The 57,671-nt window shown below is 67.5% G+C and carries 45 protein-coding genes (1 of these 45 cut by a window edge); 27 read left to right on the top strand and 18 right to left on the bottom strand.

Features of this window, described 5'->3' with window-relative positions; translation table 11 throughout:
- The first annotated feature begins 169 nt into the window (after window positions 1–169).
- A complete protein-coding gene (gene yghU / locus ACY65G_RS05415; protein WP_464996332.1) occupies window positions 170–1,006 on the top strand; it encodes a glutathione-dependent disulfide-bond oxidoreductase in 837 nt (278 codons plus the stop codon).
- Window positions 1,007–1,065: 59 nt separating this feature from the next.
- Here the strand turns inward: yghU and ACY65G_RS05410 are convergent, their stop codons facing one another.
- Together ACY65G_RS05410 and ACY65G_RS05405 are read right to left on the bottom strand one after the other, a co-directional pair.
- Window positions 1,066–1,743 (bottom strand): PEP-CTERM sorting domain-containing protein, encoded by a 678-nt coding sequence (locus ACY65G_RS05410; RefSeq protein ID WP_464996331.1) that lies wholly within the window; start codon window positions 1,741–1,743, stop codon window positions 1,066–1,068.
- 68 nt (window positions 1,744–1,811) lie between these two features.
- Window positions 1,812–5,525, bottom strand: coding sequence for an SdrD B-like domain-containing protein (locus ACY65G_RS05405; RefSeq protein ID WP_464996330.1), 3,714 nt, complete (start codon window positions 5,523–5,525; stop codon window positions 1,812–1,814).
- Window positions 5,526–5,885: 360 nt separating this feature from the next.
- Between ACY65G_RS05405 and ACY65G_RS05400 the strand changes: the two genes are divergently transcribed.
- On the top strand, window positions 5,886–6,467 hold the full coding sequence (locus tag ACY65G_RS05400; protein WP_464996329.1) for a hypothetical protein: 582 nt from the start codon (window positions 5,886–5,888) through the stop codon (window positions 6,465–6,467).
- Window positions 6,468–6,497: 30 nt separating this feature from the next.
- Here the strand turns inward: ACY65G_RS05400 and ppk2 are convergent, their stop codons facing one another.
- From ppk2 to ACY65G_RS05355, 9 genes are all read right to left on the bottom strand, one after another.
- Window positions 6,498–7,418, bottom strand: a complete 921-nt coding sequence (gene ppk2 / locus ACY65G_RS05395; RefSeq protein WP_464996328.1) for a polyphosphate kinase 2 — start codon at window positions 7,416–7,418, stop codon at window positions 6,498–6,500.
- A gap of 43 nt (window positions 7,419–7,461) precedes the next feature.
- Entirely contained in the window at window positions 7,462–8,529 is a 1,068-nt protein-coding gene (locus tag ACY65G_RS05390) for a patatin-like phospholipase family protein (RefSeq protein ID WP_464996327.1), read from the bottom strand.
- Window positions 8,530–8,686: 157 nt separating this feature from the next.
- The gene (locus tag ACY65G_RS05385; protein ID WP_464996326.1) at window positions 8,687–10,018 is read right to left on the bottom strand and encodes an MFS transporter; all 1,332 of its coding nucleotides are present in this window, start codon (window positions 10,016–10,018) and stop codon (window positions 8,687–8,689) included.
- Between the two features lie 335 nt (window positions 10,019–10,353).
- Entirely contained in the window at window positions 10,354–13,089 is a 2,736-nt protein-coding gene (locus ACY65G_RS05380) for a beta-glucosidase (protein ID WP_464996325.1), read from the bottom strand.
- Window positions 13,086–13,346, bottom strand: coding sequence for a hypothetical protein (locus ACY65G_RS05375; protein WP_464996324.1), 261 nt, complete (start codon window positions 13,344–13,346; stop codon window positions 13,086–13,088). Before ACY65G_RS05375 ends, ACY65G_RS05380 begins: the two co-directional genes overlap by 4 nt.
- A gap of 237 nt (window positions 13,347–13,583) precedes the next feature.
- Window positions 13,584–15,413, bottom strand: coding sequence for a hypothetical protein (locus ACY65G_RS05370; protein WP_464996323.1), 1,830 nt, complete (start codon window positions 15,411–15,413; stop codon window positions 13,584–13,586).
- A 190-nt stretch (window positions 15,414–15,603) separates the two neighbouring features.
- Window positions 15,604–16,836, bottom strand: a complete 1,233-nt coding sequence (locus tag ACY65G_RS05365) for an ABC transporter substrate-binding protein (RefSeq protein WP_464996322.1) — start codon at window positions 16,834–16,836, stop codon at window positions 15,604–15,606.
- Window positions 16,837–16,898: 62 nt separating this feature from the next.
- Complete coding sequence (locus tag ACY65G_RS05360; protein WP_464996321.1) at window positions 16,899–18,311, bottom strand: sensor histidine kinase; 1,413 nt, start codon at window positions 18,309–18,311, stop codon at window positions 16,899–16,901.
- A 10-nt stretch (window positions 18,312–18,321) separates the two neighbouring features.
- Entirely contained in the window at window positions 18,322–19,017 is a 696-nt protein-coding gene (locus tag ACY65G_RS05355; RefSeq protein ID WP_464996320.1) for a response regulator transcription factor, read from the bottom strand.
- 184 nt (window positions 19,018–19,201) lie between these two features.
- Here ACY65G_RS05355 and ACY65G_RS05350 point away from each other — a divergent pair, with 184 nt between their 5' ends.
- The 5 genes from ACY65G_RS05350 (at window position 19,202) to ACY65G_RS05330 (ending at window position 28,404) form a co-directional block, all read left to right on the top strand.
- Window positions 19,202–20,044 (top strand): DeoR/GlpR family DNA-binding transcription regulator, encoded by an 843-nt coding sequence (locus ACY65G_RS05350; protein WP_464996319.1) that lies wholly within the window; start codon window positions 19,202–19,204, stop codon window positions 20,042–20,044.
- A gap of 109 nt (window positions 20,045–20,153) precedes the next feature.
- Entirely contained in the window at window positions 20,154–22,841 is a 2,688-nt protein-coding gene (locus tag ACY65G_RS05345) for a TonB-dependent receptor plug domain-containing protein (RefSeq protein WP_464996318.1), read from the top strand.
- 30 nt (window positions 22,842–22,871) lie between these two features.
- Window positions 22,872–24,539 carry an alpha-L-rhamnosidase-related protein gene (locus ACY65G_RS05340; protein ID WP_464996317.1) on the top strand — a complete coding sequence of 556 codons (1,668 nt, stop codon included), beginning with the start codon at window positions 22,872–22,874 and terminating at the stop codon, window positions 24,537–24,539.
- Window positions 24,536–25,810 (top strand): MFS transporter, encoded by a 1,275-nt coding sequence (locus ACY65G_RS05335; protein ID WP_464996316.1) that lies wholly within the window; start codon window positions 24,536–24,538, stop codon window positions 25,808–25,810. The genes ACY65G_RS05340 and ACY65G_RS05335 overlap by 4 nt, the downstream gene beginning before the upstream one ends.
- Before the next feature lie 71 nt (window positions 25,811–25,881).
- Entirely contained in the window at window positions 25,882–28,404 is a 2,523-nt protein-coding gene (locus tag ACY65G_RS05330) for a glycoside hydrolase family 3 protein (RefSeq protein WP_464996315.1), read from the top strand.
- A 255-nt stretch (window positions 28,405–28,659) separates the two neighbouring features.
- Here the strand turns inward: ACY65G_RS05330 and ACY65G_RS05325 are convergent, their stop codons facing one another.
- Both ACY65G_RS05325 and ACY65G_RS05320 read right to left on the bottom strand, forming a co-directional pair.
- Complete coding sequence (locus ACY65G_RS05325; RefSeq protein WP_464996314.1) at window positions 28,660–29,265, bottom strand: TetR/AcrR family transcriptional regulator; 606 nt, start codon at window positions 29,263–29,265, stop codon at window positions 28,660–28,662.
- Between the two features lie 76 nt (window positions 29,266–29,341).
- Window positions 29,342–30,475 carry a quercetin 2,3-dioxygenase gene (locus tag ACY65G_RS05320; protein ID WP_464996313.1) on the bottom strand — a complete coding sequence of 378 codons (1,134 nt, stop codon included), beginning with the start codon at window positions 30,473–30,475 and terminating at the stop codon, window positions 29,342–29,344.
- A 172-nt stretch (window positions 30,476–30,647) separates the two neighbouring features.
- On the opposite strand from ACY65G_RS05320, the gene ACY65G_RS05315 reads away from it, so the two are divergent.
- Window positions 30,648–32,186, top strand: a complete 1,539-nt coding sequence (locus ACY65G_RS05315) for a carboxylesterase/lipase family protein (protein WP_464996312.1) — start codon at window positions 30,648–30,650, stop codon at window positions 32,184–32,186.
- Window positions 32,187–32,217: 31 nt separating this feature from the next.
- On the opposite strand, the gene ACY65G_RS05310 is transcribed toward ACY65G_RS05315, so the two are convergent.
- Genes ACY65G_RS05310 through ACY65G_RS05300 form a run of 3 tightly spaced genes read right to left on the bottom strand, consistent with a single transcriptional unit; the run spans window position 32,218 to window position 35,412 of the window.
- Window positions 32,218–33,156: a PDR/VanB family oxidoreductase gene (locus ACY65G_RS05310; protein ID WP_464996311.1), complete on the bottom strand. Its 939-nt coding sequence runs from the start codon at window positions 33,154–33,156 to the stop codon at window positions 32,218–32,220.
- Window positions 33,153–34,202 carry a Rieske 2Fe-2S domain-containing protein gene (locus ACY65G_RS05305; RefSeq protein WP_464996310.1) on the bottom strand — a complete coding sequence of 350 codons (1,050 nt, stop codon included), beginning with the start codon at window positions 34,200–34,202 and terminating at the stop codon, window positions 33,153–33,155. Before ACY65G_RS05305 ends, ACY65G_RS05310 begins: the two co-directional genes overlap by 4 nt.
- Before the next feature lie 13 nt (window positions 34,203–34,215).
- Window positions 34,216–35,412 carry an ABC transporter substrate-binding protein gene (locus ACY65G_RS05300; protein WP_464996309.1) on the bottom strand — a complete coding sequence of 399 codons (1,197 nt, stop codon included), beginning with the start codon at window positions 35,410–35,412 and terminating at the stop codon, window positions 34,216–34,218.
- A gap of 124 nt (window positions 35,413–35,536) precedes the next feature.
- Here ACY65G_RS05300 and ACY65G_RS05295 point away from each other — a divergent pair, with 124 nt between their 5' ends.
- The 13 genes from ACY65G_RS05295 (at window position 35,537) to ACY65G_RS05235 (ending at window position 50,613) form a co-directional block, all read left to right on the top strand.
- On the top strand, window positions 35,537–36,439 hold the full coding sequence (locus tag ACY65G_RS05295; protein WP_464996308.1) for a LysR family transcriptional regulator: 903 nt from the start codon (window positions 35,537–35,539) through the stop codon (window positions 36,437–36,439).
- A gap of 140 nt (window positions 36,440–36,579) precedes the next feature.
- Window positions 36,580–37,761, top strand: coding sequence for an alpha/beta hydrolase family protein (locus tag ACY65G_RS05290; RefSeq protein WP_464996307.1), 1,182 nt, complete (start codon window positions 36,580–36,582; stop codon window positions 37,759–37,761).
- Window positions 37,762–37,839: 78 nt separating this feature from the next.
- On the top strand, window positions 37,840–38,787 hold the full coding sequence (locus ACY65G_RS05285; RefSeq protein WP_464996306.1) for a VOC family protein: 948 nt from the start codon (window positions 37,840–37,842) through the stop codon (window positions 38,785–38,787).
- On the top strand, window positions 38,787–39,146 hold the full coding sequence (locus tag ACY65G_RS05280) for a Rieske (2Fe-2S) protein (protein ID WP_464996305.1): 360 nt from the start codon (window positions 38,787–38,789) through the stop codon (window positions 39,144–39,146). The genes ACY65G_RS05285 and ACY65G_RS05280 overlap by 1 nt, the downstream gene beginning before the upstream one ends.
- Window positions 39,143–40,288, top strand: a complete 1,146-nt coding sequence (locus tag ACY65G_RS05275; protein ID WP_464996304.1) for an FAD-dependent oxidoreductase — start codon at window positions 39,143–39,145, stop codon at window positions 40,286–40,288. The genes ACY65G_RS05280 and ACY65G_RS05275 overlap by 4 nt, the downstream gene beginning before the upstream one ends.
- Window positions 40,289–40,296: 8 nt before the next feature.
- The gene (locus ACY65G_RS05270; RefSeq protein ID WP_464996303.1) at window positions 40,297–40,881 is read left to right on the top strand and encodes a cupin domain-containing protein; all 585 of its coding nucleotides are present in this window, start codon (window positions 40,297–40,299) and stop codon (window positions 40,879–40,881) included.
- Window positions 40,878–41,867, top strand: coding sequence for a fumarylacetoacetate hydrolase family protein (locus ACY65G_RS05265; protein WP_464996302.1), 990 nt, complete (start codon window positions 40,878–40,880; stop codon window positions 41,865–41,867). Before ACY65G_RS05270 ends, ACY65G_RS05265 begins: the two co-directional genes overlap by 4 nt.
- Window positions 41,868–41,877: 10 nt before the next feature.
- Window positions 41,878–42,822, top strand: a complete 945-nt coding sequence (locus ACY65G_RS05260; protein WP_464996301.1) for an NAD-dependent epimerase/dehydratase family protein — start codon at window positions 41,878–41,880, stop codon at window positions 42,820–42,822.
- Window positions 42,823–42,877: 55 nt separating this feature from the next.
- Complete coding sequence (locus ACY65G_RS05255) at window positions 42,878–43,885, top strand: cupin-like domain-containing protein (RefSeq protein WP_464996300.1); 1,008 nt, start codon at window positions 42,878–42,880, stop codon at window positions 43,883–43,885.
- Window positions 43,886–44,079: 194 nt separating this feature from the next.
- Entirely contained in the window at window positions 44,080–45,765 is a 1,686-nt protein-coding gene (locus ACY65G_RS05250; protein ID WP_464996299.1) for a DUF1302 domain-containing protein, read from the top strand.
- Between the two features lie 20 nt (window positions 45,766–45,785).
- Window positions 45,786–47,132: a DUF1329 domain-containing protein gene (locus ACY65G_RS05245; RefSeq protein ID WP_464996298.1), complete on the top strand. Its 1,347-nt coding sequence runs from the start codon at window positions 45,786–45,788 to the stop codon at window positions 47,130–47,132.
- Window positions 47,132–48,196 (top strand): WD40/YVTN/BNR-like repeat-containing protein, encoded by a 1,065-nt coding sequence (locus tag ACY65G_RS05240; protein ID WP_464996472.1) that lies wholly within the window; start codon window positions 47,132–47,134, stop codon window positions 48,194–48,196. The genes ACY65G_RS05245 and ACY65G_RS05240 overlap by 1 nt, the downstream gene beginning before the upstream one ends.
- Window positions 48,193–50,613: an efflux RND transporter permease subunit gene (locus ACY65G_RS05235; RefSeq protein WP_464996297.1), complete on the top strand. Its 2,421-nt coding sequence runs from the start codon at window positions 48,193–48,195 to the stop codon at window positions 50,611–50,613. The genes ACY65G_RS05240 and ACY65G_RS05235 overlap by 4 nt, the downstream gene beginning before the upstream one ends.
- 1 nt (window position 50,614) lies before the next feature.
- Here the strand turns inward: ACY65G_RS05235 and ACY65G_RS05230 are convergent, their stop codons facing one another.
- Window positions 50,615–51,565 carry a LysR family transcriptional regulator gene (locus ACY65G_RS05230; RefSeq protein WP_464996296.1) on the bottom strand — a complete coding sequence of 317 codons (951 nt, stop codon included), beginning with the start codon at window positions 51,563–51,565 and terminating at the stop codon, window positions 50,615–50,617.
- 160 nt (window positions 51,566–51,725) lie between these two features.
- On the opposite strand from ACY65G_RS05230, the gene ACY65G_RS05225 reads away from it, so the two are divergent.
- The gene (locus ACY65G_RS05225; protein ID WP_464996295.1) at window positions 51,726–52,535 is read left to right on the top strand and encodes a cyclase family protein; all 810 of its coding nucleotides are present in this window, start codon (window positions 51,726–51,728) and stop codon (window positions 52,533–52,535) included.
- A 105-nt stretch (window positions 52,536–52,640) separates the two neighbouring features.
- Here the strand turns inward: ACY65G_RS05225 and ACY65G_RS05220 are convergent, their stop codons facing one another.
- Entirely contained in the window at window positions 52,641–53,555 is a 915-nt protein-coding gene (locus tag ACY65G_RS05220; RefSeq protein WP_464996294.1) for a LysR family transcriptional regulator, read from the bottom strand.
- 180 nt (window positions 53,556–53,735) lie between these two features.
- On the opposite strand from ACY65G_RS05220, the gene benA reads away from it, so the two are divergent.
- The 5 genes in view from benA to ACY65G_RS05195 are tightly spaced (at most 25 nt apart) and all read left to right on the top strand, a layout consistent with a single transcriptional unit that may run on beyond the window.
- The gene (gene benA, locus ACY65G_RS05215) at window positions 53,736–55,109 is read left to right on the top strand and encodes a benzoate 1,2-dioxygenase large subunit (RefSeq protein ID WP_464996293.1); all 1,374 of its coding nucleotides are present in this window, start codon (window positions 53,736–53,738) and stop codon (window positions 55,107–55,109) included.
- Window positions 55,106–55,594: a benzoate 1,2-dioxygenase small subunit gene (gene benB, locus ACY65G_RS05210; RefSeq protein WP_464996292.1), complete on the top strand. Its 489-nt coding sequence runs from the start codon at window positions 55,106–55,108 to the stop codon at window positions 55,592–55,594. Before benA ends, benB begins: the two co-directional genes overlap by 4 nt.
- Window positions 55,595–55,619: 25 nt before the next feature.
- Entirely contained in the window at window positions 55,620–56,636 is a 1,017-nt protein-coding gene (benC, locus tag ACY65G_RS05205; protein ID WP_464996291.1) for a benzoate 1,2-dioxygenase electron transfer component BenC, read from the top strand.
- The gene (locus ACY65G_RS05200; protein ID WP_464996290.1) at window positions 56,637–57,416 is read left to right on the top strand and encodes a 1,6-dihydroxycyclohexa-2,4-diene-1-carboxylate dehydrogenase; all 780 of its coding nucleotides are present in this window, start codon (window positions 56,637–56,639) and stop codon (window positions 57,414–57,416) included.
- Window positions 57,417–57,440: 24 nt separating this feature from the next.
- Window positions 57,441–57,671, top strand: partial view of a benzoate/H(+) symporter BenE family transporter gene (locus ACY65G_RS05195; RefSeq protein ID WP_464996289.1) — the 5' end (the start) only. 960 nt of this gene lie beyond the right edge of the window; the window shows 231 of its 1,191 coding nt (coding positions 1–231); it begins with the start codon at window positions 57,441–57,443; its stop codon lies off the right edge, out of view.

Genomic DNA, 57,671 nt, shown 5'->3' with positions numbered 1-57,671 from the left:
TTGAAACCCCTGCTCCACCACCAGGCGCGGCGTTCGCTGGACCGCACAGCGAAGAAGGGCGCTGGCGACCAGAAATCGGCGGGCTCGCACGCGATTTTCCCAGTCATGCCAAACTAGCCGTCCCGACGGCCGCGCCATGGCGGCCATCACCGCACAGGAGAGCGATCGCATGACTGAAAACACGAAATACGTACCCCCTGATGTCTGGACCCCGCCAACGGCGGCCGGCGGCACCTTCGGCAGCATCAACCGCCCGGTGGCCGGTGCCACGCACGACAAGGCGCTCCCGGTCGGCGAGCACCCGCTCCAGCTGTATTCGCTGGGCACGCCGAACGGCCAGAAGGTGACGATCCTGCTGGAGGAACTGCTGGCGCTGGGGCACACCGGCGCCGAATACGATGCGTGGCTCATCCGCATCGGCGACGGCGAACAGTTCGGCAGCGGCTTCGTGGAAGCCAATCCGAACTCGAAGATCCCGGCTCTCGTCGACCGCAGTGGCGACGTGCCGCTGCGCGTGTTCGAATCCGGGTCGATCCTGGTCTACCTGGCCGAGAAGTTCGGCGCCTTCCTGCCCATGGAAATCCGCGCGCGCACGGAAACGCTGAACTGGCTGTTCTGGCAGATGGGATCGGCACCGTTCGTCGGCGGCGGCTTCGGCCACTTCTTTGCCTATGCGCCGGAAAAGCTGCAATACCCGATCGACCGCTATGCGATGGAAGCCAAGCGCCAGCTCGACGTGCTGGACCGCCAGCTGGCGGTACACCGCTTCGTGGCGGGCGACGACTACACGATCGCCGACATGGCGATCTGGCCATGGTATGGCCTGCTCGCGCTGGGCGAACTGTATGGAGCCGGCCAATTCCTGTCGGTGCAGGAATACACGAACGTGCGGCGCTGGGCGGAAGAGGTGGCGGCGCGCCCCGCCGTGCAGCGCGGGCGCCGCGTGAACCGGCTGCAGGGCGAGCGCCAGGTGCCGGAGCGGCACAGCGCCGCCGATCTCGACTGACGATCGCCGGCAAAAAAAACGGGCGCCGAGGCGCCCGTTTTGAATGATTCAAGCGGCGATCAACGCTTGGAACGGCGGCGCGCGGCGAAGCCGACCACGGCCATGCCCAGCCCCAGCATCGCGTAGGTCGACGGTTCCGGCACGGCCGACACCGTGGCATTGACGATCGTCTGCGAACCGGTGGACTCGAACTTGGTGAAGTCGTAGCGGGTCACGATCGCGTTGTTCGTGTCTGCCGCGTAGCTCACCATTTCCGCCGCACGGTTCAGCACCGCCTTGCCGGCAGGGTTGTTGACGCTCCAGTCGAAGTACAGCTGGCCGGTGGTGGCCGTCAGGTTGCTGTCATCGCTGTAGACTTCCCACAGCGCCAGCTGGAATGCCAGGCTGTCGGTCTTGGCGGCGGCGGTGTCGCCGGTGATGCCCGAATAGAAGTTGGAATACAGGCGCGCGACGGTGTCGTTGTTCTTGAAGAGCGTGAATTCACCGCCGTTGCTGTAGGCGCCCCTCGAATCGCGCTGCATTGGCGTGACCGGATCGACGCACAGTGCCAGGAAGACGCTGCTGCCATCGGTGACATCGTACGTCTGCAGGCTGATCGGCTTGGCGCCCTGGCCGAAGTAGGCAGCGGCAGTAGCGCGGACGCCACTCGCGTGGGTGCTGACCGTGGCGGCACCCGCCGTGGACAGGATGGCGGCGCCGAGCGCGAAGGCGGACAGTTTCAGGATAATGTTTTTCATGGTCTTGGTTTTCTTCTGTAATGTGCCGGCTGCGCCGGCACGGGATTCATGGTTCGTCAATGGCCGGCTCAAGCGGCCAGCGGGGATTGTCCGATCAGCTCGGCCATGTTCAGGCCATCGATGCCGGCGGCGGCCACGTCGCCCGCCGCCACGTTGAAGTACACGTCCGTCATCGACACTTCCTGGCCGTTGACGGTGGCGCTGCTGCGCTCCAGGTGCAGGTTGCCGTTGGCATCGAGGAACGGCAGTTCCTCGAACGACACCGCCAGCGAGGTCACGCCCGCCTGGGCCAGCGAGACCAGCTCGCCCGCGTCGGTGATGCCGTTGCTGTTGGCGTCCTGCCACAGCGTCAGCGCACCGAACTGCGCATCGTCGGCCGTCACGAAGCCGTCGCCGTTGCTGTCGAACGAAGCGAGTTTCGCAAAACCGCTGCCCTTGCTCGCGCCGCCGAACAGTTCGGCAATGCTGTCGATGCGGCCGTTGCCGTTCGCATCGATCGCCAGGAAGGCGTCGCTCGACGACAGCCAGCCCGACTTGATCGCATTGCCGGTGCCGAGCAGGTCGAACCTGCCGCCGAAGTCCTCGCGGGCGATCGTGTGGATGCCGTCGCCGTTCAGGTCGATGGCGATCGGCGTGATCGCCGCATCCCAGCTCATGTCGTTCTCGCCGGAGGAAAGGAACGTGGCGTCGGTCTGCGTCAGGCCCGTCTTGCTCACGCCGTCGCCCTTGACGTCGCTGTCGAGGTAGTCGTTCCTGCCCGCGTCCTTGGCACCCCACTTCCAGTCGTTCATTGCATACGTGAGGCCCTTGGCGTCCGTGAACTTCACGTTGGTCTTGTCGAACTTCAGGTAGTAGCTGCCCGGATCGAGTTTGCTGAACAGGTAGCTGCCGCTGCTGTCGGTCGTCGTGGACGCGACCAGCTTGTTGCTGGCGGCGTCATACAGCATGACCTTGATCTTGCCGATGCCTTCCTCGCCCTTGTCCTGCACGCCGTTGTGGTTCGCATCGCGCCACACCTTGTCGCCGATGCTGGCCTTGCGGTACAGGCCCGCGTCCAGGTCGGTCTTCTGCTCGCCGGTGGCCAGCTTGAACACGCCGCTGCCCGCGATGGTCGACGAAGCGGAGAGGTTGGTGAAGTCGGAGTCGGTCTTGTCCGAACCCACGTTCGCCTTCGTCGTGTAGTAGCCGTTCGGCCGCGTCACTTCCACGCTGTACGAACCGGCGGCCAGCTTGTCGAACGCGTAGCTGCCATCGGCCTTGGTGACGGTGGTGCCCTTCAGCACATGGTTCGCGTCGTACAGCTTGACGGTCACGCCGCCGATGCCGCATTCGTTCGCATCCTGCACGCCGTCGAAATCGCTGTCTTCCCACACGGTGCTGCGGACGCTCGCCTGCGTCAGGCCGGCGTCGAGCGACTTCTGCGTTTCGCCCGCCCTGACCGTCACGGTGCCCAGGTTGCCCCTGGCGTCGGCATTGCTGTCGTACGAGCTGTTCGTGGCGTACTGCTTCGTCACGCCATAGCCGTCCGGCGTCTTCATGCTCACGCTGTAGGTGCCGGCCGCCACGTTGAACTTGTAGTTGCCGTTCGCGTCGGTCTTCGTGGTGGACACCACGTCGCCGTTCGCGTTCGTCAGCGTCATGACCACGCCGGCCACGCCGCATTCGCCGCTGTCCTGCACGCCGTCGGCATCGCTGTCGAGCCACACGCGGTCGCCGATCGTCGCCGTCTGCGCCACGCCGGCGTCGAGGGTGGTGTTGTTTTCGCCGGAAGCCAGCGTCACCTTCTGCGACAGGCCATTGGCGTCGATGTCGGAATCGAGCGCATCGTTGCCGCCCGCGTTCTGCTTCGTGATCGTGTAGCCGGACGTCAGTTGCGCCGTGTCGAACTTCACGCTGTAGGTGCCCGGCTTCAGGCCGGTGAACGCGTATTCGCCGTTCGCGTTCGTCGTGGCGGAGGCGATCGACTTGCCGTCCGCGTCGAGCAGCGTGACCTTGGCGCCCTTGATGCCGCTTTCGCCCGCTTCCTGGATGCCATCGCCATCGCAGTCGAACCACACCTTGTTGCCCAGCGAGGCGGCGCGATACAGGCCGGCGTCGGCCGGATCGATCGTTGCGCCGGCCTTCACGGCAAACGTGGCGGACACGCCGCTGGCGTTGACGTCGCTGTCGACCGCGTCGTTGCTGCCCGTGTTCTGGCTGGTGAACGTGTAGCCGGCCGGCTTGGCCACCTGCACCGAGTAGTTGCCGGCCGCGGTGGTGAAGCTGTAATTGCCCTTGTCGTCCGTCGTGGTGGTGGCGACCGTATTGCCGGCCGCGTCGCGCAGCGACACGGTCGCGCCTGCGATGCCGGTGCTGCCGTCGTCCTGCAGGCCATTGCCGTTGGTGTCTTCCCAAACGGTGCTGGCGATCTTGCCGGTCTGCATGTTTGCCGGTGCCTCGAACACGGCGTCCTCGCCGGAGGAGAGTGTCACCTGCGCGGTGCTGCCGTTGCCCGAGGCGAACGTCACGCCTTCGGGCAGGGTTGCCGCGTCGAATTTCAGGCTGTACGTGCCCGGTTTCAGGTCGCCGAACTTGTAGTGGCCCTCGGCATCGGTGGACGCCTGCGCAACCACCTTGCCGTTCGCGTCGAGCAGGGAGACCGAGACATTGGCGATGCCGACTTCGTCCGCGTCGAGCTTGCCATCGCGGTCCGTGTCGTTCCACACGGTGCTGGCAACGCTGGCATAGCGATACAGGCCGGCGTCGGCGCTGTCGTAGACGTCGCCCTTGGCGACCGTGAACGCGTCGGTCTTGCCGCCGGCATCGATGTCGCTGTCGACGGCGCGGTTGGAACCGGCGTTCTTTTCGGTCGCGACATAGCCTTTCGGCGCGGTCAGCGCCACGGTGTAGGTGCCGGTACCGATCTCGAACTTGTACTGGCCGTCGGCGTTGGTCGTGGTGGTGAGGATGACGTTGCCGGCCGCGTCGCGCAGGTCCACGGCCACGTTGGCGAGGCCGGCTTCGCCGCTGTCCTGGATGCCGTTGCCGTTATCGTCTTCCCACACGGTGTCGCCGATCGTGGCCAGCGTGGGCGCGCCGCTGCCGGGCGGCGTCACTTCCGGAACGGGCACCTTGAACGACAGGTAGTTCGTATCGATGCTGGTATCCCGCGCGCCGGTGCCCACCATGCCGCCGTCGTCGCGCACGTGGAAGCCCAGTTCGACGATGCCGCCGGAGGTCTCGCTCGGCACGAATGCCAGCTTGCCTGCCTTGATATCGGCGGTGGAAATCTCGCTGCCCGTCGCGACCGCTTTGCCATCCAGCAGGATCTTGCCGTCCGCCGGCAGCGACTTGATGATGATGGACTTGAATGCATCGCCTTCGACGGCGTCCTCGAAGCCGAAGTCGGCAGTGCCGAGCACCACGGGGTCGTGGTTTGCCAGGTCGAAGTCGCGGTCGGCGCCGGTGGGGGCGTCGTTGACCGGGTCGATCACCACGCGCAGTTCGAGGGAGAAGAAATAGCCTTCATCGTCCTCGACCATGAACTGGTAGGTGGTGAACCCGCCATTGTAGTTTTCCTTCCAGTCGCCCGGCCGGATGTAGATCTCGTCGGTGCCGACCAGGCCCAGCAGCGGGCTGTCGCCCCAGACGGTCGAGCCGTCCGGAAGGGCGGTTGACACATCGATGATCGCCATGTCGTCGGATGCGGTGTAGCCGGCTGCCTTCAGGATGTCGCGCATGGACAGCGTGACGGACGTGTCTTCATCGACGTGGACGGTACTTTTAAGGGATAAATCGCTCATGCAGTATGTGCTCCAATGCCAGCCCCGCGCATGTCATGGATGCGGTGGCGGACGGGTTGCCCCCGGGGCGCAGTACAGATATTGGGTACAGCCTGTGCCGGGAAGAAAAGTCGATCGGCTGTTTTGATGCCAATCAGATACATATGTTGTTCATTGTATAGTATTTTGATCTGTGTAGTACCAATAGTAAATAAATGTTTGGAAGTTATAACGAAAGTTTCATTCGATATAACGAATGCTGTTGTAATTCGAACGTCCTGGACAGTCAGGGGGCGCCGCGGCGGCATGCCTTGACGAAATGTCATCGGCCGGTCATCATGCGATCCCGATCCCCAGCTGATCCATTCATTCACTGAACCCATGGCACTCCTGACCGTTACCGAAGCCTCGCGCCTGGCGCGGCGCAGCCGCGCTTCCATCTATCGCGACCTGGAGAAGGGACGGCTCGACAAGGTATTCACGGCCGACGGCACGCTCAAGATCGATTCGGCCGCGCTGGCGCGGGCCTACGGCGAGATCGGCCGCCGCGAGGCGCAGGGTGCGCCCGGCGCGTCGCCGGCGGCGACGGACAAGGCGATCCAGGCCGTGCTGCGCCAGGTCGACGGCGGGGCGGCGGATGACAAGGATCGGGAAGCGGCGCGGGAAGCGGCAATGGAAGTGGCCATGCTGCGCGAGCGGCTGGCGGCCTGCGAGCAGCGCATGGCCCTGCTGGAGCGGATCGCCCAGCTGGAAAAGGCCACGCGGCAGGCGGCCGACGTGACGTGGCGCGAACGCCTGCAGGCAAAGGACGAGGTGATCGCCGCAATGACGCTGGCGCTGGCGCGCCCGCAGCAGCAGCCAAGTCGGGACGACGGCTGGCCGAAATGGACCCACAGCGGGAGCCACGGCGGGAGCCATGGCGTGGGCCACGCGGCCGGCACGGTGAAGCGCGCCATCAACTGAGGCGGCGCCCCCGGGCAGCCCGGATGAAGGTCAGTAAACCTCGGGCACCACGATCTCCTGCGGCACCGGCTGGCGCACGTAGTCTTCGCGGTACTCGCGCTCCGGCAGCGCGATCGCCGGCCGTTCGACCGTTTCGTAGGGAATCTGCGCCAGCAGGTGGGCGATGCAGTTCAGCCGCGCCTTTTTCTTGTCCACGCCCTGCACGACCCACCATTTCGCCTCGGGGATGTGGGTGCGCTCCAGCATGATCTCCTTGGCCTTCGTGTATTCCTCCCAGCGGCGGCGCGATTCCAGGTCCATCGGCGACAGTTTCCACTGTTTCAGCGGATCGTGGATGCGGGCCAGGAAACGGGCATTCTGTTCCTCGTCCGAGATCGAGAACCAGTATTTGATCAGCTGGATGCCCGAACGGGCCAGCATGCGCTCGAATTCCGGCACGGTCTGGAAAAATTCCTCGTACTCCTCATCGGTGCAGAAGCCCATCACCCGTTCCACGCCGGCGCGGTTGTACCAGCTGCGGTCGAACAGCACGATCTCGCCGGCGGCCGGCAAATGGCACACGTAGCGCTGGAAATACCATTGCGTGCGTTCCCGGTCGTTCGGCGCGGGCAGGGCGGTCACGCGGCACACGCGGGGATTCAGGCGCTGTGCGATGCGCTTGATCACGCCGCCCTTGCCGGCCGCGTCGCGACCCTCGAACAGGATCACCACGCGGTGGCCCGTGTGCACCACCCAGTCCTGCAATTTCACCAGTTCCGCCTGCAGGCGGAACAGCTCGCGAAAGTACAGGCGGCGCGCTTCCCTTTCCTCGTCGCCGCCGCCTTGCGCCGGCAGCAGCGTTTCCGAATCGAGCTCGCGGTCGTCCAGCTCCAGTTCCAGCTCCTCGTCGTAGCTGTCGGCGATGTCGCGCCGCACGCGGTCGGTGATATCCTGGGGATAGTTCTGCAACATGTGGTACTCCGGAAACAAGGTGGATGGCGCCACAGCTTACGGATCAAACATGACAGGCCGATGACGCTTCCTGTTCGAGCACCTTGTCCGCCGTGAAGATGCGCGCCGGGTCGAGGGTGGACCGTTTCCCCAGGTCGCTCCCGTGCTCGCGCAGCCAGGCTTCCGCGGCCTGCGCGCCGAGTCCGTGCAGCTTTTCCAGGAACGGCAGTTCGGAATTGAACTTGCTGGAGAAGCCGAGGCCGGAAAGCTCGTCCAGCCCGCTGATCAGGTGCAGGCGGGTGGGCGTGCCGGCCATGCGCGCGGCCCGTTCCTCGTCCGCCAGATCCTGGTGGTGAAGCAGTGCGCTGATCTCCCGCACGAAGGCGATGTTGAAGGCGATCTCGTTGGAGCGGTTGGCGATGTCGGCCTGACTGCGCGGCAGTTCGGTGCGCGCGATCGGATTGATCTGCACGACGACCACATCGCGCGCCGGCCGTTCGAGCAGCGGGAACAGGGGCGGATTGGCGACATAGCTGCCGTCCCAATACAGTTCGCCGTCGATCTCCACGCCGGCGAACACGGTCGGCAGGCAGGCGGAAGCCACCACCTTCTGCACGTCGAGTTCCCGGCGCCGGAAGATCTTCCCCGTGCCGGTGCGCACATTGGTGGCGCCGATGAACAGTTCGAATTCCTCGCAGCCGCGCACGCGCTCGAAATTGATCATCGTCGACAGGAACTGCTTCAGCGGATTGATGGTGAGCGGTACATTGGTCACGGGGCCGATGATCGCCCCCATCATTTCCATCAGGTGGTAGGCGGGGGTATTTCCCATGTCCCAGCGGCCCGTCAGGCGGTCGACCGGCGACCGTTGCAGAGGGCTCATCAGCGATACCTGGCCCAGTGTCGTCCAGAAGCGGCGCAGCGCGGCCTGCGCGCCGCGCCGGCCACCGCCATAGGCGTAGCCATCGGCGGTGACGACGGAATTGATGGCGCCGGCGCTGCTGCCGGTCAGTGAGTCGATGGCGAGGTGCTCTTCGTCGAGCAGCCGGTCCAGCACACCCCAGGTAAAGGCGCCGTAGGTGCCGCCGCCCTGCAGGGCGAGGCTGACAGTTTTTCGTGTGGTGATCAGCAAGGCAATTCTCCGTTAGTCGAACAGGCCGGTTGGCCATTTCGGACTAGGGTAGGGAATTTCGCCGATGCGCGGCGCGCCGGACCGGGCGGCAGCGTGCGTTGCCGCCACTGCCGCCTCGTCATTGTCAGGTGCCTGTAAGGTGCATGCCGGCCGCGTGTCAGGCAGCCTTCGGCGTGCCCCGCGCGCCGGCATGCACGAGCAGGATCGCCATGCCCGCGATGGCGGCCGGAATGCCCAGGATCGCGATCACGGCGGAGAAGCCCCAGCCCATCGACAGCAGCACGCCGCCGAGGAAGGAACCGAGGATGCTGCCGAAGCGGCCGATGCCCAGCATCCACGACACGCCGGTGGCACGCACCGCGGTGGGATAGCAGGCCGGCGCGAACGCCGTCATGCCGGTCTGCGCGCCGTTCATGCAGAAGCCCGCCAGCATCACGAACGCGGTGAACATCGCCGAGTGGATGTCGCTGGCCGCCAGCGCGAGGATGAAGATCGCGCCGCCGCCATAGGCCAGGCCGATCACGCGGTTGGCGCGCCAGCGGTCCATGTAGAAGCCCACCACGAGCGCGCCGACCGTGCCGCCCAGCTGGAACAGCGCCGTCAGGCTTGCCGCCCGTTCGATCGGCAGGCCCGCGTCGCGGATCAGCGTGGGCAGCCAGCCGCCCAGCAGGTAGATCACCAGCAAGCCCATGAAATACGTGGTCCACAGCGACAGCGTCATCGTTTTGTACGTCGGCGAGACCAGCGTGGCCACCGGGTGGCCGGTGGCGACCGGCGGCTCGCTCACATGGAAGCGGGTCGCGTCGGAGAACGTGCCGCCGACGACGCGGCGCAGCGTGGCGGCGATCCTGGCCGGGTCCATCTTGCGCACCACCATGAAGCGCGCCGATTCCGGCAGCAGCCACACGTAGAAGGGCAGGCACAGCAGGGGAATCGCGCCGCCCATCAGCAGCATCGCGCGCCAGCCATGCGACGGCAGCAGGGCCGCCGCGGCAAAGCCGATCAGCGCGGAGCCCAGGTTGAAACCGGTGAACATCACGGCCAGCAGCGTGCTGCGCGAGCGTTCCGGCACGTACTCGGACAGCAGCGTGGTGCAGCAGGGCATGGCGGCGCCCAGGCCCAGGCCGGTGAGGAAACGCAGCAGGCCCAGTACCACGATATCGTTCGCGGCCGCGCTCAGCAGGTTGAAGATGCCGAACAGCGCGACGGCGCCCAGCAGCATGCGCTTGCGTCCCCAGCGGTCCGACAGGGGGCCGACGAACAGCGCGCCGATCGCAAGGCCCACGGGCGTCGCGCTCATCGCCATGCCGAACGCGGTGCGGGAGATACCCCATTCGGCAATGATGTCCGGGGCGAGGAAGCCCATGATCGCCACGTCCATGCCGTCGGTGGCGACGATGAGGAAGCAAAGGCCGAGCAGCAGCCATTGGTACCTGGACATGCTCCGGCCGTTGATGTGGGTCCGGACGTCCAGCGCTTGGTGTTCCATGCAGTCTCCTTGATGCGTGCTTCTGTGAATTCCGGCCGATGCGAAACGGTGCTTTGTCCAGTCCGATGCCCCGCTCGCGGGGGGGCACGCACGTTCGTCTTCGTCCGGGTAATGACGTTGCGCCCTGGCCGGCCATGGGGTGGCTGCCGGGACCGCACAACAACTATACTGAACGGCCGTTCGGTAGGCAATCGTTTGTGCGATCAGCGAACACTATTTGTGTGGCTTGCCTGATGGGGAATGACAGCGCTGCAAAAAGGAGCGGACACAAAAAACCGCGGGTTGGCGCAATGGCCAGCCCGCGGTGCTGTCGTGGCGACAGGTTGCCTGCTTGCTCAGTACGCCCGTTCCGGCGCCACCTGCACGGCTTCCCGCACCGGGGCCGGCAGCGGATTCGATGCGGCGCTAGACAGCCGCAGGGCCGTCTTCACCGACAGCGTTGCCTTCAGCGGCAGGTCTGCCGAAGAGCCGCCGACATGCACGGTATATTTGCCGGCAGGGACCTGCCAGCTCCCCGTGGCCACGTCGTAGAAGCTCAGCGAACGCGCATCGACGGGGATCGTGACGGTCTTGCTCTCGCCGGCACGCAGGAACACCTTGGCAAAGCCCTTCAGTTCCTGTTTCGGGCGCGCCACTGCGGCGGCCGCCGGTCGCACGTACAGCTGCGCCACTTCATAGCCGGACTGCGTGCCGCGGTTGGTCAGCGTGAACGTGGCGTTGACGGTCGCATTGACCGTGGAACCCGTGCCCAGTTCCTTGCCCGACAGCGACATGCCGGAATAGCCGAACGTGGTGTACGACAGCCCGAAGCCGAACGGATACAGCGGCTTCACGCCCGTCCTGTCGAAGCCGCGGTAGCCCATGAACACGCCTTCCGAGTAGGCCATCGTCTTGCGGGCCGGGTTGGTGGCCGCATCGGCGAAGTTGCCCGAGGGCTGGTACTCGGCGATCGTGCCGTAGCCGGCCGTGGTCGGATAATCCTTCGCGGTGCCGCCGATCGAGACCGGCAGCTTGCCGGACGGGTTGACGCTGCCGTAGAGGATCTCGGCCAGGGCCTGGCCGCCGAACTGGCCCGGATACCATGCCTGCAGCACCGCCGCCGTCTTCTTCGACCAGCTCTTCATCTCGGAAGGGCCGCCGCCATGCACGACCACCACCGTGTTGGGGTTGGCCTTGGCCACGCTGGCGATCAGGTCGGCCTGGAATTCCGGCAGCTCGTACGCCACGTCGCTGCCTTCGCCTTCATATTCGGCGCTCTTGCCGACGGCGACGACGACCGCGTCGTAATCGGCCAGGCTCGCCGGGGCTGCCAGCGAGGCCCAGCTCATCTGGATGCCGTTGATACTGCCCAGCACCGGGAAGTACGCGCCGCTCACGCGGCGATATTCCAGCTTCACGGTATACAGCGAGCCGGCCTTCAGCACTGCCGTCTTGCCGGCCTTGGCCGGCGTATTGACCACGTCGCCCGCAACGGGAACGCCGTCGAAATCGATCACCAGTTCGCCGTTGACCCACAGCCTGTAGGCACCGTCGGCACGCACCTTGAATACCTGCGCACCGGTGACGGTGGGGCGGATGGTGCCGGTGAAGCGTGCCGAAAACGCGCCGGCGGAGGTGCCGATGCCGGCCAGCGTGCTCGTGCCGCCCGCCGTGACATTGCTGCCGGCGTTGAAGTCCAGGGCCACGCCCGGTTCGATACGGGTCGTCGCGGGCGAGCCGGCCAGCGACGTATTGGTGAAATATTCCGCCTTCAGGCCGGGGGCCAGCGCGGCCGCCGTCGATCCCGGCTGGTACCAGATGGCCTGGGCCGGATTCAGCGACAGCGCCGGGATGAACGTCACGTTGGCGGGATCGACGTTCAGCTGCCGCAGGCCGCTCAGTTCCGTCACATAGCGGTTCGCCGGCGCCCACGCCGTGCCGAACGGCGAAGCCGGGGACTGCTGCGCCAGGTCGCCGATCACGGCCACGCGGGCATTCGTCGCCAGCGGCAGCACGGGCATCGAACCGCCCCTGCCGCCGTCATTCTGCAGCAGCACGATGCCTTCGCGGGCCACGGCCAGCGAGGCGACATCGCCGTAGGCGGTGTCCAGCGGCGTCGGCACGGGCAGTGCCTTGTCGAAGCCGTAGCTGACCATCGCGCGCAGGTTGCGGCGTACCTTGTCGTCCAGCACGTTCATCGGCACCTGGTTGCTGTAGACGAGGTCGTACATCGTCTGGTCCGCGAACGCCAGGCCGCTCGGCATGTCGAGGTCGGCGCCCGCCCATGCCGCCTTCTGCGGGTTGTGGATCGAATTGAAGTCGCTCATCACGAAGCCGCGGAAGCCCCATTCGCCCTTCAGCACCTCGGTGACGAGGTGGTGGTTTTCGCAGCCGTAGTCGCCGTTGATCTTGCTGAACGAGCACATCACGGAGGCCGGATTCGCGTTCTTCACCGTCGACTCGAAGCCGGGCAGGTAGATTTCGCGCAGCGTGCGCTCGTCCACGGTCACGTCCAGCAGGTGGCGATTGGCTTCCTGGTCGTTGGCCACGTAGTGCTTGGCCGCCGCCTGGATACCCTGGGCCTGGATGGCGTTCGTGATCGCCGGACCGAGCACGGCGCCCAGGAACGGATCCTCGCCGCTGACATATTCGGCGTTGCGGCCGTTGAATGGCGTGCGGAACATGTTCAGGCCCGGCGACAGCATCTGCTGCGCGCCGGCCTGGCGGGTTTCATAGCCGAGCGCCAGGCCGAACTGGTGGGCGCGGTTGATGCTCCACGTGGCGGCCAGCGCCGATTGCGACGGGAACTGCGTGCCGAACGTGCCGAGGCCGACGTGCACGCCCATGGAGGAGTCGTAGGCAACGGTGCCCGGCAGGCCCTGCGATTCCAGCACCGGCAGCATGTGGCCGTCGTTGACGCGGATGAAGCCGAACTTCTGCGCCAGGCTCATGTTGTCGATCATGGCGCCGACGCGGGCTTCCACTTCGTTTCCCTGTACCGGGCCGGCAGCGGCGGCGGAAAGGGGCAGGGCGGCATGGCACAGCACCGCGAGGGCCGGCAGCGCGGCGGGGAAGACGGATGGTCGTATCATCGCTTCACTGCTCCCGGCGCGTCGGATTCTTCCTGCGGCAGGTCGAGGATTGGCGCGGAGTCGCGGGCCGGCGCATCGACGGTGATGCGTTTTTCCTCGAACAGCTGCTTCTGCTTGTCGAGGAATTCGGCGCGGGCGGCGCGTTCCTGCCTGGCCGCCGCGGTGTCGGCCGGCGTGGATTTCGGGTCGGCCGCGTGTGCCGACAGCGCGCACAGGGCGGCCGCAAGCACCCAGTGGCGATGACGTGGGATTTTCATGATGTTCTTCCGATGGTTGTTGGGGAGTTCGCGCGGCCGCACGACGCTGGCGCTCGCAGGCACACCGATAAGGTGCCTGTAAGCGTACCAATGAGTACAGTATATACGAGACTTTAAAACATTAACAATAATATTAATGCTTATTTGTAATCGTACTTGTCCAAAAAGAAACCTGAACAAACGCTGGGGGAGGCAGCCGGAAACCCCGGCTGCTTGCCTGGATGGCGGGGAGGGCGGTCAGTGGACGGGCCGGCGCGCGCCGGGCTGGCTGCCCAGGTAGCGGTTCAGGTAGCTGATGTACGAGGAGGCATCGGCCGCCGTGCCCTCGTCGTTGACGACGTGCGAGATGCCGCCCGAGCCGGACAGGAACACGGCCACCGCATGCTCGATCGTCACCCCGGGCGTATCCGGCACCCGGATCGCGCTGGTTTCGATGATCGGTTGTCCCGCATTGAAGAACGAATAGACGCCCAGGCCGATGGCGCCGTGCCGCTTCACGCCGGCGCCCACGTGGTACGACGCGTAGCCGTTCACAGTGCCGTCCATCCATGCCGCTTGCGTGGGCGGATCGTATGGCAGCTCGCTCTGGTAGAAGATCGTTTGCCCATGGTTGCCGTTCCAGACCAGCTGGCGCTTCTGGTAGTGCTCGACGAACAGGCCCAGCCCCGTCACATGGTCGCCGTTCACGACGAGCCCCGTGTCGGCCCGGTTGACGGCCCATTGCGCGCCGGCGCCATGGTCCGCGCGCCACGCCCACAGGTGGTCGATGATCACGTTATCGCTGTTCACTTCCAGGCTGACGGCCGCGGTGCCCGCGATCGCCCCGCCGATGCGGAAGAACACGTCGCTCAGCAGGACAGGATTGCGCTGCGCGCTTTTCGCGATCGGCGCGTCGGGGCGCGGTTCCGTACCGCGCGGTGCGCCGACCTGCATCAGCACGGGCGAACCGCCCGGTGCCGCATCGACGATCAGCGCGCCGATCGCGATGCCCGCATGGTCGCCGGTGACGATGGCCGCCTTGCCGGGTGCCGGCACCAGCGTGGCCATGCCCAGGCCCAGCAGCACCGTGTCGGGCCGCTGCACGGCCAGTGCGTCGTCGAGCTGGTAGACGCCGGGCGTAAACAGCACGTGCCGCCCTTCGGCCAGCGCGCGGTTGATGTCCGCCGTCGGCGTGGCCGGCCGCGCGAGCAGGAAGCGGGACAGCGGGATCGACGCTCCTGCTTCGACTTCCGCTTCGGCTTGCGAGCCGGCGCCGACCGCCCAGGACGTGCCGCTGGCGCGCTGCCGCACATCCGGCTTGAACACGTGGTACCCGCCATCTTCGTCGATGTACAGGAACGGCTTCTCCCGGCTGCGCGGCGTCGTGGCCAGGGTCGTCACCGGCGGCGCGGGGTAGCTCTGCGCCGGCGCACCCGCCACGCCGGAAAACACCATGTTCCAGACCGATCCGGCCCAGTTGCCGATCGCGCTGTCGCGCGTGTACCACTGCTGCTGCGAGCCGGATTGCACCTGGCCGTCGATGCGGCTGTTGGCGATGAAGCCGCCGCTGGAATAACCCCACCACGCCGGCATCAGCTCCACCCCGCCGCGGATGTGCACGCGCCGCATCGGCGACGCCTGCGACACGGCCCAGCGCGTGGTGCCGCCGGTGGGCACGATCGACAGGTTCTCGACCGAGCGCCAGAAGTTGATCAGCGCGCTGTCGGTGCCGGCGCTCCAGTCGATGCGCCCTTCGACGCGCAGGCCGCCGTTGACGACCACGTCGTCCGGATGGCGGCCCAGGCCCGCCACCGACGTGTAGTAGCCGACCTGCGCATCGACGTTGTAGGTGCCGGGCTTGAACAGCACCGCATGCCGCCCGTTGCCGAATTCCGCCTCGCCGGCGATCGCCTCCAGCTTCGACGCGATCGTGGCCGATGGCGTGGCCGGGTCGAACACCAGCACGTTCGGGCCGAAATCCGGCACCGCCGTCGCCGCCGTTGCCGGCCCGCCCGCGCATGCCATGAACGCGATGGCCGCCAGCCGGGCTGTCCGGCGCGTGGTGAAAACTGCCGTGATCATCTCCATTCCCATCTCCTTGTTATCGATGCGGCTTCATGAACCCGGCGTGACCGCCGCGGAACCACGCGGGAGAAGGTCAGATTAACATCGGGTTAATGAGCTTAACGATCAATTACAAGGTAGATTCGGTCCGTTCACCTGCTGGAAAAACCGGGGACGGACCGGAACGCCGGACCGCCCCGTTGTCAGTCAGCTTTCAGCGCGCCGGGTCCGCTGGCCGCTTGCCGCCGGACTGCCCGGCCGCGGCCACCAGCCGCGCCATCGCCTCGCGCGGGGTCATCCGGTCCTGGTTCCAGAATTGCTGGACGACGTCCCATAGCGGCGCCACGGTGTGCGCGGGATGGGCCATGCCGTGCGCCACGCTGGGCAGCAGCGTGCCGCGTTTCGCACTGTGCTGGAAATCCTGCCTTGCCCGGCGTGCGCATGCATCGAACCGGTCCAGCGGCACGTCCAGCCGGGCCGGGATCGAACCCTTGGCGAGGTTGAACGCCTGCTGGAATTCGCGGCCCATCACGGCGCGCGCCAGGTCGCGCTGCGCGGCCTTCTTGTCCTCGGCCACGTCGAACAGCACGATCGAGTCGATGTCGAAGCTGAACACTTCGCGCGAGCCGGGCGTGGGCGTGCACAGGATGTCGGTGCCGGGCCGCTTGCCGGCGGCCAGCATCTCGGCCTTGGCCCAGTCGCCCATGATCAGCATGCCGGCGGCGCCCCGGTTCAGCATGGCGGTCGCCGCGACCCAGTCGCGGCCCATGTTGCGCTGGTCCGTGTACGACTTCAGGCGCCGGTACGTCTCCAGGGTCTTCTCCATGGCCGGGCTGCCCAGCGCCGCGCGGTCCAGCTCCAGGAATGCCTTCTTGTAGAAGTCCACGCCGCCCACGCCGATCGCCACGCTCTCGAACGTGCCCATGTCCAGCCACGACTGGCCGCCATACGCCACCGGCGTGATGCCTGTCCTGCGGATCGCCTCGGCCGTGGCGAAGAACTCGTCCCATGTGGCGGGAACCTTCGCGCCGGCCTTGCGCAGCACGGCGGCATTGATCCACAGCCAGTTCACGCGGTGCACATTGAGCGGCGCGGCCACGTAATGGCCGCGGTACTTCATCGTGTCGCTGACAAACCGCGGCAGCACGGCGTTCCACTTTCCGGCACTGGCCACATCCTCGATGCCGGACAGTTTTCCCGTGCGCGCCCACTCCTGGATGGCCACGCCCTTGATCTGCGCCGCGGTGGGCGGATTGCCCGAGCGCACGCGCGAGTCGAGCATCACCACCGCCAGGCCGCCGCCGCCATCGGCGATCGCGAAATCCTTCCACGTGTGCCCGTTCGCCCGGAGGGTGGCTTTCAGCTGCGCCACCGCCTGCGCCTCGCCGCCGCTGGCCCAGAAATGCAGCACCTCGACTTCGCCTGCGCTCGCGGACGGAGCCAGCATCGGCTGCAGCAGTGCTGCCGCCAACAGGAGAGCAGGGCGCACAACAAGGGAGCGCACAGCGGTCATGGCGCCGCCGTGCCGCGCGGCAGCCGGATCGTCACGCGCAAGCCGTGCGGCTGCGCATCGCCCAGCGTGACGGTGCCCTGGTGGCGCTCGATGATTTCGCGCACGATCGCCAGTCCCAGGCCGCAGCCGTCGCCACCCTCGGTCGCGCGCACGAAGCGCTCGAACACGCGCTCGCGGTCGGCGGCCGGGATGCCGGGCCCGTTGTCGTCGACGATGATGACGGCGTCCGCGTCTTCCTCTTTCACGCGCAACGTCACTTCGGCGCCACGCCCGCCGTAGCGGATCGCGTTGTCGACCAGATTGCTCAGCGCTTCGCGCAGCAGGGCCGCATTGGCGTGCACGGCGATCTCGCCCGGCGACGCATCGACGCCCAGGTCGACGCCCGCGCGCAGCGCCCGCGGCACGAGGTGCGCCGCCACCTCCCGCACGAAGCGGTGCAGGTCGAAGCGGCCGCGCTCCAGTGCCGCCGCGGCGCCCGGTTCCGCCCGCGCCAGGGTCAACAGCTGCGCCACCAGGTGGGCGCTGCGCGTGGCGCTCTGGTGCACCATGTCCAGCCGGCTGCGCTGGGCTTCGTCGCCGGCCGCTTCGAGGGCGAGTTTCGTCTGGCTTTTCAGGCCCGCCAGCGGGGTGCGCAACTGGTGCGCCGCATCGGCGATGAAGCGCTGCTGGGCGCCCACGTGGTGCTGCACGGAGGCCAGCAGGTCGTTCAGCGCGCCGGCCAGCGAACGCAGCTCGGTGGGGGCCAGGTCGAGCTTCAGGGGTGTCAGGTCGCCGGGCGCGCGGCTTTCCACCTCGCGGCGCAGCCGCGCCAGCGGTGCCAGCCCGGCGCGGATGCCGGTCCACACGATCAAGCTCATCAGAAGGACAAGGCCGGACAGCGGCAGCAGCGTGTCCGCCAGGATCGCGCGCGCCAGTTCCTCGCGGTTGGCGCTGCTGCGCGCCACCTGCACCAGCATGGTCTGCTGCGGCGCGCTGATGTCGCCGAACGCCACGTACAGCGCCGCGATGCGCATGTGCTTCGGCGTGCCGCTGGGATCGGGCTGCGGCACCACGTCGCCATCGTAGAAATAGGGCGTATCGAGCTTGCGGCCGATGCCGGCCGGCGGCGCGGGCAGGTTTTCGTTACCGAGGATGAAGTGGCCCGGCGGTGTGCTCACCGTATACATCAGCGGGTCACGCGGATCCGCTTCCAGCACGTCCTGGGCGGCGCGGGGAAAGTCGATCAGCAAGCCCTGTTCGATCGGCTTCACCTGCCGCAGCAGCGCGCGGGAAGCCTGGGCCAGGCTGGCGTCGATGGCGCGGTTGGCATAGCCGGCGGCCAGCCGGTAGGTGAAGAAACCGCCGGCCACCCACAGCACCAGCTGCGGCAGCAGGAGCCAGAGCAGCAGCTTGCGGTGCAGGGAAACCATGCGGTGCGGTTCAGGACACCGGGCGCGCGGCGCGGCCGTCCGCCTCGAGCAGGTAGCCCAGGCCGCGCACCGTGCGGATGTCCAGGCCGGATCCTTCGAGGCGCCGCCGCAGCCGGTGGATGTAGACCTCGATCGCGTTGCCGGCTCCCGTGCCGGCACTGTCGCTGGTCCAGCTTTCGTTGATCTGTTCCTTTGTCACCACGTTGTCGCGGTGGAGCAGCAGCAGTTCCAGCAGCGACCATTCGCGCGGGCTCAGCTCGATCGGTTCGCCGCCGATCGCGGCGCGCCGCGTGCGCGGGTCGAAACTGAGTTTTCCGAAACCCAGTTCCGCCGTGCCGCTGCCGGCGCCGGCCCGGCGCAGCAGGGCGCGCACGCGCGCATCGAGCTCCGGGAAATCGAACGGCTTGGTCATGTAGTCGTCCGCGCCGGCATCGAGCCCGGCCACGCGGCTTTCCAGCGCATCGCGCGCCGTGAGCACGATCACGGGCATCAGCTGGTTCGTGGCGCGCACATGCCGCAGCACGTCGAGGCCATCGACCATCGGCAGCCCCAGGTCGAGGATCGACAGGTCGAACGACTCGCGCCCCAGCAGGTACTCGGCCACGGGGCCGTTCGGCGCGTGTTCCACCGTATAGCCGTGGCCACGCAGGTGGGCGCACAGGGCGTCGGCAAGGATGGGGTCGTCTTCGGCAAGAAGGATATGCATGAAAAGAGTTTAACAATAAATGAACGTGGCGGCCAGTCGACACCAAACGATCAACTTTTTGTCATCTTTCTTTAACAAGTTTACGTGTGATTAACGAGCACGTATATTTAATTACAGATCGTTAAGGTTAGCGAAAAAAGTTCGATCGGAGACAGGCCTGCCAAAGGCCGACAAGGAGACCGCGATGGACCAGCGTCATCGTCACAAACAGTTGCTGCGCCTGCTTGCCGAGCATGGCGCAGCGCCGATCCCCCAGCTTGCCGCATGGCTCGGCGTGTCCGCCGCGACCGTGCGGCGCGACATCCGGCTGCTCGACACGGCCAGCCAGTTGCACCGGACGCATGGCGGCGCGCGCCGCATCGACGCGGCGGCGGCGCGGCCCTGGAAAGGCGGCACCTTCGAGGAAGCGGCGCGCGTCCATGCCGACCGCAAGCGCGCCATCGCCCGCCATGCCGCGGCCCTGTGCGCCGATGGCGACACGCTGCTGGTCGGCGGCGGCACCACCACGTTCCACATGGCCGGTTTTCTCGCCGGCCGCCGCATGCGGGTGCTGACGAATTCGTTCGTGCTCGCCCGTGAACTGCTGGCCCATGGCGACAGCGACGTGATCCTCAGCGGCGGCAAGGTGTATCCGGCGCAGGGCATCATCCTCAGCCCGTTCGATACCGAGGCTGTCCAGTACTGCTACGCCGATCGCCTGTTCATGGGCGCGCACTGCCTGGCCGCGCTGGGCGTGATGGAAGCCGACCCGCTGCTGATCGGCGCCGGGCGCCGCCTCGTGCACCAGGCCCGCGAGGTGGTGGTGCTGGCCGATTCCGCGAAGTTCGGCAACCGGGGCGGCATGTTCCTGTGCGCGCTCGACCGGATTGCCCGTGTCGTCACCGATACCGGCGTGCCCGACGCCGGGGTGCAGATGCTCGAGCGCGCCGGCATCGAGGTCGACGTGGTGCCGCCGGATGCGCCGGCCCCCGCCGCCTGCGCACTGCCTCGCCCGGGCAGCTGGAGCAGCGCCGGCCCACCGCACTGATTTTTGCACACCGCGGCAGCGACACGCACGCGCAAGGCCAGCGGCCGCGCGCGGGCCCTGCCGCGCCTTCACTCAGAGCACCAACCATACCAATGACAGGAGACAGGCAATGCAGCTACAACCATCCCGCCGCCAACCGGCAGGGCGCAAGACCCGCATCGCGCTGGCGATCTGCGCCCTGGCGAGCTTGTGCCAGGGGGCGTCGGCCCAGCAGGCCGTGCAACCGGAAAACGTGGTGACCGTCACCGGCACCAGCATCCGCGGCGTTGCCGCCGTGGGTTCGGACGTGACGACGATCCGCCGCGAAGACATCGCCGCCACCGGCGCCACGACGTCCACCGAGCTGCTGCGCTCCGTGCCGGAGATGAACAACTTCGGCGCCTCGGGTATCAACAACGGCCAGAACCAGGCCAACTTCGTCGACCAGCCGGCAATCCACGGCATCGGCGTGGGCAATGGCGGCGCCGGCCTGACGCTCGTCCTGCTCGACGGCCACCGCCTGCCGGGCGCCGGCATCAACCAGACCGCGCCGGACGCAGGCTCGATTCCCACGTCCATCCTGGAGCGGGTGGAAGTGATGGCCGACGGCGGCTCGGCCATCTACGGCTCCGACGCCGTGGCCGGCGTCATCAACTTCGTGCCCCGCAAGAGCTTCGACGGCGCGGAAACCAAGGCGCGTTTCGGCAGCGCCGACGGCTACCGCACGAAGAATTTCAGCCATCTCGTGGGCCACAAGTGGGACGGCGGCCACGTGCTGGCCGCCATCGAACGGTCGGAAAACTCGGCACTGGACGGCTTCGGGCGTTCCTACGCGGTGGCCGACCAGCGCCGCTGGGGCGGGCCGGATACGCGCTCGTCGAACTGCACGCCGGGCACCGCCAGCGTGGGCGGCGTCAATTATCCGATCACCGGAGCCGGGGCACTCGTGCCGGGCGACCCGGTGCGCTGCGAAAGCAACCGGCGCAACGACCTGTATCCGGCGCAGCGCCGCGACCAGGCCTATTTCAGCGTGCGCCAGGATGTCGGCGAGTCGGTCGAACTGTATTCGAGCTTCCTGTACTCGGGCCGCACGCTCGATTCGCGCGTGGCCGGCGGCGGCGTTACCAGCGGCGGCCTGGCGCTGACCGTGCCGTCGACGAGCCCGTTCTACCTGCCGCTGGCCGGCGCCGCGGGTGGCGCGTCTCAGACGGTCACGTACAACCCCGAAGCGGACTTCGGCGCCTTCACGAACCGCATCACCACCAGCACGCGCAGCCTGGTGGCGGGCGCCAACGTGCAGTTGCCGAACGAGTGGAGCGCCAAGGTGGAGTTCAACTACGGCATCGAAAAGGACGACGTCAACAATTTCGGGATCCACCAGGCGCTGGCGATCTCCAGCGCGGCCAACGGCACGTTCAACCCGACCGGCATCGGCGCGCAGACAAGCGCCGGGTTGCTGGCGCAGATCGGCAACTTCGTCACCCGCTACAACGCCCGGCATACGCTGAAGGAAGCGCAGGTGAAGCTCGACGGGCCGCTGTTCGCGATGGGCGGCGGCAAGGCGCGGGCGGCACTGGGTGCCGGCACGCGGCGCGAGGAAATGGAAGGCTTGACGTCCGCCGGTCCGGTGGGCGGCGACTTCACGTCGGCGCCCTACACGTCGAAAGGCACCCGCGACGACGATTCCGTATTCGGCGAGCTGTACTTCCCGGTCGTGGGCGAGGCCAATGCGCTGCCGGGCGTGCGCAAGCTGGACGTGTCGGTGGCCGCGCGCTGGGACAAGTACAGCGACGTGGGCAGCACGACGAACCCGAAAGTGGGCGCCAACTGGACGGTGGCCGATGGCGTCAAGGTGCGCTTCAGTGCCGGCCGCTCGTTCCACGCGCCGAGCCTGGCCGACGCGCCGACGGCGATCGATACGCGCGTCATCCGCGCCGACTGCAATCCCGCCCAGCACATCGGCTGCGCGAATGCGGCGCCGTCCGACTACGCCGTGTGGCTCGCCGGCGGCAACAACCTGAAACCGGAAAAGGCCAACACATACAACCTGGGCCTCGACCTGGGTCCGGAACTGCTCGGCGGCTTCAAGGTGGGCCTCACGTACTTCCGCATCGACTACAAGGACGTGATCACGTTCCCCACCTTCGGGGTGCTGACCAACCCGATCGATGCCTATGCGCCTTACCGCATCCTGCGCCCGGCCGGCGCGAGCGACGCGGACTGGCGCGCGATCGTCGAGCCGCTGCTGGCCGGCATGCGCCACGACGGTCTCGTCTACCCGGACGTGGGCCTGCCGCATGCCGTGTACGACCTGCGCCGCCAGAACTTCGCGGACGAAAAGATCCAGGGCATCGACTACAACGTCGAGTACCTGTTGAAAAACGCCTTGGGCCAGTGGAAGTTCGGCCTGTCCGGCAGCCACATGATGACGTTCGACCAGCACGTGCCGGGCGTGGCGGACACCATCGAGCTGCTGGACACGAACTACGCGGTGCGCAACAAGGTACGGCTGCAGGCCGGCCTCGTGCGCGGCGACTTCAGCGCGGCGCTGTTCGCGAACCACGTGGGCACGTTCCGCAACACGGGGGTATCGCCGGTGCAGCGCGTGTCCAGCTTCAACACGGTCGATGGCCACTTCGCATGGAACTTCAAGGACCGCGGCCTGCTCGACAACACCACGCTGGCCATCGACGTGACGAACCTGTTCGACCGCGATCCGCCGGTGTTCCATACGGGCGGCTCGATCCTCGGCTTCGACGGCAATACGGCGAACCCGCTGGGCCGCGTGGTGTCCGTCAGCCTGACCAAGCGCTGGTAGGCACCGTTTCACGTGACAACAAGGAGAGCAATGAAACCAAGTCCGGAACAGATCGCCCAGGCCAACGCGGCGGAGGAGGCGCGGCGAATCAACCTGCCGGCCGGGGAACCGGTGGCGGCATTCCTGCGCACGGCGCAGGCGCTGATGCCGGTGCTGAACGAGCGTGCCATCCTGCCCGTCGCGCTGGTGGCGACGGAACGGCGGCCCGACCTTGCGTTGCGCCATGCGATGCGGCCGTTCGCCGAAGGCGCCGACCTGGCACGGCGCGACTGGGCCGGGGGCGCCGCCTTCATCGTCGACTTCGGCGAGCACCTGACGGGCTACCTGTCGTTTTGCGCCGTGCCCGTGGGCAGTGTGGCGGACAGCCCGATCCGCCTGCGGTTCACGTTCGGCGAAGTGCCGACCGACGTGGCCGAGCCGCTGTACCCGTATTCGGGCTGGATCAGCGCGGCATGGCTGCCGGAGGAAACCGTCACGATCGACGACCTGCCGGCCGCCGTGAGGCTGCCGCGCCGGCACGCGTTCCGCTACGTGAAGGTGGAAGTGCTGGCCGCGTCGCGCCGCTTCGGCGTGCGTTTCGAGGCGATGACGGCGCACGCCGTCACGTCGGCACGGCGTGAACCCGCACCGTTGCCGGACGCGTACCCGGCATGGATCCGCCAGGTCGACCTGGTTGCGCAGCGCACCTTGCGCGACTGCCTGCAGACGGTGTTCGAGGATGGCCCGCGCCGCGACCGGCGGCTGTGGGTGGGCGACCTGCGGCTGCAGGCGCTGGCCGGTTACGTGACGCTGCGTGCCGACGACGTCGTCAAGCGCTGCCTGTACCTGTTTGCCGGGCTGCCGCGCTCGGACGGCCTGGTGAACGGCTGCGTCTACGAGCGGCCCGTACCCACCTACGGCGACACGACGACGCTCGACTACGCGGCGCTGTTCTGCGTGACCCTGCAGGAATACGTGGCGGCGACCGGCGACACGGCCTGCGGGCGCGAGCTGTGGCCGGTGGCGCGCCGGCAGGTCGACTGCCTGCTGGCGCGGCTCGACGATACGCTGATGTTCCATGACACGGGCGAAACATGGTGCTTCATCGACTGGGCCTTCGGCCTGGACAAGAGCGCCGCGACGCACGCCGTCATCGTGTTCGCGCTGCGGCGCATGCTGGCGCTGGCCGACATGCTCGACTGCGGGGGCGAGGTCGATCATTATGGCCCGCTCATCGACGCCATGGCGGCCGCCGCGCGCGGCCAGCTGTTCGACGCGGGGCGGGGCGTGTACACCAGCGGGCCGGCGCAGCAGGTGTCGTGCGCGGCCCAGGCCTGGATCGTGCTGGCCGGGATTCCCGAATCGGTGGACATCGCGCAGGCAGCCTTGCGCAACGCCATGGCCGACCCGGCCGCAGTACGGCCCATCACGCCCTATGCCTGGCATTACCTCGTCGAGGCCATGCTGGCCTGCGGCATGGAGGACGAGGCGCTGGCGCTCGTGAAATCGTATTGGGGCGGCATGCTCGATGCCGGCGCCGACACGTTCTGGGAGACGTTCGATCCCGCCGATCCGCTGGCTTCGCCGTATGGCGACGTCCATGCCAACAGCTATTGCCACGCCTGGAGCTGTTCGCCCACATGGCTGTTCCGAGCGCGCGGACTGGGCCGGCCACCGGGCGTGGCGCCGGATTCGCCATCGCAGGAGGAGGGCGCATGAAGGTCGAGACGATAGCCGTGCCGCGCCTGCGGGACCTGCCGCGCTCCGCGTGGCGCGTGGCGATCCTGGCCGGCATGGCATCCTACCTGGATGCCGCCGCGATCATCACCAGCGGCGGCGCGCTGGTGCTGTACAAGGACCATTTCGGCCTCACACTGATGCAGATCGGCCGCCTGTCCGCCGTGCTGACGGCGCTGTTCGCCATCGGCGCGCTCGTCGGCGGCCGGCTGGGCGACCGGTTCGGGCGGCGCCGCGTGTTCACCACCACGATGGTCGGGCTCGCGCTCGGCACCGCCATGCTGGCGTTCGCGCCGACCCTGGCGGTGCTGTATGCGGGCACGGTCGTCGTGGGCTTCTGCATCGGCGCCGACCTGCCGGTGTCGATGGCGATGATCGCCGAGGAAGCGCCGCCCGGCTTCAAGGGCCGGCTGATCGCCTTTTCGCACGTGCTGTGGATGGCGGCGATCGGTACCACGTTCGTGCTGCAGATCATCGTGGGGGGGCTGGGAACGCTGGGCGGGCGGCTCATGTGGACACATGTGCTGCTGGCCGCGCTGCTGGTGCTCGCGCTGCGGGCCACGCTGCCGGAATCGGGCGAGTGGACGCGGGCGCGGGCCGATGCCGACGCACGCAGGGAGCAGGCGGGCATGGACGCGGGCAGTATCGACGCGGGAGGAATGCGGCAGCTGTTCGAGCGTCGCTTCATCGGCCCGTTCGTCGCCCTGGCCTTGTTCTATGGCGTGTTCAACCTGGCTGCCAACACGGGCGGGCAGTTCGGCACGCTGCTGTACACGGAGGTGGCCCGTACGTCCGTGTCCACGGCGGGGCTGGTGAATACCGCGCAACTGGTGATCTCGTTCGCCAGTGCCGTGCTGTTCATGCGCACCGTCGACCTGCCGTCGCGGATGACGTGGTTCGTGCTCGGCGGCGTGCTGGCCGTGGCCGGGCAGCTGATGCCGATCGTCTTCGGCGTGAACGTGGTGTCGCTGGCCGCGTGGCAGATCCTGCAGGGCATCGGCGGCGCGTTTGCCGGCGAATCGATGTGGAAGGTGTGGAGCCAGGAACTGTTCCCCACGCTGCTGCGCTCGACGGCGCAGGGCGCCACCACGTTCTTCACCCGCATGCTGGCCGCCGTCGCCGCGCTGGGCACGCCGCTGCTCATCCAGAGCGGCCCGACCGTGCTGTTCGTCACCCTCACCGTGGCCGTCAGCTTCACCACGGCGCTGGGGTGGCTGTATATTCGCAGGCTGCCCGTGGCCGCGCTGCAGTGAAGGTTTTCCCGCAATGTGGTTTCCCAGATACCAGGTGCCGGTCACCGATTTTTTATGACAAGAGAGACGAGATGACGAAACTGAATCTGCTGCGCCGCGGCGTGGCACTGCACGTGGGCCTGGCCATGGCGGGCCTGGCACATGCCGAACCGGCCGCACAGCCGTGGCGCGATGCCACGCAAACGGCGCAGGTGCGCGCCGGCCAGTTGCTGAAAGCCATGAGCTTCGAGCAGAAGGTGGCCCTGGTCAGCGCCGTCGACCCGGCCGAGTATGCGCCGCTGGCGCCGCTCGGCGTGCCGCCGCTGACCCGCGTGGATGCGTCGGCGGGCCTGCGGGGCGACAAGGGCGTGACCGCATTCCCCGTGCCGCTGCAGCTGGGCGCCACGTTCGACGCGGCGCTGGCACGCGAATACGGCAAGGCGATCGCCGTGGAAGCGCGCGGCAAGGGCTGGAACGTGATCCTCGGCCCCACGGTGGACGTGGCGCGCGACGGCCTTTCCGGCCGCCTGACGGAATCGTTCGGCGAAGACCCGCTGGTGAACGCCGTGCTGGGCTCCGAAGTGGCCGCCGGCATGCAGGGCGAACACGTGATCGCGATGGCGAAGCACTACACGGTTTATCACACGGAGCGCGAACGGCTGACGATGAATGTGGAAGTCGGGGCGCGTGCGCTGCACGAGGTCTACAACCTGCCGTTCAATTACCTGGTGGAGCGGGCGAGGATCGGTTCGCTGATGGGTTCCTACCCGAAGGTGAACGGCACCTTCATGCTGGAGAATGCGCGCCTGCTGTCGCTGATCAAGCGCCAGGGCTTCGACGGGTACATGGCCACGGACTTCATGGGCGGCGCCGACGGCATCGCCCAGTTCAATGCCGGCATCGATTCATGGTCGCTGCAACCGGTGCTGCGCAAGGCGGAAGGATTCCGGGATGGCCGCATTTCGCAGGCCCGGCTCGACGAGGCCGCGCGCCGCATGCTGTGGGCGCTGTTCTCGACGGGCACGTTCGACCGGCCCGTCACCGACACGCCCGCCGCCGTGGTCACCACGCCCGAACACCAGGCGCTGGCCGTGAAGGTGGCGCAAGCCGGTACCGTGCTGCTGAAGAACGAGGGCAATGTGCTGCCGTTGCGGCGCACCGGGCGGATCGCCGTCATCGGCCCGGCCGGCAAGGAAGCCGTGACCGGTGTGATGTGGTCGACCTTCGTCGACCCCGGCCAGTTCGTCACGCCGCTCGAAGCCATCGCGGCAAAGGCCGGCACGGCCGCGAAGGTGGCCCATGCGCAGGGTTCGCTGGGCGACGTGGTGCTGCCGCCGATGTCCGCCGATGGCGGCATTTTCGCGCCGCCGGTGGCGCTGGTGGCGCCGGACGGCAAGCCGGGCTGGCACGTGCGGTACTTCGGCACCGAGGACCATACCGGCGCCCCGCTGGGCGAGGACACGGTGAAAGACATCGACATCAAGGGCAAGCCGTCGATGGCAATGCCGGCGAAGTGGTCGGCGAAATGGGTGACGGAGTACACGCCGGACAAGGATGGGCCGGTCCGGCTCGCGGCTTCCGTCAGCGGCGCGGTGAAGGTCACGGTCGACGGCAACGCCGTCATCGATGGTGCGCGGTCCACGGCCGAAGGATTCCCCGGCTCGGGCCCGTTTACGTATCCGCTGCACGGCGTGGTGCAGCTCGAGAAGGGCCGCAAGGTGCGCATCGAAGTGGCGTATTCGTCGCGCGGCGCATTCACGGGGCCGCGCATCCAGCTGGGCTGGCAGGGCGCATCGATGATCCCGGATGCCGTGGCGCTGGCGAAGAAGTCCGATGTGGCCGTGGTGTTCGTCAACCAGGTGACGGGCGAGGAGATGGACCGCGACGATTACGCGCTGCCGGCCGACCAGGATGCGCTCGTCGAAGCCGTGGCCGCCGCGAATCCGAATACGGTGGTGGTGCTGAACACGGGCGGCGCCGTGAAAATGCCCTGGCTGCCGCGTGTCAAAGGCGTGGTGCAGATGTGGTATCCGGGCGCCGCGGCCGGCACGGCGATCGCCAGCGTGCTGTTCGGCGATGCGGACCCCGGCGGCCGGCTGCCCGTGTCGTTCCCGGCCGATGAAGGCCAGGGGCCGCGGCCTTACCGCGGCGGGGGCACCGTGCGCTACGACGAAGGCGTGTTCGTCGGCTACCGCTACCTGCACAAGCATGGCCAGAAGCCGTTGTTCCCGTTCGGTTACGGCCTGTCGTATTCGTCGTTCAGCCTGGACAACCTGGGCGTGCGGCCGGGGCAGGGCGAGACGGCGGCCACGGTGTCGGTGCGCGTCAAGAACACGGGCGCACGGGCCGGTTCGACGGTGGTGCAGGTGTACAGCGGCGCGCTGCCTGCACCGGTGGAGACACCGGCCGTGAAACTGGTGGGCTTCGCCCGCGTGCAGTTGCCGGCGGGCGGCGAGCAGGTGGTGACGATCCCCGTCGAGCGGCGCCTGCTGTCCTACTGGGACGAGAAGGGAAACAGGTGGGCGACGCCGGCCGGCAAGGTGTCGCTGGGGGTGGGGTTCAATGCCGCGGAGATCGCGCAGCGGCAGGACGTGCAGTTGTCGTCGTCCAGGTAACGAGCCCGATGCCGGGGCGGCAGGACATCGCCGCTGCGGCCTTGCGGGGGGCTTGCCGGCGCCGGGTGCCAGGAAGGCCGGCATTCGGCGCCGGCACTTCCAGGTTCGCCGCCAGACAAAATTTCCCGAAAATATGCAACTAACCGAAAGATGAGGGGCCTCCCGCGACTTCCGGGTTCGTGGCGGATCGGCAGCAAGGGCGGGCAGAAGGCGGCCACGAAGCGCACCATAAGGCGCGCCGGCGGTGCGATGGTGTCAGCCGGCAGGCGTGCCGTACGCCCGGAGGAATACGTCGATGGCCCGGTCGGACACCGCGTGGATGGAACGGACCGCGGTGATCTGTTCGCCGAACATGGCCCGCTCCAGCAGCTCGCCCTGCAGCAGTCCTTTCAGGTGCATGGCCGCCACCCAGCCGTCGCACGGCACGATCGTGCCGGCCTGCGCGTGGTGTTCGATGAATTTCTGCATGATGGTCCAGCCGGTGCGCGGCCCGGCTTCGTAGAACTGCTTGCCGTGTTCCGTGCGGTGCGTGTGCTGCTGGGCCATGCGCACGGCCGACAGCATCTCCGGCGCCAGCAGCTGCACCAGGTAGGCGCGACCGAACTGGCGCAGCATGTCGCGCAGCGGCCGCTGCGTGTCCAGCTCCTGGAACGCCTGCTGCAGGCGGATCTCGGCGGTGTGCGCCAGCACCGCCTGGGCCAGCACGTCCTTGGACGGGAAATAGCTGTAGATCGTGGACTTGGAGCCGCCGATGCGCGAGACGATCTCGGACATGGTGGTGCTCTCGAAACCGAGTTCGCTGAAGGTCGCGGCGGCCACCTGGAGGATGTGGTGGCGCCGCTCGTCCGATTTTGTTCTCATGGATACGTGACAAGCCGTTGCAGGTCGCACAGTATGCCGCAATCGCCTCCGGTCCGGTAGCGTAAAAGCTTCCTCGTTACTGGGGCTTGCCCATCAGGTAAAGGTCGAGCTCGTCGATCTTGCCGAGGATGCGGTCGAAGCGCAGCGGGCCGGGCTTCTGCGGGAACACGTGCGGCTGGTACGGGTCGCCGATGGTGCGCAAGAAATCGTCGAACACGCCCGGCGTGAGGAAGCCGATGAACTTCGTGTAGTGCTTGTTCATCTGGTATGCGTGGATCGTGCCTGCCGGAATATGCATGATGTCGCCCGGCTCGGCCACCAGCTTCTGGCTGTTGCCGATCATGTTCAGCGTGCCCTCGAGCGGAAAGAACACTTCGGTGTGCAAGGCATGGAAGTGCGGCGGGATCATCTCGCCCGCCGGGCCTTCCGTCATCACGGCCAGGAACTTGCCCGCGCTGCCATTGACGTTGCCCAGGTAGGTGAACACCTGGTCTCCTGCGACGAACCGCTCGCCTTCGCCAGCGGCAAGCACATAGGGCACCACCGTGGCCGGCAGGGTCGCGTTGGTGACAGGCAGCGCCTTCGTCCGCCGCGGGAAGCCGGCCCAGCGAAGTTCACCACGCGATTCGCCATTTTCCTGCGATGCCGCCAATGCCGCCGCAGCCGGCGGGGCGGCGGTCGTTTCGGGCTGCACGTGACCGGCGTATGGCGTACCCAGTCCGGCCATCAGCGCGGCGCTCGTCGAACCGGTCGCCCAGTTCAGCACCTTGGTGCGGTGGGAGCGCATCGTGAACGCGAACGTCACGCCGGGCGGAATGCTTGCATAGTCGCCCTTGTTCATCAGCCAGTGCGCGTTGCCGAGCCAAAGCTCGAGCTGGCCATCCATCACGTACAGCGCCTGGTGCGACGTGGCGAACGCGTGGAGCGGCAGGCCCGCCCCTTTGCCGCCGGTCCAGGTCATGACCTCGTACAGCCCTGCGGTATCCTGGCCGCGCGCCATCACGGCCATGGCCATGCCGGCCACGAGGTGGCGCTCGCCCTCGTCGGCCTTGATATAGAAGGGAATGGCGCGGCCCGGCAGTTCGTTGCGCAGTTCGACGCGCTGGATGTCCGAGAAGTCGCGTGGCGGCTGGTGGTCCGCGGCGGCGGCAAGGGCCCAGGTGGCGGCAAGCACGGCGGCGACAATGGTGTTACGAAGCGTGGAAGACATGGTTGATCCTGTTTTTAAAGTGTACCGATTAGTACAGTTTAGAACAGGTGCCGGCGATTTGCAATCATTGGAAGTACTCTAAAAAAATGGGGATCGATGGATGGGAAATTTCGTGTCCTTGCCTTAAACTGTACTTATTGGTACGCTTATTGGTACATTTAAGGAATGCGATATGACATGTGGATTCTTCTTCCGCAGCCGCCCGGCATGGGCGCTTGCCGCGCTGTGCGCGGGGTTGGCGCAGGCGGCACCCCGGGTAACGACTGGCGAAGGTGTATTGCAGGGCAGGGAAATGCAGGCGGTGCAATTCTTCGGCCGGGTGCCGTTTGCGGTAGCGCCGACGGGCGCCTTGCGCTGGCGCGCGCCACGGCCACCAACGGCCTGGCGAGGCACGCGGCTCGCCACCGACACGTCGCCCGTATGCGTGCAGCCGCGCACCGGCAACGTGGAAGCCGGTATCGCACAGGCGGACATGCGCGAGGATTGCCTGTACCTGAACGTGTGGCGTCCGGCAGACCGTGGCGCTGCGCCGTTGCCGGTGATGGTGTGGATCCATGGCGGCGCGTTCCGCGGCGGCGGCGGTGCGCTGCCGCTGTATGACGGCGCCGCGCTGGCCCGGCGTGGCGTCATCCTCGTCACGATCAACTACAGGGTCGGACCGCTCGGCACGTTCAGCCTGCCGGCGCTGCGCGACGAAGCGGCAAGCGAGCCGACCGGCAATTTCGGCTTGCTGGACCAGATCGCCGCGCTGCGCTGGGTGCGCGCAAATATCGCCGCGTTCGGCGGCAACCCGCGCAACGTCACGGTGTTCGGCGAATCCGCCGGCGGCGCCTCCGCGCTGTATCTCGCGGCGTCGCCGCTGGCGAAGGGCCTGTTCAGGCGGGCGATCGTGCAATCCGGCGCGCTGGACCTGGATGAGCCGGGCGTGGCGGGCGCCGATGCGATCGGCCTGGCCATGGCCAGGCGAGCGACGGACGCCGACGCATCGGGCAGCGCCGCCGGCCTCGCGCGGCTGCGCGCATTGCCGGCCGAAGAGTTACTCGCGATGACAGACCGGCGTGCGGACACGATGCCGTTCGTCGATGGCCGCGTCGTTCCGTACCGGCTGCGCGAGAGCTTCGAGCGTGGCGCGGGCAGCGGCGTCGACCTGCTGATCGGCAGGAACAGCGACGAAGCGGGATTCTTCCCGCCGGCGTTCCACGAACGCGTCCCGAAGCTGTTCGGTACCGGCTGGCCCGCCATCCGCGCGCTGGTCGATCCAGCCGGGGCGCGCGATGAAGCGTGGGTGTCGCGGCAGGTGGCCGGCGATCTTTTTGCGGGTATCGGAACCCGCGCGGTGGCCAGTGCCGCGAGCAAGGTGGCGGGCGAGCCGGGCGGCAGCGTGTACCAATACCTGTTCGACCACGTCGCACCCGCGGCGCGGGCGCTCGGCGAAGGCGCCGTCCACACGGCAGACCTGCCATACGTGTTCGGCACGCTGCCGGCGGGCAGCGGCGCGCAGGCCGATGAAGTATCGCGCCGGATGGGCTACTTGTGGACGAGCTTTGCCAGGACCGGCGTGCCGTCGGCGCAGGGCGCGCCGGCGTGGCCGCGCTACGATGGGCAGCGCCGCCTGCTGCTGATCGGCGATGACGGCTTCACGGTGGGCCCGGACCCTGCCGGGGAAAGGCTGATCCGGCTGGACCAGCCGAGGGCGTGGCACATCAACTGAACACGCAGGGTGAACTGTCTGCGCCCCCGGTTCAAAGGTCGAGCGCCAGCACCGGCGTCACCGCCCGCGACACGCATGGCAGGAAGCAGCTTGCCCGCTCGGCGGTGGTGAGATAGCTGTCGCGATGCTCCGCTTCGCCTTCGCACACGCCGGTGACGCACGTGCCGCAGACGCCGACTTCGCATGACGACGCGATGTCGACTCCGGCCTCCTGCAGGCAGGCCAGGGCGGTCCGGTCGGCCGGCACCGCGATTTCGCGGCCGCTCCGGAGCAGGCGCAGCACGAACGGCCGGTCGCCGGCCGCCGGCGTCACCGCGCCGAACGACTCCGTGTGCACGCGCTCCGGCCCGAACCGGGCAACGACCCGTTCGGTCACGGCCGCCATGAACGGCGCCGGTCCGCAGGCATACGCGTGCGTGCCATGCGTCGCGGCGTCGAGCAGCGCGTCGATCCTGGCGCCGGTGCCGTCCGCATCCAGCGCGCAGTACACGCTGGTGAACGGCGCCAGCGGCGCCGATTCCAGCTCGCCGGCAAACGGCACCAGCGCCGGCGACCGCGCAAAGACGGCCAGCCGGAAGGGTATGCCGCGCCGTGCCAGCGCATGGGCCATCGACAACACCGGCGTGATGCCGATGCCGCCGGCAAACAGCAGGTGCGCCTGCGCCGCCGGCGCCAGTGCGAACGCGTTGCGCGGCGCGCCGATCTCCACGACCGATCCCACGCGAGCCACGTCGTGCAGCCATGCGGAGCCGCCGCGCGACTGCGGCTCGCGCTTGACCGCGATCCGGTAGCGCGACGGCGACGGCATGGCGCAGCACAGCGAATACTGCCGCGTGATCCCGCCGGGCAGCATCACGTCCAGGTGGGCGCCGGGGTCGTAGGGCGGCAGCGGGCCGCCGTCGGCGGCCGCCAGTTCGATGATCCTGACCTCGGACGTGGTGTCCGCGATGCCGCAAATGACGGCTTTCATCGCGTGGCACTTTCGCGCGTGTCTTGCGCATTCTGTTCGTTCAGCAGCGCGATGACGCGCCTTGCCCGGTTGGCCCCGGCGTCCACGTGGATATCCACCATCGGCGGCTGGCCGAAGCGCTGCATGTTGCGCCACTGCGCCTCGATGATCACGCGGTCTTCCTCGAACGTGTCGGCCGTCTGCCGGTACACCGTTTCCAGGTTGTCCGGCCCGCCCGGCGGGCTCGATGCAGCCATCGTCCAGAAATAGTGCGACGTGGTCGCGGTCTCGGGCGTGATGCCGTGGAAACCGCGCATGTGGAAGCCGCCCCGGCCAGGATGCTCGATCGGCTCGGCACCGGCATCGACGGCACCCGTGAAGATCTGCAGGTGGCTCACGTGGAAATCGATCTCCTGCCAGCGGTCGACGGCACCTTCGAATGGCCAGGCCGCCGTATAGGTGGCGGGCGGCGCCGATGCCATCATCTTGCGCACCACCCGCACATGTTCGCCATCGGCGGCCACGTTCGTTGGCGCTTCCATGTGCACGCGGGCATTGCCGCCGATGGTTTTCGTGTGCACGTAGCCCACGTGGCTCAGGTCCAGCAGGTTGTCGTGGATCAGCTGGTAGGGCGCCTGGTAGTGGAAAGTTCCGCCCTTGAACCGGTAGCGGGGATCCGCGTGGGCGGGCACGCGCGGCGGCTCGCGGTCCGGCTGGCCGCCAGCTTCCCGTGCCATCCAGATCCAGATGACGCTGTCGACGACGGCGACCGGATACGGCGCCACGCGCGCCTTGGCGGGAATTTTGCCCTGGCCCGGCACGTCGATGCACTGGCCATCCGCCGCGAACAGCAGGCCGTGGTAGCCGCAGCGCAGCGCGCCATCCTCGACGCGGCCGCAGGAAAGGGGCAGGGCGCGGTGGCAGCAGCGGTCTTCCAGCGCCGCTACCTGGCCGGCGCCGTCGCGGAACAGCACGACGGGGCGGTCGAGGAAGGTGCGGCCGAGCGGCGCGTCGGTCACTTCCCAGTCGAAGCCGGCAACGTACCAGCGGTCCAGTGGATAGGTCATGGTGGGTCTCCTTTTAGTTTTTGACGGGATCGCTGACCGCGTCATAGCGGTCGATTTCATTGGCAACGAAACCGCCGGCGCCCTTGTCGATGCGGCGGATATAGATCGTCTGCACGATGTCGTTGGTGGCGGCGTCGATCGTGACCGTGCCGCGCGGGCTGGCTGCGCTGTAGCCTTTCACGGCCTGCATGAAGGCGGGGCCGTCTGCCTTGCCGCCGGTCTTCGCCAGCGTGGCGGCGATCAATGCCATGCCGTCGTAGGCGGAAGCCGCGAGGAAATTCGGTTCGAACCGGCCGCCCACGGTCTTCGCGAAGCCCTCGCGGAACCGGGCATTGTCCGCGCCGGGGCGCGACCAGGCGTAGAAGCCCGCCGTGTAGATGCCCGCCAGGCCTTCGCCGCCCTGCGCCAGTACATCCTGGTCGGCCCAGCCTTCGCCACCGAGGAAACGGATACCGGCCTTGCCGAGCCCTTTCTCGTGCCACGCCTTCATGAACGACACCATCGGCTGGCCGTTCGGCAGGAACACATGCACGGCATCCGGCCTGGCATCCTTGATGCGCTGCACGTAGGCGCCGTAGTCGACGGTGGCCAGCGGCGTGCGCACGGCGCCGACGATCGTGCCGCCCGCCGCCTTGAACGTGCGGTCGAACCATTCCTCGCCATCGAGGCCGGGAGCGTAGTCCGCCACGATCGAATACACCCTGCGCGAACCGGTCTTGTGCGCCCAGCGTGCCAGCGGTACCACCGATTGCGCGATCGTGTAAGACGTGCGGGTCACGTACGGCGAACGCTTCGTGATGCCGGAAGCGGCGGCGTTCATCACCACGAGCGGGCGCTTCGCCCGGTCGGCCACGCTGGCGGCGGCCATGGCGTTCGGCGTGAAGACGAAGCCGGCGAGGATGTCGGCCTTGTCGCGGCTGACCAGTTCCGTGGCAAGCCGCTTGGCCACGTCGGCCTGCGGGCCCGTGTCGTCGCGGTACAGCACCTCGATCCTGCGGCCACCGGCCGTGGCGCCGTTCAGCCGCAGCCACGTATCGATGCCCGCTTTCATCTGCGCGCCGCTGTGCGCGGCTGGACCGGAGAGGGATGTGATGACGCCGATGCGCACGGGTTCCGCGGCGGATGCGATGGGGGAAAAAGCCGGGGAAAAAGCCGGGGTAAAGGCAAGGGCAAAGGCAAGCCGGGCGCTGCCGGGTATCAGGTTGCGCAAGATCGTCTCCTTGTGGATGCGGGCCTGGACCGGCCCGTCGTGGAACGATGATCACGCAATCCGCGGTATCTGAAAATGGAATTTATTGCATAATCTGAATTCGGAATCGTAATAGGGGGCGTGCGTGAAGGCTTTCGACATGAACCTGCTGCCCGTGGCACTGGCGGTGTTCGAGGAAAAGAGCGTGAGCGGCGCGGCGCGCCGCCTGGGCATGAGCCAGCCGGCCGTCAGCGTGGCGCTGAACAAGCTGCGCGCGGCGCTGGGCGACCCGCTGTTCGTGCGCACCACGCAGGGCATGCAGCCCACGCCGCGCGCGCTCGACCTGATCGCGCCCACCCGCGACATCCTGCAGCGGCTGGAGACGGATGTGCTGGCGCGCCGCGATTTCGACCCCGCCACCACGCGCCGGCGCTTCACGCTGGCGCTGTCCGACATCGGCGAGATGACGTTCCTGCCCAAGCTGCTCGATCGCCTGCAGCGCGACGCGCCCGACGCGGCCATCAGCTCCGTCACCATGCCGCCCGGCGAGCTGGCGCGCGCGCTGGAAAGCGGCGACGTGGACCTGGCGGTCGGCTACTTTCCCGACCTGCACCACCGCAACCTGTTCCAGCAGCGCCTGTTCTCGCACGATTTCACCTGCCTGTTGCGGCAGGGTCACCCCTACCGCGCGCGGCGGCTGACGCTGGAGGCATTCCTGAAGATGGGGCACGCCGTGATCAAGGCGGAAGGGCGCAGCCAGGAAGTATTCGAACAGTTCCTGGCACGGCAGAAGATCGAGAGGAGGGTGGTGCTGTCGACGCCGCACTTCATGTCGATCCCGTTCCTGATCGCGTCGAGCGACCTGGTGGTGACGGTGCCGCGGGCGGTCGGGGAATCGTTCGCGAAACTGGCGGACATCCGGCTGCTGGAGCCGCCGCTGGACATTCCGCCATTCGACCTGAAACAGCACTGGCACCGCAAATACCACAAGGATGGTGCCAGCACCTGGCTGCGCGCGCTGCTCGTCGAACTCTTCGGCAGTACCTGAGCCACCGCCGGGCGAGGTATCGATCCTGTCGATGGCTGCCATGGAAATAATCCATTTTCCGGCATGCCGACACTTCTCTATATTGCTGACAAACCCGGCGCGGTTGCGCCGGACGACACCATGAGAAGAAGGATCACAGCATGTTCAAGTACTTCCCGACCAACTATGTGTGGAACCTGTCGGTCGACCTGGCCATCGAGATGGGTGCCAGGATCGGCGAGATCGAAGAAATGTGCGCGCCGCTGCAGGAAGCCGCGCGCCAGCCCGACGCGGAGGGCACCCGCGCATTCCGCGCCACCTGGTCGAACATGGCGGACAAGCTGTGCGGCCTTGCCGAGGAAGACGAGCGGCGCGGCCGTCTCATCTCCGCCGGCGACAAGTACGGCCGTGCCGCCACCTACTACCTGACCGCGGAGCGCCTGCAGGCGCATGGCGCGCCGGGCCGCACGGAGCTCTACAAGCGCTTCCTCGACGTGTTCGCGCGCGGCATCCGGCTGGCCGGCGAGAACTGCGAGCGCGTGGAAATCCCCTATGGAGATGCGGGCGATGGGCACATCGCCGGGCTCTATATCCGTGCCGAGGGTGTGACAGGACCCGCGCCGGTCCTCGTGCAGGTCAACGGCCTCGATTCGACGAAGGAGATGAAGTACCGCGTCGGCCTGCCGCGCTGGCTCGCGCAGCGCGGCGTGTCCTCGCTCGTGATCGACCAGCCGGGCACCGGCGAGGCGCTGCGCCTGCATGGCATGACGGCGGTGTACGACAGCGAGCGCTGGGCCTCGAAGGTCGTCGACTGGCTCGAATCGGCACCGGAACGCCGCAGCGACGTCGACCCGAAGCGCATCGGCCTGGAAGGCGTCTCGCTGGGCGGCTACTACTGCCCGCGCGCGGTGGCGTTCGAGCCACGCTTCGCCTGCGGCGTGGTGTGGGGCGCCAACCATGACTGGCGCGACGTGCAGAAGAAACGGCTGGCGAAGGAAGGCAGCTTCCCGGTTCCCCATTACTGGGAGCACGTGCGCTGGGTCTGGGGCGCGAAGGACATGGACGACTTCATGCGCATCGCGGAAACCGTGCACCTGGACGGTGTGCTGGACCGCATCACCGTGCCGTTCCTCGTCACGCATGGCGAAAAGGATTCGCAGATCCCGCTGCACTGGGCACAGCGCACCTACGACCAGCTCGTAAACAGCCCCGGCCGTGAGCTGAAGATCTTCACGGACCGCGAGGGCGGCGTGCAGCATTCGAGCTTCGACAACTCGGCCAACGCCGGCGCGTACATCGCCGACTGGGTCGCGGAAACGCTGGGCGGACGGGTGGCCATCTAAGTAAAACCGGTGTCCGACATCATTTCCCGAGAGGGACATGGTGCCGGACGCCGGGCTCACGAACATACAGGAGACATCATGAACATCATCGGACCCGACGCGCTGGTCTTCGGCGTGGACGATCTCGCCGCCTGCGCGCAGTATCTCGCCGACTACGGCCTGCACCCGGCCGGCAACGGCCGCTTCGAGGCACTCGATGGCACGGCGATCGTGCTGGCGCACAAGGACGACGCGGGCCTGCCGCCGGCAATGGGCACGGCCAGCATGCTGCGCAAGACCATCTATGGCGTGGCGGACGAAGCGGCGCTGGGCGCCATTGCGGAGGAACTGGGCCGCGACCGCGAAGTGAAACGCCTGCCGGATGGCGGCATCGAAGCGGTCGACGACATGGGCTTCGTGCTCGGCTTCCAGGTCACGGTGCGCCGCCCGCTCGACATGCCTGCCGAGACCATCAACGCACCGGGCGCGCCCGCGCAACGCCAGCCGAACGTCGTTGCCGTGGACGAAAGCGCCCCCGCGCTGCCGCGCACGCTGTCGCACGTCGTCTACTTCGTGCCGGACGTGGAGCGGGCGGAGCGCTTCTATGTGGAGCGGCTCGGCTTCGCCTGCACGGACCGCCTCGTGGGCGCGGGCCCGTTCCTGCGGCCGGCGGGCACCCTGGACCACCACACGCTGTTCCTGATCCAGACGCCGCCGTTCATGAAAGGCATCGAGCACTTCACGTTCCACATGGGCGGCCCGACGGAAGTGATGCAGGCCGGTTCTCGCTTCGTGAACAAGGGTTACCAGTCGTTCTGGGGACCGGGGCGCCACAAGATGGGCTCGAACTGGTTCTGGTACTTCAACAGCCCGCTCGGCTGCCACGTCGAGTACGACGCGGACATGGACCTGCACGACGATCAGTGGACCGCCCGCGCCGCGCCGGCCGGTGCCGATGCGTCGCAGCTGTTCCTGTTCGAAAAGCGGGACAACTGGGCGCCGGGCGGCCCGCCACCCGGCGCCGCCGGCGCCGCTGAACGCCACTGATGGACGCCGTGTTTCTGTGCCGGCTGGAGGAGATTCCGGACGGCGCATCGCGCGGCTTCGATCCGCATGGCGAGGGACGCGACACGGTGCTGGTGGTACGGCAGGGCGCGCGCGTGCATGGCTGGCGCGACGCATGTCCGCACTATGGAACGACCCCTTTGGCATGGCGCAAGGATGCCTACCTGAACGCCGACGGTACGCGCATCGTGTGCGCGGCCCACGGTGCGCAGTTCGACATCGCCAGCGGCATCTGCACGCTCGGCCCCTGCCTGGGGCAGGGGCTGCAGCCCGTCGCGCTGGCGCTGACACCCGATAACAATATCCACATGCCGCCACAAGGCGGAAGGAGACCAACATGACCACAACCGCAAGGAACGCTGCCGTGCAGCGCGTGCTGATCGTCGGCGGCGGCTTTTCCGGCATGGCCGCCGCCATCGAACTGAGGAAACGCGGCATTGCCGTCGACCTCGTCGAAATCGATGCGGGCTGGCGCTCGTACGGTGCGGGCATCAGCCTGGGCGGCGCCACGCTGCGCGCTTTCCGCACGCTGGGCGTCCTCGACGAATTCGTGCGCCGCGGTTCGGCGCATGACAATGTCGACCTGCATACCTCCACCGGCCACCACCTCGCCACCTTGCCGACGCCCCGCCTGGCCGGGCCGGACGTGCCGGGCGGCGGCGCCATCATGCGCCCCGAACTGGCGGCAATCCTCGCCGATGCCACGCGCGCCTCCGGCACGCGGGTGCGCCTCGGCTGCACGTTCGCCTCGTTCGCGCAGGATGACGGCGGCGTGGACGTGCTCTTTACCGATGGCGACACCGGCCGCTACGACCTGGTGATCGGCGCCGATGGCCTGTATTCGACGATGCGCGCCGCGCTGTTCCCGGAAGCGCCGGCGCCGAAGTACACGGGACAGGGCGTGTGGCGGGCCGTGCTGCCGCGCCAGGCGTCCATCGACCACGCGATGATGTGGCTGGGACCGAAGATCAAGGCGGGTGTCGCCCCCGTTTCCGATACCGAGATGTACCTGTACGTGACGGAAGACCGTGCCGAGCGCACCCACATCGACCCGGCGCGTTTCCTGCCGATGCTGCGCGAGCTGCTGGCGCCGTTCGACGTTCCCGCATTGCAGGCCATCCGGAACCAGCTCGACGAGCGCTCCGCGATCATCTACCGGCCGCTGGAAGGCTTGCTGCTGCCGCGCCCGTGGCACCGCGGCCGGATCGTGCTGATCGGCGACACCGTGCATGCCACCACGCCGCACATGGCGTCCGGCGCCTGCATCGGCATCGAGGATGCCATCGTGCTGGCTGGAGAGCTGGAGCGCGCCGCCAGCGTGGACGCGGCGCTTGCCGCGTTCGAGGAACGGCGCTGGGAGCGCTGCCGCATGGTCGTCGAGAATTCGGGCCGGCTGGGCGAGATCGAGATCGCCGGCGGCGACAAGGCCGAACACGGCCGCATCATGCGCGATACGCTGGTCGCGCTCGGCCAGGCAATATGAGGGGCACCATGAAACCTGTCCGCCGCATCGTCACCGGCCACGACGCCGCCGGCAAGGCGATCGTCAGCTCGGCCGGCCCGCTGCCCACCGTGGTGCCCATCGAGAAGATCCCCGGCACCGTCTTCCATGAAATCTGGTCGACGGCCGCCACGCCGGCTCCGGTCGGCAATAGTGCCGATCCGACCGGCGGCCCGCTCGTCCTGCCCCCGCCGCGCCACGGCTCGCGCATCCGCATCGTCGACATCCCGCCCGATACCGAAGCGTTCCTGGCGCACGGTGCGGCAAGCATGAAGGAAGCGTTTACGCAGATCGGCGATGCCGTCGCCTCGACCGTCAACGCGCATTCGCCGCACCCGCTGATGCACCGTACCGAGTCCGTCGACTACGGCATCGTGCTGGAAGGCGCGATGACCCTGGTGCTGGACGACAGCGAAGTGCCGCTGGCGCAGGGCGACATCGTCGTCCAGCGCGGCACCAACCATGCGTGGGCCAACCGTTCCGGCGCCATGTGCCGCATGCTGTTCGTGCTGCTGGACGGACAATACGAACCCGAAGTGCGTGCCGCCCTGGCGGCGCGCGAGGAGAAGCCATGAAACTCGCCACACTGAAATCGGATCGCCCGGATGGACGGCTGGTCGTCGTGTCCCGCGACCTGTCGCGCGCCGTGGATGCCGGTGGCATTGCCGCCAGCCTGCTTGACGCCGTCGAGCGGTGGGAGGACGTGGCGGCGCCGCTGCAGGCGCTGTATGAAAGCGTGAATGACGGCCGCGCTGAGGACGGTTTTCCGTTCGACCCGGCCGCGTGTGCCGCGCCGCTGCCGCGGACGTGGCAGTGGTGCGACGCCTCGGCGTTCCTGAACCACGGCCGGCTGATGGAGCGGGCGTTCAACACGGAGCCGATTCCCGACTTCGACACGATTCCCGTGATGTACCAGGGCGCCTCGGACGATTTCCTCGGCCCTTGCGACGACGTGCCGCTGCCGGACGAAAGCCTGGGCATCGATTTCGAGGGCGAATTCGGCGTCATCACCGGGACGGTGCCGATGGGCGCCAGTGCCGCGGAAGCGCTGGCCCGGGTGCGCCTGCTGGTGCAGGTCAACGACTGGAGCCTGCGCAAGCTGGGGCCGCGCGAGATGAAGACGGGCTTCGGCTTCCTGCAGTGCAAGCCATCGACCAGCTTCGCGCCGGTTGCCGTCACCCCCGATGAACTGGGCGACGCGTGGCATGACGGGCGCGTGAAGCTGGACCTGCACGTGCAATGGAACGGCGCATGGTTCGGCAACCCCAATGGCGCGGAGATGAACTACGGTTTCGGGCAGCTGATCGCCCATGCGGCGCGCACGCGGCGTCTCTCCGCGGGTACCGTGATCGGTTCCGGGACCGTGTCCAACGAAAGCCGCGCCGCCGGTTCGGCCTGCATCGCGGAGCGCCGCGTGATCGAGATCATCGACCATGGCGAGCCGCGCACCGAATTCATGCGTTTCGGCGACCGCGTGTGCATGACGGCGCGCAACGGGCAGGGCGACGCCCCGTTCGGCACCATCGACCAGCGCGTGGTGCGCCCGCCTGCCGCGCCATGAAGGGAATGGCATGCATATCGTGATCACGGGCGCCGGCGGCTTCGTCGGCGCCGCGCTGGCGCGGCGCATCGCGGCGGGCGGTTTGCCGGGTCTGCCGGCCATCACCCGCCTGACGCTGGTCGACCGGCATTTCCCCGACGCCCCGGAAGACGCGAGAGTGCGGCGCCTGCACGGCGACTTCGGCGTCGAAACGGTGCTCGATGCGGTGTTCGACGAACCGGTCGACGTGCTGTTCCACCTGGCCAGCGTGCCGGGTGCGGAAGCGGAACGCGATTCCGCGCTGGGCTACCGCGTCAACCTGGTGGCCCCGCTGGCCCTGTTCGAACGTGCCGCCGCGCAGGAGCGGGCGCCGCGGATCGTTTTCGCCAGCAGCATCGCGGTGTATGGCGGCGCGTTGCCGGATACCGTGGACGACACGACGCCACCGCGGCCCGGCACCAGCTACGGCGCGTACAAGCTCGTGGGCGAGATCGTCCTGGCGGACCTGGCACGGCGCGGCCTCGTCGATGGCGTGTCGCTGCGCCTGCCGGGCATCGTTGCGCGGCCCGGCCTGTCCGCGGGGCATGGCTCGGCGTTCATGAGCGCGATCCTGCGCGCGGCGCAGGCCGGCGAGCGGTATGCCTGCCCGGTGTCGCCGGCCGCGGCATGCTGGTGGATGTCGCTGGGCTGCTGTGTCGACAACCTCGTGCACGCCGCGGCGATCGATGCCTTGCTGCTGACGGAAACGCGGGTCGTCACTTTGCCGGTGCTACGCCTGACGGTGAAAGAAGTAACGGCGGCGCTGGCGCGCAGGTTCGGCGCGCAGGCGGTGGCCGGCATCCACTGGGAGCCGGACGAGCGCATCGAACGGCTGTTCGGGCGCATGCCGCACCAGGCGCCGGGCATCGCCGGCCAGCTCGGATTCGTGCATGACGGTGACGCCGATCGGCTGGTTAGAAGGGCGCTGCAAGCGTGAACGGAGCCTGCTGGCGCTACAATCACGGATTACAGCGATTGCAGCAGCAGGTTCCATGTCAGCAGAAGAGTTCAAGCAGGCGTTCATGCAGGAGTTCACGCAAGAGTCTACGCAAGAGTCTACGCAAGAGCGCGGACAACCGGACGCGCGGGGCGCCTCGCGCCTGCCGCCCACACGGCAGGAATCGGAGGCCGCCGCCGCCGATCGGGCGGCCCACCGGGACGCCCGCGAGCGCAGGGATGCGCAGGTGCGCGGTGTCACGTCCATCGCGGCGATGCGGGAAGCCATCAAGGCCGCCGCGCGCACACTGCCGGCCATCACGGAAGTACCGCGCCTCGGCACGCTCGGCCCGGCGGCGTTCCGGGAGCGGGCTTCGCTGGGGCTGCCGTTCGTGATGACGGGTGTCGTCGACCGGTGGCCCCTGGCGGCGCTCACGGTGCAGACGCTGCGCGACCATTACAGCCACCTGCCCGTCCGGGCGCGGGTCGGCGACTACGTCAACACGGCGTTCGCGCCGGACCGGGCCATGCGCGACATGCGCCTGCTCGACTATCTCGACCTCGTGGCCGCCGGCATGCCGGGCTTGCCGCCCTACCTGGGCAACCTCGAGATGCGCGAGCTCAATCGCCTTTGCCACTGGCCCGCCTTCTTCGACAAGATCGGGCCGCCACGGTTCTGGCTCGGCCCTGCCGGCACGGTGACGCCGCTGCATTGCGACTACGACGACAACCTCTTCGCGCAGGTCTGGGGCACCAAGCGGATCATGCTGGCGCCCCCGCACCACGATGTCTTCCTGTATCCGAACGAGGCCAACGCGATCCTGTTCGGTTCACCGTTCGATCCCGAGGCGCCGGACTACGGGCGGTTCCCGCTCGCGCGGCAGGCTGCCGTCATCGAATGCATCGTCAACCCCGGCGACATGCTGTACGTTCCTGCAGGCTGGTACCACCAGGTGCGCTCGCTGACGTTCTCGCTGTCGTCGAACCGCTGGGCCAGGGCGATCCCGTTTGCCGTGCGGTCCGATGCCTCGCTGCGCGCCGCGCCACCATTGCAGCCCCGATAGCTGACTGCAGGCTTCATCGGTTTTCGCGATACGTCGAATCGCGATAAACCATTTTCCGGCAACCTCGCCGGCCGGTATTCTGGTTTCAGGATACCGGGACCACTCCCCGTACCGCCTTCACCCGCAACACCATGACCACGCGCCCACGACGGCGCGGCGGGGCCGTGCGCCCCGGATAAAACCAAGGAGACACCATGAAGCAAACGAGAGCCCGCATTGCCCCCGCGATGGCCGCCGCCGTCGCAACGGCGCTTGCCGCCATGGGTAGCGCGCAGGGCGCCGAAATCGCCACCACCGTCCCCGACCTGACCATCCGCTGGGACAACACGGTCAAGTACAGCGCCGCATACCGCTTGAAGCATCCGTCCGCGGTGCAGGTCGCGCCCGGCGAAAACACGGTCAACACGGATGACGGCGACCGCAATTTCGGCAAGGGCATCGTCTCGAACCGCGCCGACCTGCTGTCCGAGCTGGACGTCGCCTACCGGAACTTCGGCGTGCGTGTCAGTGGCGCCGCGTGGTACGACGGCGTGTACAACCGATCCAACGACAACGGTTTCCAGCCAGCCTGGAACGCGGCTTCGGTACCCGCGGGCGAATTCACGCGCGCCACGCGCGACCTGCATGGCCGGAAGGCCGAGCTGCTCGATGCGTTCGTGTTCGCCAAGGGCACGCTGGGCGACATGCCGTTCACGGTGCGGGCCGGCCGCCACGCGCTGGTGTATGGCGAAACGCTGTTCTTCGGCATGAACGGCATCGCCGGCGCCCAGCAACCGATCGACGTGGTCAAGGGCCTGTCGGTGCCGGGCACCCAGTTCAAGGAGCTGCTGCGGCCCGTGGGCCAGGTGTCGGGGCAGGTGCAGGCCGGCGCGAACGTCAGCCTCGGCGCGTATTACCAGTACCGCTGGGAGAAGAGCCGCCTGCCGGCCGCCGGCAGCTATTTCTCGACCGTCGATTTCCTCGACGATGGCGGCGAGCAGCTATACACCGGTGTCGATGCGACCGGCCGGCCGGTGGCGCTGGCTCGCGCGCACGACCGCCTTGCGAAGAATTCGGGCCAGGGCGGCGTGCAGCTGAAATGGAGCCCGGAAGGCCTTGGCATCGACTTCGGCCTCTACGCGGCGCGCTACCACGACAAGACGCCGCAGGTGGTGCTGGCGCCGGGGCTGCACACCTATTCGCTGTACTACCACGAAGGCATCCGCACCTATGGCGCGAGCGCGACGACGACGCTGGGCGAGTTCAACTTCGCGGCCGAGGCGTCCGTGCGCCACAACGCGCCGTTGTGCCATGCCGGCACGGCGGACCTGTTCGGCCTCGTGCCCGCCGCGTTCGGCGGCCCGGCAGCCGCGTCGGATAATGCCGGCAATCCCGTCTACCCGGTCGGCCGCACGGCGCACCTGAACGTGTCGGTGCTGGCCTCGCTCGGCCCCAGCTTCATCGCGCGCGAAGCGTCGCTGGTGGGCGAGATCGCGTGGAACCGCGTGACCAGCATCACGAAGAACGCCTCGATGATCGATCCGAACGCGCGCCGCGAAGCCACCGCCATGCGCGTGATCTACGAACCGAACTACCGCCAGGTGGGCAGCGGGCTCGATCTGTCCGTGCCCATCGGGCTGGGCTACGCGCCGGCGGGGCGCTCGCTCGCGCTGGGCAACAGCTTCGGCGTGCAGCGCGGCGGCGACATCAGCGCTGGTCTGAATGCCGTCTATGAAAGCGCCTGGTTCGTGTCGCTCAACTATACCCATTACTTCGGCCGCGAGGATACGCCGACCGTGGTCACGCATGCCGCGCGGACGCTGCCGCAGACGGCCTACACCTACGGCCAGGCAATGAAGGACCGCGATTTCATTTCGCTGTCCGTGCGCCGCACATTCTGAACATCACAACGGAGACAAGCATGACAAATAGTATGACGCTCGCTGCCGTACTGGCGGCCATCGCCATCGCCGGCGGCGCCCATGCCGCAACGGCCGAGGAAGCAGCACAACTGGGCAAGACCCTGACGCCGCTGGGCGCCGAAAAGGCCGGCAACAAGGATGGCACCATTCCCGCGTGGGATGGCGGCCTGGCGAAACCCGCCGCCGGCTTCGCCAATGGCGGCCGCCGCGACCAGGATCCGTTCGCGGGCGAAAAGCCGCTCGTATCGATCACGGCGAAGAACATGGAGCAGCATGCCGACAGTCTGTCAGACGGCAGCAAGGCCATGCTGAAGAAATATCCGTCGTACCGCATCGACGTGTACCCGACGCACCGCACGGCCGCCGCGCCGGACTGGGTGTATGCGAACACGCTGAAGAACGCCACCCGTGCGAAGTTGAGCGACAAGCTCGTGCCCGAAGGCGCCTGGGCCGGCGTGCCGTTTCCCATTCCGAAAACAGGTGCCGAAGTCATGTGGAACCACCTGCTGCGCTGGCGCGGCACGGACTGGCAAAAGCCGTTCCGCTCGTACCTGACGACGGCCGCCGGCAAGCCGGTGATGACGGTCGATGGCACGGCCGACGGCAGCATGCCTTACTACTACAAGGACGCGGCACCGGAAAAATCCAGCGGCACCTACTGGACGATCCGCCTCGTCAACTCCGGCCCGCCGATCCGCGCCGGCGAGGCGATCAGCGGCAAGCTCAATCTCGACCCGGAAAAGGATGCCAGCCATGTCTATCTGCCGGGACAGCGCCGCACCCGCAAGCTGCCGAACGCCTGCTGCGACACGCCCACGCCGGCCACCGCGGGCGTGATGAGCTTCGACGAGGTGGATATCTTCGGCGGCCGGCTGGACCGCTTCGACTGGAAGATCCTCGGCAAGAAGGAAATGTACATCCCGTATAACTCGAACCGTTCGCTGAAGGGCAAGGATGCCGACCTGCTGGGCGCGAATCACCTGAATCCGGACAGCGTGCGCTGGGAACTGCACCGCGTGTGGGTGGTGGAAGCGAAGCTGAAGGGCGGCCAGCGCCACCTGGCGCCGCGCAGCGTGTACTACATCGACGAGGATTCGTGGACGGGCGCGCTGGCGGACCGCTGGGATGCAAACGGCCAGCTGTGGAAGACGCTGTGGTCGCTGCCGGTGACGATGCCCGACCTGCCGGCCACCACCAGCATCACGTTCGGCTTCTACGACCTGGTGTCGGGCACCTGGTTCGCCAGCGACATGGTCACCGAGAAGGCCGTGCAGTACAAGCAGGTGCCGCGCTGGCCGGAAGCGACGTGGAGCCAGGAAGCGCTGTCCGGCGCGGGGCTGCGGTGATGGGGCGCGCTTATCGCCGTTGGCTCGGCGCCGGCGCCGCCCTGGCTGCCTGCGCGGCATCCGCCGCGATCGGTGCCGCCCCGGTACCGGACGTGCTGGATCGTCCGGCCGTGCAGGACCGGCAACCCGCGCAGCGTGTGATGCTCGGTCTCGACCGGGTGGGCAGCCGCGTCATCGCCGTGGGAGAGCGGGGCCTCATCCTGGTGTCCGACGACGACGGCAAGGCATGGCGGCAGGCACAGGTGCCCGTCAGCGTCACGCTGACGGCCGTAAGGTTCGTCACGCCGAAACTGGCCTGGGCCATCGGCCATGGCGGCGTGGTGCTGCACAGCGGGGACGGCGGCGCCACGTGGCGCCGGCAACTGGACGGGCGAGGCATCGTCCGGCTGCTGGAGTCGGCGGCGCGCGGCAACGAAGCGCTGGCCGCCACCGCGCGCCAGTTCGCGGCGGACGGGCCGGACAAGCCGCTGCTCGACCTGCATTTCCACGACGCGAAGCACGGCATCGTGGCCGGCGCCTACGGCCTGGCATTGCGCACCGACGATGGCGGCGCCACATGGCAGGCGCTGAATGGCGCCATCGACAATCCCGAGGGCTTGCACGTCTATGCGATCGCCGCGCGCGGCGACGAAACGTGGCTGGCCGGCGAGCAGGGCTATCTCGCCCGCTCGCTCGACGGGGGGCGCACCTTCGCACGCGTGCAGGCGCCATATCGGGGCACGTGGTTTACTGCCCGGGCCCTGCCGGACGGCGGCATGCTGTTCGCAGGATTGCGCGGCAACGCGTTCCGCTGGAACGGCCAGGGCTTCGACCAGCTGGCCGGCTACGCACCCGTATCGCTGGGCGCATCGGCCGCCGGCCCCGGCGGCGTGCTGCTTGCCGACCAGGCCGGCCATGTGTACCGCGCCGGGACCGGGCAGCAGCCGGCGCGGATGGTGAAGCTGGCCACGCCGCCGTCGCCCGTCGCCGCCATGGTGGCAACGGCCGGCGGCGATGTGCTGGTCGCCGGCGTGCGCGGCATTTTCCGCATTGCCGCCGCCGTGCTCGAAGGAGGTGCGCCATGAGCGCCGCCGGTTCCACGCCAGGGCAGGCGGTGATCCGCTCGCTGGCCGATTTCGATCGCCGCTCCGGCAGTGCGCTTGAACGGCTGCTGTTCAACCACCGCCTGCTGGTGGCACTGGCCTGCCTGCTGGCGACGCTGGTGCTGGGCTGGCAGGCCACCCGCCTGAAGCTGAACGCCAGCTTCGAGGACATGATCCCGGCCAGCCACCCGTACATCGCCAATTACCTGGAACACCGCGACCAGATCCAGGGCCTCGGCAACGCCGTGCGCATCGCCGTCGAGGCGAAGGGCGGCACGGTGTACGACGCGCAGTACCTGGCCACGCTGCAGAAGATCAGCGACGAACTGTTCCTCATTCCCGGCGTCGACCGCACCTACATGAAATCGCTGTGGACGCCGTCCACGCGCTGGGTGGGCGTGACGGAGGAGGGCATGGAAGGCGGCCCCGTGATTCCGAACGACTACGACGGCTCGCCCCGCAGCGTGGCCCAGGTGCGCGACAACGTGGCGCGCTCCGGCGAGATCGGCCAGCTGGTGGCGGTGGACGGCCGCTCCAGCATCCTGTACGTGCCGCTGCTGGAACGCGGTGCGGATGGCCAACCGCTCGACTATGCCGCACTGGGCGAGCGCCTGGAACAGCTGCGCACGAAGTACGCCGGCGGCGCGGTCGACCTTCGTATCGTGGGCTTCGCCAAGGTGGCGGGCGACCTGATCGAGGGGCTGAAACAGGTGCTGCTGTTCTTCGCGGCGTCCACGCTGATCGCGGCGGCGATGCTGTACTGGTACACGCGTTGCGCCCGCAGCACGCTGCTCGTCGTCGCCTGTTCGCTGGTGGCCGTGGTGTGGCAGCTGGGATTGCTGCCGCTGCTCGGCTATGGACTCGATCCGTACTCCATGCTGGTGCCGTTCCTCGTGTTCGCGATCGGCATGAGCCACGGGGCGCAGAAAATGAACGGCATCATGCAGGACATCGGCCGTGGCACCCACAAGCTGGTGGCGGCGCGCTACACGTTCCGGCGGCTGTTCCTTGCGGGGCTGGCCGCGCTGCTGTGCGACGCGGTGGGCTTTGCCGTGCTGGCGATCATCGACATCAAGGTGATCAAGGATCTCGCCGCGGTGGCCAGCATCGGCGTGGCCGCGCTGATCCTCACGAACCTGATCCTGTTGCCGATCCTGCTGTCATGGCTCGGCGTGGATGCGGATGCAGCGCGGCGCAGCCTGCGTGCCGAGGAAGTCGACGCATCGAAGGCGAATGGCTGGCGTGTGCTGGAACGGTTTACGGAACGGCGCACGGCGGCCGTCGCCATCGCCATCGCCGCGCTGCTGGGGGCCGGCGGCTATTACGCCAGCCTGCACGTGAAGATCGGCGACCTCGATCCCGGCGCACCGGAACTGCGGCCCGATTCGCGCTATAACCGCGACAATGCTTATGTCGTGAGCCACTACGCGGCCAGCAGCGACGTGTTCGCCGTCATGGTGAAGACGCCGGACAACGCGTGCGCCATCTACGACACGCTGATGCGGGTGGATGCGCTGGAGCACCGGCTGGCGCAGCTGCCGGCCGTGGAAACCACGAACTCGCTGGCGCTGCTGAACCGCCGGGTGCTGACGGGCATGAACGAAGGCAGCCTGAAATGGTATGAACTGGTGCAGAACCAGGGCGCGCTGAACATGGTCACGGCCGCCGCGCCCCGCGGGCTGTACAACGATACGTGCAACCTGCTCACGCTGTATGCATACCTCACCGACCACAAGGCCGATACGCTGGCCGCGGTGGTAAAGGTGGTGGAGGACTTCGCCCGCGACAACGACACGAAGGACGTAAAGTTCCTGCTGGCGGCCGGCAATGCGGGCATCGAGGCAGCGACCAACATCGTCGTCCACGAGGCCAGCCGCGCGATGCTGGTCTGGGTGTACGCGGCGGTGATCGTGCTGTGTCTCGTCACGTTCCGCTCGTGGCGCGCCGTCGTTTGCGCGGTGATCCCGCTGATGCTGACGTCCGTGCTGTGCGAGGCGCTGATGGTGTGGCTCGGCATCGGCATCAAGGTGGCCACGCTGCCCGTGATCGCGCTGGGGGTCGGCATCGGCATCGACTACGCGCTGTACGTGATGAGCATCCTGCTGGCGCGGCAGAAGGCCGGCGACACGCTGCGCGAAGCCTACCGCCACGCGCTGCGCTTCACGGGCAAGGTGGTATTGCTGACGGGCGTGACGCTGGCGATCGCCGTGGCCACGTGGGCGCTGTCGCCGATCAAGTTCCAGGCCGACATGGGTATCCTGCTGGCGTTCATGTTCCTGTGGAATATGGTGGGAGCACTCGTGCTGCTGCCGGCGCTGGCCGCGTTCCTGATGCCGTCGGCCCGGCACCGGGTTCAGGTGCCGGGCGCCGCCGCGCGCCAGCCGGCACTGGCGGAGTGAATCAGGAGCACGCTGCCAATGCGGCAGCGTGCTCCCGCGTTTGGCCGAACGGATCGGCGCGGGCGATGTCGGCCAGCACGGAGCGCAGCCAGATGTGCGACGGATCCCGGTCCAGGAAGTGGTTCCACTGCATGCACATCTCCAGTGCCGGAATGTCCAGCGGCGGCGGCAGCAGGCGGATCGGATAGTAGCGCGCCAGCGTGCGGGCCAGCCGCGTGTGCATCGTGGCGATGCGGTTCGTGCCGATGACGAAGTGGGGAATGCTGGTGAAATTGGTCGTCGTCACTTCGATGCGGCGGTCGTAGCCGCTCACTTTCAGGAACCATTCCTCGAAGCTCGTCACCGCGTTGCCGAAGCGCGAGGAAACGTGGCCGAGGGCCATGTACTGGTCCAGCGTGAGGGTCTCGCCGATCGCCGTGTTGCCCGTCCAGGCGATGCACGTGTAGGTTTCCTCGAACAGCACGTGCACCGGGTGCGTCTCGGCGATGAACTTGCGGGGCAGGACGATGAGGTCGACCTCGGCCCGTTCCAGCAGGTCGATCGCGCCCGTTCCCGTCGGCAGCACGTCGAGCGTGATGTTCGGCGCGGCCGTGGCGAAGCGCTGGCCCAGGTCGCCCAGCAGCACGGTCGAGATGTAGTCGGAGGCGAGGATGCGGAAGGCGCGCGTGGCCGTTTGCGGGTCGAACTCGGGGCGGATGTCGATCGTGGCCTGGATCTGCAGCAGCACCTTGCGCACCGGGTCGCACAGGCTGGTGGCCAGCGGCGTCATGATGAGGTTGCGGCCGACGGGCACCAGCAGTTCGTCCTTGAAATACTCGCGCAGGCGGGCCAGCACGCCGCTGGTGGCCGACTGGCTCAGGTTCAGGCGGCGTGCGGCACGGGTGATGCTTTTTTCGCTCAGCAGGGCATCGAGCGCGACCAGCAGGTTCAGGTCGAGGCGGTTGAAACGCATGGTGTCTCCTTCTTTTTTATGCGGAGGATGATGCCACATCCGCCGCACATGCAAGCCCGCCCGGGCATCGGTTTTGTGGATACCTGTGATCCATACAATCCATTTGGCCGTTGGCGCGCGGGGCAGTACGCTTTGCGCGAACAATAACGCGGAGACCCTCATGACCCGACGCTTCATCGACCTTTCCATCTACCTCGAGAACGAGGTGCTGTCCGACCCGCCGCCGCTGGCCCCGAAGATCACGTATCAGAAACACACGGAAACGCTGCATGAATTCATGGCGATGATCCCCGGCACCACGGCTGCCGACTATCCGGACGGCGAAGCCGCCGCCGCCGAATGGGTGACGATGACGACGCACAGCGGCACCCACCTGGATGCGCCGTACCACTTTCATTCGACGATGGATGCGGCGACTGGCGAGAAGAAGGCGTCGATCACGATCGACGAAGTGCCGCTCGAATGGTGCTTCCAGCCGGGCGTCAAACTCGACTTCCGTCACTTCCCGGACGGCTACGTGGCCACCGCCGCCGATGTGGCCGCGGAACTGGACCGCATCGGCCATGAACTGCGCCCACTCGATATCGTCGTCGTCAATACGCGCGCCGGCAGCCGCTATGGCCACAACGACTACGTCTCCGCCGGCTGCGGCATGGGCTACGAGGCGACGATGTACCTGCTGGAGCGCGGCGTGCGGCTGACCGGCACCGACGCGTGGAGCTGGGACGCGCCGTTCTCGTACACGGCGAAGAAGATCGCGGAAACCGGCAACAAGGCGCTGATCTGGGAAGGCCACAAGGCCGGGCGCGACATCGGCTACTGCCACCTCGAGAAGCTGCACGCCCTCGAAACGCTCCCCGCGCATGGCTTCTTCATCAGCTGCTTCCCCCACAAGGTGCGGCGCGGCTCCGCCGGCTGGACGCGCGCCGTCGCCATCGTCGACGACGCACTGCTGGCGCTGCCACGCTGAAACATTGCCGCAAAAATGGGCGGTCCGGCGATCCGGACGTACCCCATTTTTCGAGCAATATTTCCTGAAAATTGGGGTACGTCCCCATTTTTCTTTTGCTTATGTCTATAAGCGTTCGGCCACGTAGGCGATCTTCCGCTCGTCGTAAATCTCGTAGATCACGGCCAGCATGTCGGCCAGTTCCTGCGAGCGGTCCATGGCGCGGGCGCTGAAGATGATCGGCGAGACGGCTTGCCGGTCGTCGATGTGCTGGTAGACGACATCCGTGCGGATCATGCCCTGCAGGCTGTCGGGCACGATGGCGATGCCCTGGCCGGCGCCGACGAGGCCGATGGCGATCTGCAGTTCGCGCACTTCGATCACCTGGCGCGGTACCAGCATCCGTTCGCGGAACGTGGCGAGCACCTGGTCGGCGAAGCTGGGGCGGGGTGATTTCGGGTAGACGATCAGCGGGTCGTCCATCAGGTCCGACATCTTCAGGGGCGCCGGCGCGCGTGTGAGCCGGTGGCCGACGGGCAGTGCCACGATCAGTGGTTCCTCGCGCAGCACGATGCGGCGGATGGCCGCGTCGTCTCCCTTGAGCCGGCCGAAGCCCACGTCGATGCGGCCCTCCTTCAGGGCCTTCAACTGTTCGATCGTCGTCAGTTCGTGGAAGCTGATCTCCACGGCCGTGTAGCGCTCGCGGAAGCGCCGCACGATCTCGGGCAGCAGGCCATACAGCGTCGATGCCACGAAACCGATCGACAGCTTGCGCTCGATCTTGCCTACCCGCTGCGTCATCGCCTTCAGGTCCTGCGCCTTGTCGAGCAGTTCCTGCGCATGCGCGTGGAAGAACCGGCCCGCTTCGGTCAGCCGCAGCGGCCGCGAACCCTTTTCGATCAGCACCACGCCCAGTTCCTCTTCCAGCTGCTGGATCTGCCGGGAGAGCGGCGGCTGCGCGATATTGAGCCGTTCGGCCGCACGGGTGAAATTCCTTTCGTCCGCGACGGCGACGAAATAACGCAGGTGGCGCAGTTCCATGACTATACCTTCCAGGTATTGAAAATATACCAATTCAGTGTTGGACGGGGTCGTGTCCGGGGAATATTGTACCCATATCGCTGCGAATCATACTGAATGCATATGGTTCCACGAATGCAAAGCATGCTGCCGGGCGCCCGGCGATCGGGCACCCAAGCGCGCCAGACCAAGGAGACAACCATGATCCCCCGCACCAGTATCCCCATCCATCCGGCCAGGCCCGACATCGAAGGCCTGCTGGTCGAAGACCAGGCGAAGGGCGACTACCGCCTGCACCGCAGCGCCTTCACCGACCCGCAGCTGTTCGAGCTGGAGATGCAGCACATCTTCGAAGGCAACTGGATCTACCTGGCCCACGAAAGCCAGGTCCCGCACAACAACGATTACTACACCACGCACATGGGCCGCCAGCCGGTGTTCATCGCGCGTAACAAGCAGGGCGAACTGAATGCCTTCATCAACGCTTGCAGTCATCGCGGGGCGCAGCTGTGCCGCCACAAGCGCGGCAACAAGGCCACTTACACGTGCCCTTTCCACGGGTGGACGTTCAACAACAACGGCAAGCTGCTGAAGGTGAAGGACCCGGAAAGTGCCGGCTATCCGGACTGCTTCAACAAGGAAGGCTCGCACGACCTGAAGAAGGTGCCGAAATTCGCCAGCTACCGCGGCTTCCTGTTCGGCAGCCTGAACCCGGACGTGGTGCCGCTGGAAGTGTTCCTCGGCGAGGCCGGCAAGATCATCGACATGATCGTCGACCAGTCCGCCGACGGCCTCGAAGTGCTGCGCGGCTCGTCCACCTACACGTTCAACGGCAATTGGAAGCTGCAGGCGGAAAACGGCGCCGATGGCTACCACGTGTCGGCCGTGCACTGGAATTACGCGGCCACGACGAACCGCCGGAAGGAACAGGAAGCGCAGCCCGGCCGCGAGGACAAGATCCGCGCGATGGACGCGGGCACGTGGGGCCGGCAGGGTGGCGGCTTCTACGCGTTCGAGCATGGCCACATGCTGCTGTGGACCCAGTGGTCGAACCCGCAGGACCGGCCCAACTACCCGCGCCAGGCCGAGTACACGGAAAAATTCGGCGAAGGCACTGCGCGCTGGATGATCGAACGCTCGCGCAACCTGTGCCTGTACCCGAACGTGTACCTGATGGACCAGTTCGGATCGCAGATCCGGCTGCTGCGCCCGATCTCCGTGGACAAGACCGAGGTGACGATCTACTGCATCGCACCGAAAGGCGAATCCGACGAGGCGCGCGCCCGCCGCATCCGCCAGTACGAGGACTTCTTCAACGTCAGCGGCATGGCCACGCCGGACGACCTCGAGGAATTCCGTGCCTGCCAGGCCGGCTATGCCGGCGCGGCGATGGCATGGAACGACATGTGCCGGGGCGCGAAGCACTGGATCGCCGGACCGGACGAAGCGGCCAAGGAAATCGGCCTGGCGCCCGTGCTGTCCGGCGTGCGCACCGAGGACGAGGGCCTGTACACCGTGCAGCACCGCTACTGGCTGGACGTGATGCGGCAAGCCGTGAAGGGAGAGCAGAAATGAACGTGAGCACCGAAAGGATTGCCGCCTTCCTGTATCGCGAAGCGCGCCTGCTCGACGACGAGCAATGGGACGAATGGCTCGAGTGCTACGACCCGGATGCGCGGTTCTGGATGCCGTCGTGGGACGACGACGGCAGGCTGGTAACGGACCCGCAGCGCGAGATCTCGCTGATCTTCTATCCCACGCGCCAGGGCCTGGAAGACCGCGTATTCCGCATCAAGACGGAACGGTCGAGCGCCACCATGCCCGATACGCGCACAAGCCACAACATCGCCAACATCGAGATCGAGTCGGCGGACGCCGGCAAGGTGACGGTGCGCTTCAACTGGCACACGCTGAGCCACCGCTACCAGGCCGACTACGGCTACTTCGGCATGTCGCGCTACGTGATCGATTTCACCGGCGACGCGCCACGGATCCTGGACAAGTACGTCGTGCTGAAGAACGACTACATCAACCAGGTCATCGACGTGTACCACATCTAGAAGACATCCAAACAGGAGACAGGTGATGACGACGCACCGCATTGCCCTGCAGTTCGAGGACGGGATCACCCGCTTCATCGCCTGCAACGCCAACGAAAGACTGTCCGACGCCGCCTACCGGCAAAAGGTCAACATTCCGCTCGACTGCCGCGACGGCGCCTGCGGCACCTGCCGCGCGTTCTGCGAATCGGGCAGCTACGACATGCCGGAGTCCTCGTATATCGAGGATGCGCTGGAGCCGGCCGATGCCGCCGAGGGCTACATCCTGGCCTGCCAGTGCCGGCCCACGTCCGATTGCGTGGTGCGCATTCCCGCCACCTCGGCTTCCTGCAAGTCGGGGGCCGGCACGTTCGGCGGCCGGATCGCCGCGGTCGAACACTTGTCCGCATCGACGATCGCGTTCGCGATCGATCTCGATGGCGATACGCCCGACTTCCTGCCCGGGCAGTATGTCAACGTCGCCATTCCCGGCACGGCGCTGACCCGTTCGTATTCGTTCAGTTCCCCGCCGGGGTCGAAGCTGGCGAGGTTCGTGGTGCGCAACGTGCCGGGCGGCCGGATGAGCGGCTACCTGGCGCGCGACGCGGCGCCGGGACAGCCGATCGCCTTCAGCGGCCCCTATGGCAGCTTCTACCTGCGCCCGGTGCAGCGCCCCGTGCTGATGCTGGCCGGCGGCACCGGCATCGCGCCGTTCCTGTCGATGCTGTACGCGCTGGCACAGCAGGGCTTTGCGCACCCGGTGCGGCTGGTGTATGCGGTGACGAACGACCATGACCTGGTGGGACTGGAACAGCTGGACCGGATCGCCGCCGCGCATCCGCAGTTCAGCTACATGACCACCGTGGCCTCCGCCGAAAGCAGCCATCACCGAAAGGGTTACGCGACGGCGCACTTGGAGCCGGGCTGGATGAACGGCGGCGACGTCGATGTCTACCTGTGCGGCCCTGTGCCGATGGTGGACGCGGTGCGCAACTGGTTCGCGGAAACCGGCGTTTCACCCGCGGGTTTCCATTTCGAGAAATTCTCGTCGACGGGGGCATGAATGAACGGCAGATTCCATGGCAAGGTAGTGGCCGTCACGGGGGCGGCCCAGGGCATCGGCCGGGGCGTGGCGCTGCGGGCCGCGCGTGAAGGTGCGCAACTGGTGCTGGCCGACCGGGCCGACCTCGTGAAGCAGGTGGCCGCCGAATGCGCCGATCTGAAGGCGCGGGTGTCGGTGGTGCAGGCGGACCTGGAGCGCTATGCCGGCGCGCGCGCGGTCATCGATACGGCGCTGGCCAGCTTCGGGCGCGTGGACGTGTTGGTCAACAACGTCGGCGGCACGATCTGGGCCAAGCCCTACGAGGAATACGAGGAAGAGCAGATCGAGGCCGAGATCCGGCGCTCGCTGTTCCCCACGCTGTGGTGCTGCCGTGCCGTGCTGCCGGCCATGATCGCGCAGCGGGGCGGCGCCATCGTCAACGTCTCCTCGATCGCCACGCGCGGCATCTACCGCATCCCGTACTCGGCGGCCAAGGGCGGCGTCAATGCGCTGACGGCCAGCCTGGCGCTGGAACACGCGCAGGATGGCATCCGCGTCAACGCCGTCGCCACCGGCGGCACGGAAGCGCCGCCGCGCGTGGTGCCGCGCAATCCGCAGCCGCTCAGTGCGCAGGAACAGGTGTGGTACCAGGGCATCGTCGACCAGACGATCGCCAGCAGCGCCATGCACCGTTACGGCACCATCGACGAACAGGTGGGCGCAATCCTTTTCCTGGCGTCCGACGAGGCGTCGTACATCACCGGCAGCGTGCTGCCCGTGGGCGGCGGCGACCAGGGATGAACGCGGCGACTGCGTGAGGCTGCCATGACCGATACGGTTCCGCCCCGCGCGGGCGGCGCGGCAACGCCGTTGCTGCCGCTGCCCGCGATCGTCGCGGGCTTCCTCGCGGTACTGGTGTCGTTTGCCGGACCGCTGGCGATTTTCTACCAGGCGGCGCAGGCGGCAAGGGTGGATGCCGCCACGTTTGCCTCCTGGGTCTGGGGCATCTCGATCGGCGCCGGCATGGCCGGCATCTGGCTGAGCATGCGGTACCGG

The sequence above is a fragment of the Pseudoduganella sp. jia 12 genome (assembly GCF_055502675.1).
This window is presented reverse-complemented; position numbering and strand designations above follow the sequence as displayed.

What these genes read in the sequence shown, in the direction of transcription:
- yghU (WP_464996332.1), top strand. Translation starts at nt 170, where the DNA reads ATGACTGAAAACACGAAATACGTACCCCCTGATGTCTGGACCCCGCCA.
- ACY65G_RS05410 (WP_464996331.1), bottom strand. Translation starts at nt 1,743, where the DNA reads ATGAAAAACATTATCCTGAAACTGTCCGCCTTCGCGCTCGGCGCCGCC.
- ACY65G_RS05405 (WP_464996330.1), bottom strand. Translation starts at nt 5,525, where the DNA reads ATGAGCGATTTATCCCTTAAAAGTACCGTCCACGTCGATGAAGACACG.
- ACY65G_RS05400 (WP_464996329.1), top strand. Translation starts at nt 5,886, where the DNA reads ATGGCACTCCTGACCGTTACCGAAGCCTCGCGCCTGGCGCGGCGCAGC.
- ppk2 (WP_464996328.1), bottom strand. Translation starts at nt 7,418, where the DNA reads ATGTTGCAGAACTATCCCCAGGATATCACCGACCGCGTGCGGCGCGAC.
- ACY65G_RS05385 (WP_464996326.1), bottom strand. Translation starts at nt 10,018, where the DNA reads ATGGAACACCAAGCGCTGGACGTCCGGACCCACATCAACGGCCGGAGC.
- ACY65G_RS05380 (WP_464996325.1), bottom strand. Translation starts at nt 13,089, where the DNA reads ATGATACGACCATCCGTCTTCCCCGCCGCGCTGCCGGCCCTCGCGGTG.
- ACY65G_RS05375 (WP_464996324.1), bottom strand. Translation starts at nt 13,346, where the DNA reads ATGAAAATCCCACGTCATCGCCACTGGGTGCTTGCGGCCGCCCTGTGC.
- ACY65G_RS05370 (WP_464996323.1), bottom strand. Translation starts at nt 15,413, where the DNA reads ATGGAGATGATCACGGCAGTTTTCACCACGCGCCGGACAGCCCGGCTG.
- ACY65G_RS05365 (WP_464996322.1), bottom strand. Translation starts at nt 16,836, where the DNA reads ATGCTGGCTCCGTCCGCGAGCGCAGGCGAAGTCGAGGTGCTGCATTTC.
- ACY65G_RS05360 (WP_464996321.1), bottom strand. Translation starts at nt 18,311, where the DNA reads ATGGTTTCCCTGCACCGCAAGCTGCTGCTCTGGCTCCTGCTGCCGCAG.
- ACY65G_RS05355 (WP_464996320.1), bottom strand. Translation starts at nt 19,017, where the DNA reads ATGCATATCCTTCTTGCCGAAGACGACCCCATCCTTGCCGACGCCCTG.
- ACY65G_RS05350 (WP_464996319.1), top strand. Translation starts at nt 19,202, where the DNA reads ATGGACCAGCGTCATCGTCACAAACAGTTGCTGCGCCTGCTTGCCGAG.
- ACY65G_RS05345 (WP_464996318.1), top strand. Translation starts at nt 20,154, where the DNA reads ATGCAGCTACAACCATCCCGCCGCCAACCGGCAGGGCGCAAGACCCGC.
- ACY65G_RS05340 (WP_464996317.1), top strand. Translation starts at nt 22,872, where the DNA reads ATGAAACCAAGTCCGGAACAGATCGCCCAGGCCAACGCGGCGGAGGAG.
- ACY65G_RS05335 (WP_464996316.1), top strand. Translation starts at nt 24,536, where the DNA reads ATGAAGGTCGAGACGATAGCCGTGCCGCGCCTGCGGGACCTGCCGCGC.
- ACY65G_RS05330 (WP_464996315.1), top strand. Translation starts at nt 25,882, where the DNA reads ATGACGAAACTGAATCTGCTGCGCCGCGGCGTGGCACTGCACGTGGGC.
- ACY65G_RS05325 (WP_464996314.1), bottom strand. Translation starts at nt 29,265, where the DNA reads ATGAGAACAAAATCGGACGAGCGGCGCCACCACATCCTCCAGGTGGCC.
- ACY65G_RS05320 (WP_464996313.1), bottom strand. Translation starts at nt 30,475, where the DNA reads ATGTCTTCCACGCTTCGTAACACCATTGTCGCCGCCGTGCTTGCCGCC.
- ACY65G_RS05315 (WP_464996312.1), top strand. Translation starts at nt 30,648, where the DNA reads ATGACATGTGGATTCTTCTTCCGCAGCCGCCCGGCATGGGCGCTTGCC.
- ACY65G_RS05310 (WP_464996311.1), bottom strand. Translation starts at nt 33,156, where the DNA reads ATGAAAGCCGTCATTTGCGGCATCGCGGACACCACGTCCGAGGTCAGG.
- ACY65G_RS05305 (WP_464996310.1), bottom strand. Translation starts at nt 34,202, where the DNA reads ATGACCTATCCACTGGACCGCTGGTACGTTGCCGGCTTCGACTGGGAA.
- ACY65G_RS05290 (WP_464996307.1), top strand. Translation starts at nt 36,580, where the DNA reads ATGTTCAAGTACTTCCCGACCAACTATGTGTGGAACCTGTCGGTCGAC.
- ACY65G_RS05285 (WP_464996306.1), top strand. Translation starts at nt 37,840, where the DNA reads ATGAACATCATCGGACCCGACGCGCTGGTCTTCGGCGTGGACGATCTC.
- ACY65G_RS05280 (WP_464996305.1), top strand. Translation starts at nt 38,787, where the DNA reads ATGGACGCCGTGTTTCTGTGCCGGCTGGAGGAGATTCCGGACGGCGCA.
- ACY65G_RS05275 (WP_464996304.1), top strand. Translation starts at nt 39,143, where the DNA reads ATGACCACAACCGCAAGGAACGCTGCCGTGCAGCGCGTGCTGATCGTC.
- ACY65G_RS05270 (WP_464996303.1), top strand. Translation starts at nt 40,297, where the DNA reads ATGAAACCTGTCCGCCGCATCGTCACCGGCCACGACGCCGCCGGCAAG.
- ACY65G_RS05265 (WP_464996302.1), top strand. Translation starts at nt 40,878, where the DNA reads ATGAAACTCGCCACACTGAAATCGGATCGCCCGGATGGACGGCTGGTC.
- ACY65G_RS05260 (WP_464996301.1), top strand. Translation starts at nt 41,878, where the DNA reads ATGCATATCGTGATCACGGGCGCCGGCGGCTTCGTCGGCGCCGCGCTG.
- ACY65G_RS05255 (WP_464996300.1), top strand. Translation starts at nt 42,878, where the DNA reads ATGTCAGCAGAAGAGTTCAAGCAGGCGTTCATGCAGGAGTTCACGCAA.
- ACY65G_RS05250 (WP_464996299.1), top strand. Translation starts at nt 44,080, where the DNA reads ATGAAGCAAACGAGAGCCCGCATTGCCCCCGCGATGGCCGCCGCCGTC.
- ACY65G_RS05245 (WP_464996298.1), top strand. Translation starts at nt 45,786, where the DNA reads ATGACAAATAGTATGACGCTCGCTGCCGTACTGGCGGCCATCGCCATC.
- ACY65G_RS05240 (WP_464996472.1), top strand. Translation starts at nt 47,132, where the DNA reads ATGGGGCGCGCTTATCGCCGTTGGCTCGGCGCCGGCGCCGCCCTGGCT.
- ACY65G_RS05235 (WP_464996297.1), top strand. Translation starts at nt 48,193, where the DNA reads ATGAGCGCCGCCGGTTCCACGCCAGGGCAGGCGGTGATCCGCTCGCTG.
- ACY65G_RS05230 (WP_464996296.1), bottom strand. Translation starts at nt 51,565, where the DNA reads ATGCGTTTCAACCGCCTCGACCTGAACCTGCTGGTCGCGCTCGATGCC.
- ACY65G_RS05225 (WP_464996295.1), top strand. Translation starts at nt 51,726, where the DNA reads ATGACCCGACGCTTCATCGACCTTTCCATCTACCTCGAGAACGAGGTG.
- ACY65G_RS05220 (WP_464996294.1), bottom strand. Translation starts at nt 53,555, where the DNA reads ATGGAACTGCGCCACCTGCGTTATTTCGTCGCCGTCGCGGACGAAAGG.
- benA (WP_464996293.1), top strand. Translation starts at nt 53,736, where the DNA reads ATGATCCCCCGCACCAGTATCCCCATCCATCCGGCCAGGCCCGACATC.
- benB (WP_464996292.1), top strand. Translation starts at nt 55,106, where the DNA reads ATGAACGTGAGCACCGAAAGGATTGCCGCCTTCCTGTATCGCGAAGCG.
- benC (WP_464996291.1), top strand. Translation starts at nt 55,620, where the DNA reads ATGACGACGCACCGCATTGCCCTGCAGTTCGAGGACGGGATCACCCGC.
- ACY65G_RS05200 (WP_464996290.1), top strand. Translation starts at nt 56,637, where the DNA reads ATGAACGGCAGATTCCATGGCAAGGTAGTGGCCGTCACGGGGGCGGCC.